Origin of the sequence: Pedobacter sp. GR22-10 (assembly GCF_026239715.1) — a bacterium.
Taxonomy (GTDB): Bacteria; Bacteroidota; Bacteroidia; order Sphingobacteriales; family Sphingobacteriaceae; genus Pedobacter.
In genome coordinates this window covers 1,268,774-1,326,444 of sequence record NZ_JAPIVR010000001.1, presented here as the reverse complement: position 1 = coordinate 1,326,444, position 57,671 = coordinate 1,268,774, and the positions used below count along the sequence as shown (strand labels likewise).

Genomic DNA, 57,671 nt, shown 5'->3' with positions numbered 1-57,671 from the left:
TATGTCAACATCATATAAATTTGAAACGCTTCAGTTGCATGCTGGTCAGGAAGTAGACCCTACAACAGGTTCCAGAGCGGTTCCCATTTATCAGACCACCTCTTATGGATTTAAGAATGCGGAACATGGTGCTAACCTGTTTGCTTTAAAAGAGTTTGGAAACATCTATACCCGGCTGATGAACCCTACAACTGATGTTTTTGAAAAAAGAATCGCCGCTTTGGAAGGTGGTGTAGCCGCACTGGCGGTAGCATCAGGCCAGGCGGCACAATTTATCGCCCTGCATAATATCTTAACGGCCGGAGATCAGATTGTTTCGTCATCACATCTATATGGCGGAACCTACAACCAGTTTAAGGTTGCATTTAAACGTCTGGGCATTCACGTCGATTTTGCAAACCCGGATGTTCCTGAAGAGTTTGAACAAAAAATCACAGAGAAAACCAAAGCCATTTACCTGGAAACCATTGGCAATCCGGCCTTCAGCATCCCTGATTTTGAAAAAATTGCGGCCATTGCCAAAACACATGATATTCCTTTTATTGTAGACAATACTTTTGGTGCAGGTGGATATTTATTTAAACCACTGGAACATGGAGCAAACATTGTAGTAGAATCTGCTACTAAATGGATCGGCGGTCATGGTACCAGCATTGGCGGTGTGATCATTGATGGTGGAAATTACAACTGGGGCAATGGAAAATTTCCGCAGTTTACAGCGCCATCAGAAGGTTACCACGGATTAGTTTTTAACGATGTTTTTGGTATCGGAGGTCCGTTTGGTAACATCCAGTTTATTATTCGCGCCCGGGTAGAAGGCTTAAGGGATCTGGGACCTGCCCTGTCTCCTTTTAATTCTTTCCTCTTATTACAGGGATTAGAAACATTATCACTCCGCGTTCAACGTCATGTAGACAATGCACTTGAGCTGGCTACCTGGTTGGAAAATCATCCTATGGTTAAAGAAGTACATTATCCTGGTTTATCCAGTAGTCCATACCATAACCTGGCCAAGAAATACTTAAGCAACGGCTTTGGTGGCGTTTTATCTTTCGAATTGAACGGAAGCAAGGAAAATGCCTCTCAGCTTATAGATAGTTTGAAACTGGTTTCTCATTTAGCTAATGTAGGTGATGCTAAAACTTTAATTATCCAGCCTTCAGCCACCACACACCAGCAATTAAGTGATGAAGCCCAACTGGCGGCCGGCGTTAAACCAAATGCACTAAGAGTTTCTGTAGGTATAGAGCATATTGATGATATTAAAGCAGATTTTGAACAGGCTTTTGCGGCTATTGGATCAAAAATCAGTCAGGAATCCCTGTAAGCTTAGTACCTAGTCATTTTACAACATTACAATTTTACCATGAGCACTGCATCAACATATCATCATACCAAGCCATTTAAGCTGGAAAACGGGAAAAAAATTCGGAATCTGCAAATCGCCTATCAAACATATGGTAAACTAAATGCCAATAAAGACAATGTGATTTGGGTATGTCACGCGCTGACAGCCAATGCTGATGTATTTGAATGGTGGGAAGGTTTGTTCGGACAAAATGCATTGTTTAACCCAGAAGATCATTATATCGTTTGCGCCAATGTTTTAGGCTCGAATTATGGAACAACCAATCCGTTAAGCATTAATCCGGTAACCGGCCAGCCTTACTATTTATCTTTTCCACCACTTACCATCCGCGATTTTGTTGCCGCACATCAGTTGCTGGCCAGGCATTTAGGCATCGATTCCATTAAATTACTGATTGGTGGTTCATTGGGCGGACAACAGGCTGTGGAATGGGGAATTATCGAACCTTCCAGAATTGAAAATCTGATTTTAGTGGCCACCAACGCGGTACATTCGCCCTGGGGCATTGCCTTTAATGAAAGTCAGCGACTGGCCATTACCACAGACAGGACTTTCTTTGCCAACCAGCCCGATGGCGGCAGTAAAGGTTTAAAAACCGCCAGAAGTATTGCACTCCTGAGTTACAGAACCTACCATGCTTATGGCAGTACACAGGTGGAAAGTGTAAATGATAAAACGGATCATTTCCGGGCCTCCTCCTATCAGAATTATCAGGGTGAGAAGCTGATTAAACGCTTCAATGCTTACAGTTATTATTATTTGACCAAAGCTATGGACAGCCACAATGTAGGGCGCAACAGAAAGAGTATTGCTGAAGCTCTAAAATTAATCAAAGCAAATACCTTAGTTATTGGTATCGAAAATGACTTTCTTTTTCCGGTGTCAGAGCAAAAATACCTGGCAGATCAGATCAATGATGCAACATTCGCGGTGATTCATTCTGAATATGGTCATGATGGTTTTTTAATTGAAACCAATGCCTTAACCAACATCATCGGCAACTTTATCAGAGAAAGCAGGGATAAGAAAATTATTAAGCTACAGCATACGGCCTGATAAAGTAGAGGGTAAAAGATTGAATAAAAGCCAGGCTAAACAAATTAAAAAATATTAATCAGACGCGAAAACACTGAATCATGGAAATAAGGAATCTAATTCTGTGAAAATCTGTGTTTCCGTATCAAATAGAAGTTCACAAAAAAAATAGTAGCGAAAAGCGCTTTGAGCACAAGTCCTGATACTTGATACTCGCTACCTAATACACTATAAAACACCATGAGTAAAAATTTAAAAATCGGTTTATTTGGCTTCGGAGTGGTAGGCCAGGGCTTATTAGATATTATCCAGAGTCAGAACCTTAACCTGGAAATCATAAAAATTGCTATAAAAAATCCAAAGAAAAAACGTACGCTCGATCAACATTTATTTACGACAGACCGCCATGAGATTCTGAATAATTCAGAAATCAATACAGTAGTGGAACTGATTAATGATGCTGATGCCGCTTATGAAATTGTAACCACTGCTTTAAAAAACGGCAAAAATGTTGTCTCTGCCAATAAAAAAATGATTGCCAATCATTTAAAAGAACTGGTTGAATTGCAGCAGAAATATGGTACATCATTACTTTATGAAGGTGCGGTTTGCGGTAGTATTCCAATCATCAGGAATCTGGAAGAATATTATGACAATGAGCTTTTTCATGCCTTAAGTGGCATCTTTAATGGTTCATCCAATTACATCTTATCGAAGATTTTTAATGAAAATCAAAGTTACAATGCAGCCTTAAAAGAAGCGCAAGACCTGGGCTTTGCAGAAACCGATCCGATTTTAGATGTAGGTGGTTACGATCCCAAATATAAACTGGCGATTGCCACAGCCCATGCCTACGGCTTGTTTGTGAATCCGGATGCTATTTTAAATATTGGTATTCAAAACCTCTCTGCTAACGATATCAAATATGCCCGTGAAAAGAATTTCAAAATTAAGCTGGTTCCTACTGCACGGAAAGTAAATACCAAGGATATCGTGACTTACGTATTGCCTAAGCTTGTTGCCAAAGATGATTTCCTGTATAATGTTGAGAATGAATACAATGCCGTAACGGTTCAGGCGGCATTTGCCGACAAACAATTCTTCTTCGGAAAAGGTGCCGGTGGTCATCCTACCGGTGCCGCCGTACTCTCAGATATTGCAGCTTTACGATATGATTATCGTTATGAGTATAAAAAATATCATTCAGAAAATGGTGTTAAACACACTGAAGATATTTTGCTGGAGGTTTATTTGCGTTATGCGGATGAAGACTTAGTGACCTTGCTGGGTTTTGATGAAATTAGCGAACGCTATGCAGCCAGTAACTATAAATATGTGATCGGCACAGTTAAGTTAGAACAGCTGATTAAAAACCGTGATTTACTTTTGGAAAAAGACGTTTTTATTGCCTATACCGGCAGACAGATCTACAAACAGGAGCAGGTTGCGGAAAATGTGTTCGCGGAAGAACTGGCTTCCCTGTAAATTTTAAGGTTAATTTTTTTATTTGTTTTGTTGTTAAGCATTAAGGCTGGAGCGATTCCGGCCTTTTTGTCCATTTAATCGGTTTCCCCCCTTTTTGAATAAGCATATTCTTCTTCATGCTTAACAGCCAGCAAGAGACTAACCCCGCCCGGCCATTTCTGTGAGTTTTTTAGCCAAATCTTTTCCCAGGTAACTGTCGATAATCAAATGAACGATATACAGAATCGGGGTCATTAAAATGGCTACAATAAACTTGTAAGTATAATTTACCAGTCCGATGGCAGCAACCATTTTCCAGCTGTAATGATATTGTGGATTGAGATAAAAAGCAATAAAGATGACCACAAAGCTATCGATGAGCTGGGAAACCAGTGTTGAACCTGTTGCCCGCAACCATAAAGCCTTTTCTCCGGTTACCCTCTTAATACGATGAAAAATTAAAACATCAGCCAGCTGCCCTACAATAAAGGCAATGATAGAGCCTACAATAATCCACATCCCCTGACCGAATATCCCTGCAAAAGCGTTGTTCATATTTAAATCTTCCCCGTTGATGTTTTGGTGAACCCAGAAATCTGCCGCACTTAAATGCATGGAACCCCAAACCATTAAAAAGGCAAATGCAATGAGGATAGAAGTAAGTATGGAAAGAAAGCGAACCTGCTTTACGCCAAAATACTCGTTAATAATATCGGTCATGATAAAAATAATCGGCCAGGTTAACACACCAGCCGACATCACAAAAGACAGGTTTTTAACGCCTAATAAATTGATGTCAAACTTTTTAATCCCTAAAGTTTCCTCTACGCTAAATAATTTCACCCCAATAAACTCTGATAATATCGCATTCGCGACAAAAAAACATCCCAACACGAGAAATAGCCGGCTTTCTTTGGTTTTAAAAGTCATAGTGCATAAATCTAAAAATAATTCAAATCAGAATTACTGTACTTCGTGTTAATTTTTTTAACCATTTATCTTTTTACAATCATTCGACCTCAAAAATAGGTTAAATGCATAAATCTGACAATCTTTGCGCCTCGGAAAAACTATTCATGATTATGGCTCAGCAAAAAAAATCTACCTTATCTTAATTCTGGGTTCCCTGGCAGCGCTTGGCCCTTTTTCTATCGACATGTATTTGCCTGGATTTGTAGATATCGCAAAAGACTTAAAAACAAATGAATCGTCGGTAGCCCTATCATTATCAGCATTTTTTATTGGTATTTCTGCCGGTCAATTACTTTACGGACCACTTCTTGATAAATTTGGAAGGAAGAAACCACTCTATTTCGGTTTAGCACTTTATATCGTTTCTTCATTTTTATGCCTTGCCGTAACTGATGTAAATCAACTTATTGTTTTACGTTTCGTTCAGGCTATTGGCAGTTGCGCCACCGCTGTAGCCTCCATCGCCATGGTCCGCGATTTATTTACCGTTGAAGAAAGCCCGAAAGTTTTTGCTTCTTTAATGCTTGTTATTGCGGTTTCGCCCATGCTGGCCCCTACTGCAGGTGGTTATTTAATTTCCACACTCAGTTGGAAATATGTATTCGTTTTTTTGGGTTTTATGGCGATTCTGATGCTGCTGGCTTCCATATTCAAATTACCGGAAAGCTATAAACCAGATCCGAATTACTCGCTGAAGCCAAAACCGATTTTAAATAGCTTCCTCATGGTACTGAAAGAACCGCAGTTTTCTACTTATGCCTTCATCAGCTCCATAACTTTTTCTGGTTTATTTGCTTACGTATCATCATCACCAACGGTTTTTATGAAAATTTATGAGGTAAGCAAAACAGGCTATGGATGGATCTTTGCCTTGCTTTCAGTAGCCTTTATCGGTTCCAGCCAGTTAAATAGTTTAATTTTAAAATGGTTCAGCAGTAAAAAGATAGTCACCTGGGCATTAATAGCGCAATGTGTATTTAGTTTAATCTTCCTGGTTTTTGCCTTGAATGACTGGTTAAACTTATCTCTGACACTGGGCTTCATCGCTTTGTTCCTTTCCTGCTTAGGTTTCATTAATCCAAATGCAGCAGCGCTGGCACTGGCTCCATTTAGCAAAAATGCGGGTAGTGCTTCGGCCCTGATGGGTGCCTTTCAAATGGGACTTGGTGCTTTGGCATCAGTGGTGGTGAGTTTATTTAGTGAACATTCTGTTGTGCCCATGCCATTGGTCATGACGGTAGCTGCATTCATCGCCATGCTTTGTTTATGGATTGGAAGAAGTTTGATTAAAAGTGAGGTTGACGCGTCAGCAGATGCGGCGGTTATGGCACATTAATCCTGCTAATTCAGGCAGGATCATGCAAAAGAGCAGGCATCAATATCCGCCGACAACACATTGATTTCAAATCATTTAAACAATACCTCCAACGTCTTAAGCTAAAATAGAACTGCTTTTTTAAGCTTTTTTTGCTATTTTCGCTTATCACATGTTAAATATACAATCAAAACTCCCTGGCGTTGGGACAACCATTTTTTCGGTCATGTCGCAGCTTGCGACAGCGCATCAGGCCATCAACTTATCACAAGGTTTTCCTGATTATCCTTGCGATCCAAAACTTGTAGCATTGGTTAACCAGGCCATGAAAGACGGATTTAACCAATATGCACCCATGCCTGGTAATCATTTCCTAAATGAAACCATTGCACAAAAAGTAGAAAGCTTATATCAGGTAAAATATCATCCGGAGACTGAAATAACGGTTACAGCAGGTGGTACTCAGGCTATCTTTACTGCACTGGCGGCCATCATTAATTCGGGAGATGAAGTCATTATCTTCGAACCGGCTTATGATTGCTATGCCCCAACCGTCAGGCTTTTAGGTGGATTAGTTAAGACTTATGAATTGGCTCCTCCGCATTATGGAATCGACTGGGACATGGTTAAAAAACTGTTCACGTCAAGTACACGGATGATCATTTTAAATTCTCCTCAAAACCCCACGGGCAGTATTCTATCTGACGAAGACATGAAATCGCTGATCAAGCTGATCAGTGGAACAGATATCTTAATTCTGAGCGATGAGGTTTACGAACACCTGATTTACGATGAAGAAAAACACAACAGTGTGATGCTTTACCCTGAATTACGGGAAAGAAGCTTTATAGTGGCCTCTTTCGGAAAGCTTTTGCATGCAACCGGATGGAAGCTGGGCTATTGCCTTGCTCCGGCCTTATTGATGAAGGAATTTAGAAAAGTACACCAATTTAATGTTTTCAGCGTTAATAGTGCCATGCAACAAGCCATTGCAAACTATATCCATGAACCTGGCAGCTATACTGAAATCGGCCGTTTTTTTGAAGAAAAGCGTAATTATTTTAGGGGATTATTAGCTGAAAGCCGTTTTGAACTGCTCCCTTGCAAAGGTTCATATTTTCAATGTGTAAGTTATGATCAGATCAGCGATGAAAAGGACACTGATTTTAGCATCAGGCTCATTAAAGAATTTGGTGTGGCCAGTATTCCGGTTTCGGCCTTTTATCAAAAAGCAACTGACCATAAAATTATCCGCTTCTGTTTTGCTAAAGAAAATGAAACCCTTGCTTTAGCGGCAGAAAAATTAATGAATGTTTAACATTTGCAAACCTAACATATGGAAGCACCTATCTACACGCAAATAGAAAACCTGAAAGTAACCATTTTTCAAGCGTACCTTTTTTGGGAAAATATAGAAAAAAACCTGGTTAACCTGGCACTTCGCCTATCTATGGGTGTTCGGGAAAAAACAGACCTGATTATTCTACCAGAAATGTTTAACAGTGGTTTCAGCATGAATGCCGAAACTTTGGCTGAAGAAATGGGTGGTCCGACGATGCAATGGATGCAGAAAACAGCTGCACTATACAATTGCGTGGTTACCGGCAGTTTGATTATCAAAGATAATGGCCGTTATTATAACCGCTTAATCTGGATGAATAGAGATGGCGAACACCAGCATTATGACAAACGCCATTTATTTGGCATGGGTGATGAAGATGAAAATTTCAGTTCCGGTGAAAACAAACTGATTGTCGAGCTGAAGGGCTGGAAAATCAGGCTGGCGGTATGCTATGATTTGCGATTTCCGGTTTGGTTACGCAATGTAAATGAAGAATATGATATCCTGCTTTTAGTAGCCAGCTGGCCCGACCGGCGTTCTGCACACTGGAAAGCACTGATTCCTGCCCGGGCCATCGAAAATCAGAGTTACGTAATTGGCGTAAACCGTGTAGGACATGATGGTAACCAGGTTTATCATGGTGGCCATTCGATGGTCATTGATCCATATGGCAATACTGTTTATTATAAGCCGGAAGATGAAGACATGTATACCGTTACCATCAATTACGAAGAACTGGCCAAAATCAGGCGTCAGTTTCCTTTTTTAAGAGATGCAGATCAATTCACTATCCTATAAAAACAACCTCTAATATAGCATCATGTTTAACCGACGTAAATTTATAAAAGCTTCTGCCCTTTCTGCAGGCTTACTGGCCATCGATAAAACCAGTATGGCCAATGCCATTCCTTCACAACCTGCAAAGGCAAAAAACCTGCCCATTGTGATCTCTACCTGGGATTTTGGTATTGCAGCCAACGCTGATGCCTGGAAAGTATTGTCAAATGGAGGAAGATCTCTGGATGCGGTTGAGCAAGGCGTTTGGGTTCCGGAAGCCGATGAAAAAAACCAAACCGTTGGTTATGGTGGTTTGCCCGACAGGGATGGCAAGGTTACATTGGATGCCTGTATCATGGATGAATTGGGGAACTGTGGTGCTGTGCTGGCTTTAGAGCACATCAAGCATCCTATTTCTGTTGCCCGTAAGGTAATGGAAAAAACGCCGCACGTGATGCTGGCTGGCGATGGTGCCCTGCAGTTTGCACTTGAACAAGGCTTCAAGAAAGAAAACCTGCTCACGCCATCCAGTGAAAAAGCCTGGAAAGAATGGTTAAAAACTGCTAGATATGAGCCGGTAATGAATATTGAGAACAAGTTATATGATAAGGCTGCACCTCAAAAATTACCTGGAAACCAATATAATCACGATACTATTGGTATGCTGGCTATTGATGCAAAAGGAAACATTTCGGGGGCGTGTACCACCAGCGGCATGGCTTATAAACTGCATGGCAGAATTGGGGATAGCCCGATTATCGGTGCAGGTTTATTTGTAGATAATGAGGTAGGTGGAGCAACTTCAACAGGTGTTGGAGAAGAGGTAATCCGGAATGTAGGTTCCTTTTTAGTGGTTGAACTCATGCGTCAGGGTTATACTCCGGAAGCGGCCTGTAAAGAAGCCGTGATGCGCATCATCAAAAAGAAACCCGAAACAGCTAAAAATATTCAGGTAGGTTTCTTAGCGATCAATAAAAAAGGTGAATATGGTGCTTATGCCATTCAGAAAGGATTCAGCTACGCCGTATGTAATACTGAAAAACAAGATTTATTAATCAAGGGCAAAAGTTATTATTAATACCATAAATTATTAAAATACCTATCAGAATGGGGTTCCTATCTAAAATTTTCGGCAAAAAAAATGTGGCAGAACGAAAAGGTGAGCCTGGCATGGTTTATATTCCTGATGCTGATGAAGGCATGAAATGGGCCATTGAAAAAGCGAACCTTACACTTTGGTATTTTGAAGAGAGCCTGAATCAGCCAAAAAGTGATCAATCCGGTTTTTCCATTAAAGTGCAGATTCTGGATGGCGAAATAAGCGAGCATATCTGGCTTACTGATCCCAGTTTCGATGAATCGGGTAATTTGTTTGGCGTGGTAGGTAATGTACCTGTTGATGTGAAAACTGTAAAGGCTGACCAGAAAATAGGCGTTGATCGAAATTATATTTCAGACTGGATGATTATCGAACAGGGCAGGCTGATTGGTGGTTATACCATCCGGGCCATCAGAGATTCTATCCCAGATGTGGATAAAGCACAGTTTGACGAAAGCATTGGTTTGTATATAGATGAAGGTGTTGACCATTTCAGAACTGATTTTAATACCCCGGAAGGCGCTATTCTTTCGCTCGAAAAAGCTTATAACAATCAGAATCTGGATGCCGCACTTGCCTGTAAAGATTTTTACGAAGAAGCTAAAATGATGCTGTCCAAATTATCTATGGAAACTGATGAAGAAATGATTGCCAATACCGCCGAGGTACTGGAGCTTTCGTTCATCAATCATATTCAGGAGCATGGCTTTCCGAATTTCTCAGATTTGCAACATGCATTTCCAATAAGAGACAAAATTGATGATACCCATTATACCATTACAGAGGTTTGCTGGTTTCCGGATGGAGGTGTATCAGTTGAAAAATTAAATACCTATAAATCTGCTTCCGGATGGAAGGTTCTTGGTCCGGTAAATGAAGCATAACCTTAAAAACATGCCTGGTATTTTAGAAGTTTGTGCAAACTCTTATACCTCTGCCCTGGCTGCACAGTTAGGTGGTGCCAAACGGGTAGAGCTTTGCGATAATTTAGCTGAAGGTGGTACTACACCAAGTTATGGACAGATTAAACTGGCAAAACAGCAACTAAATATTGCCATATGGCCAATTATACGTCCGCGGGGTGGTGATTTTCTGTATACCCAAACAGAGTTTAATTTGATGAAGGAGGATATCCTAATCTGTAAATCATTAAACTGTGAGGGGATCGTAATCGGAATACTAAACGCAGATGGCAGTATAGACCTATCCAGGTGCCGGGAATTAATTGAACTGGCCAAGCCGATGCAGGTAGCCTTTCATAGGGCTTTTGATATGTGTAATGATATGGAGAAGGCCCTGGAAGATCTGATTGAAATGGGCATTGTGAGGGTACTATCGTCCGGAGGTGCCGCATCTGCTTTTTCCGGTATGGATCAATTGGCCAGATTGGTTAAACAGGCAAATGGAAGGATTACCATCATGCCTGGTGCGGGTATTCATGCTGCCAATATTCAGGAGCTTTATGCCAGAACAGGTGCTACCGAATTTCATGCTTCAGCCAAAGTATGGGTAAAAAGTAAGATGGCATACCTTAATACAACAGCTAAAATGGGCAGTATTGAAGATGAATATCAATATGAATTAACGGCTGAAGAAAAAGTAAGAGAACTGGTTACACAACTTGAAAATTTAAATCCATAAGTAAATTCAATATAACCAGACTTGGTTTATACCTTTTGGATTAAATCACCGCTTCCGGGAACGTAATGCAAACCGGGAGTCAGGTAGTGAAGTAAAATCACCCTCGAATACCGGTAATTAATCGGTGAACAAAGCAATACCCCAAAAAGGATCAATCCCACGTAATACCACAGGTTTTCATAAATTAGGGGAAGGCCTAATACATAAGACGCTACGCCAATGGTAATAATTTCAGCAACATTCATCGCATAACTCACAAACATCGCTACATAAAAAAAGCCTGGTTCACGTTCAAATTTGAGATTGCAATGCGGGCAATAAATATTGGTTTTCTGTAGTTTGTACGAATAAGCACTGCCTGTGAAGATATCTCCTTTGCGGCAACGTGGACACTTACATTGTCTAAAAGCCTGGAAACTTGTTAAATCAGCCATATTGTATTTATTAATTATACAAATTTAAAGCTAATATCGGCCCCGATTTATGATCTGCATCATATTCCTAAAGCGACCTGATAAAAATGTTACTCTAATCGTATGATCTTACCGCGAGACAATGAAATTAATCCTTTTTTAGATAACAGTTTTACACCTCTGATGACAGTTTCTACCCTTAGTCCGGTCATGTCTGCAAGTTCCTGCCTTGTAACCTTTAGCGGTGCGCCAACAACTACATCAGGTAGCAGGTAATTAATAATAGTCAACAATCGATGCTCTGCTTTTTCATTGGCCAGTTCTTCCAGCATCATCGATTTATAGAATAAACGCCTGCTCAGTGTTTTAATTAGTGACATGCTGAAATCCGGTTCATTTTCAATTAAAGCAAAAAAATCCTGCCTGTTCACCTGGATGATCCGTGAAACCTTATTCACAATTGTAAAAGCCAGGTAAGGCTTGTCAATCAGCAATGCAGGTTCTCCAAAATACTGACCGGCCTTAAATACACCCTGAATAAATTCCTTTCCATCATCGCTGATGGTCACCATCCGCACTTCGCCCGATTGAATGAAATAGACGTAGCGCGGTTGCATGCCGGGTTCATAAATGATGGCATCCTTCTGGAAGGTTTTTGTGGGAAAGCCTTTGTCTGTAAGCCTCTGGATTTCCATCAGATCATTCTTTTAAGATTAACCTAACCAATGGTTTCTTTTAACAGGCCGGTATAAAATTCTTTCAGGGATATACCCATTGCTGCAACCTGCTGCGGAATGAAACTGGTAGCCGTTTGTCCGGGAATGGTATTGATCTCAATAAAATAGAACTTACCGGTTTCATGTTCCAGGAAATAATCTATCCGAACCACTCCCCTGCAATTCAGTTTTTTATATATCGCTTTAATGATGCGGTGAACCCTCGAATATTCCTCTTCATTCATGTTTCCTGGGGTAATTTCTTCAGCAGCACCAGGCGTGTATTTGGCCTCGAAATCAAAAAACTCATTGGCCGGTATCACTTCGGTAGTAGGCAATACGGTTACCTCACCTTTGGCACTGTATACCCCGATTGAAAATTCCCTGCCACTCACAAATTCTTCAATTAATACCTGGGGATCTTCTTTAAAGGCCTTTTCTACCGCATCTTCAAGATCTTCCGTACGTTTTACCTTACTCATCCCAATGCTGCTGCCTCCACTGTTTGGTTTTACAAAGTATGGTAATTTTAAATCCTGCCTGATTTGGCCAAGATCGTAATGACTGCCTTTAAAAATCTGAACAGATTTAGCGGTATACAAATCATCAATATCATGAACAACGGCTTTTGTATATCCTTTGTTCATGGTGATGGCAGACGTTAAAGCATCGCAGGTGGTATAAGGAATATGAAGCATATCAAAATAACCCTGTAATTTTCCATCCTCACCCGGTGAGCCATGAATGGCAATGAAAACACCATCAAATTTAATCTTCCTCCCTTCTATGCTAAGCGAAAAGTCATTCCGGTCAATTTCAATTTTAACAGAATCGGCCGGCTCATAAAACCAGCCATGGTCATTAAGCATTATTTTATAAACATCATATAAATCAGCATCAATATGATGCGAAATAGTGGCTGCACTTTTTACAGAAACAACCCATTCGCCTGTGGTACCGCCTGTTAACAAGGCAATCGTTTTTTTCATGAGGAAATTCTTAAGTATAAATTGAATTTGATTCTAAATATATCCCCAAAAATATAAATATCTTTGTGCAAAGTTTAATAATTGATGAATTGAATCAAGGATTAATGGTGTGATTATTGCTTTCAAAACGCCGGAAAGATTCATTCACTCTTTAATGATTACATTTGATTTTTACGCAAACACCAGAATTTAATATTCATGTCTAAATTTATAGCATATTTAAAAACCAAATCCTTCAGGACTAACATTATAGCTGCACTTTTAACCGTTGTGGGCCTCCTGCTCGTTGCTTTTTTCAGTTTGCGGTACTATACCAAACATGGCCAAGGCTTGAATGTTCCGCTGGTTAAAGGTCTATCTTTTGAACAGGCCGTACGTAAACTGGAAGATGCCGGGTTAAAATATGAGGTCGATTCTGTATTTATTATGGATCAGCCGGCCGGGATTGTGATTGACCAGGATCCTGATCCGAATACTTTTGTAAAAGACAACCGGACCATTTATTTAACCATCAATGCTGGTAAGATTCCAAACACCAAGTTTCCGGATATTGCCTTTAAAACCTTAAGGGAGGCACAAGCCGTTATTGAAAGTTCAAGACTTAAATTAGGTGATACCACCTATAAACCCGATGTGAGCCGGGATGTGGTATTGGAAGCTACTTTTGGCGGACAACCTATACAGCCTGGCGATATTGTTCCTGTTGGCTCCAGAATTAACCTGGTGCTGGGCGACGGTCGTGGTAATGAAGAGGTTGATATTCCACAACTAACAGGTTTAACCGTTGATGAAGCTAAGTTTAGTTTAAAAGGTTCTAACCTAACTTTAGGAAATATTCTTTATGAAGGCGACATTACCGACAGTGCTAACGCGGTTATTATCAAACAAGACCCAATGCCGGTAGACTCTTTAACGAAAGTGGCCATCGGCACAAAAATTAATGTTACGCTATCCAATAAGCAACCATAAACACGCTTTATAAAAAAATGACTGAAATAGAAAAAAAGAAGATGAGTACCGGAAAAAAAATCATACTAGCCGTCGTTGCAGCCATCGTGCTGGTTGCTGCCTATTTTGCACTCAATTTTTACAAGATATACTTCTCTCCCAACATTACTGAGAATCAAAAATATTTATACGTCAAAACCGGAAGCAATTATGATCAGCTGGTCGCTGAAATGCAAAAGAAGAACATCTTAAAGAGCGTCTCTTCTTTTACCGCTGCCGCGGAGAAAATGAACCTGGCTGCCAATTTAAAACCTGGCCGCTATCGCCTTAAAAAAGGCATGACCAACCGGACTTTAGTGAACCTGATTAAAGCGGGCAACCAGGAACCAGTGAAACTGAAGTTTCAGAACATCAGGAAGAAAGAAAATTTTGCCGCTTATCTTGCCAGTAATTTAGAGGCAGATTCACTAAGTTTTATCAATGTTTTGGATTCTACAGATCTGATTACCAAATATGGCTTTAACCAGGACAATATTTATACGATGTTTATTCCGAACACCTATGAAATGTACTGGAATATAGCTCCGGTTGATTTTTTTGAGCGGATGCACAAGGAGTATGAAAAATTCTGGACACCTGAACGCAAGCAAAAGGCAGCAAGCCTGAACCTTACGCCCACTCAGGTTTATATCTTGGCATCTATTGTTGATGCCGAAGCGCTATACGACAAAGAAATGCCAGTCATCGCTGGTCTTTACTTAAACCGGTTGAACAAAGGTATTTTGCTTCAGGCAGACCCAACTGTGATTTTTGCCAATAACGACTTTACCGTAAAAAGGGTAACCGGAAAGCTATTGCAGGTACAATCTTTATATAATACCTATAAGTATGCTGGTTTACCCCCGGGACCGATAATGATGCCCAGTATTAATGCCATTGATGCAGTGTTGAACCGGGAACAGAACAATTACATTTACATGTGTGCAAAAGAAGACTTTTCAGGATACCATAATTTTGCGGAAACAAAGGCACAGCATGAAATCAATGCCAAAAAATACCGTGAGGCATTAAACAAAAAAAATATCTATAGGTAATGTTTGTACATGAAACAAAGGTGAAGGTCCGATATGCAGAGACCGATCAGATGGGTGTGGTTCACCACGGTAATTACGCCCTGTATTATGAAATTGCCCGTACGGAATGTTTCGAGGCTTCGTCAGGCATTACTTATGAGTCTATGGAAGCTGATGGCGTGATGCTTCCTTTACTGGAACTACAATCAAAATTCCTGAAACCTGCATTCTATAATCAGGTTTTAACCGTCAAATGCCTGGTAAAAGAATTGCCAACTGTACGTTTACATGTGGAATATGAAATTTACAATGAAGCTGAACAACTGATCAACATTGGCAAAACGACATTGGTGTTTGTAGATAAAGAAACGAGAAGGCCTTGTCATCCGCCAAAGAATTTTATGGATGGGATTCAACCTCATTTTACAACATAATTAAATGGAATGGTTACACCGGCAGTTATTACATTTAAACATCTACGCGAAGTTTATCGAGTGGACGAAGAACTGTGTTTTGCCTGGTTTCAGTCCCTTACCCTTATATACGGTAGCCACTTTCTTTTTTAAAGAGATAGGTAAAGATACGCTGGTGAATAAATCATCGTCACTTGCCTATAGTTTTATGCTGGCTATTTTCCCAGGTATTATTTTCCTGTTTACACTGATCCCATTTATTCCGATTAAAGGTTTCCAGGATCAGTTATTAAGCCTGATTGAGCTTGTTTTGCCGCATAATGCATATGAAGCCTTTGAATCTACGCTGAATGATATTGTTAAAAACCAGAATACGGGTTTATTGTCCTTTGGTTTTTTATCGGCTATCTTTTTTGCCACGAACGGCGTGAAAAACCTGATGAAGGCTTTTAATAAATCGTCACTGATTATCGAAACCCGGGGCTGGATTAAACAGCGGTTGATTGCGCTGGCACTAACCGTATTTATCTGCCTGTCTATTATCGCCTGTATCACAGCCATGGCTTTAAGTGAAGTACTTTTAAAGTACATTAAAGATGAGCTTCATTTAAAGGCTAGCCTGGCGGTTTATGCCATTCAGTTTACACGCTGGGCTTTACTGGCAGGTTTATATTTTATCACCATTTCGATTTTATACCGTTACGGCCCTTCTCATGCAAAAAAATGGCGATTGTTTAGTGCCGGTTCATGGCTGGCTACTATTTTAGCTTTTATTACCATCTGGGGATTTTCATTTTACATTAATCACTTCGGCTCTTATAACAAGGTTTATGGCTCCATTGGTACTTTAATTGTAGTGATGATCTGGCTATACCTCAATTCTTTTATTCTATTGATCGGGTTTGAGCTGAATGCCAGTGTTGATGTGAGTAAGCGCAGTGTTAAAATTATTCGCCCCACCTTTAATCTCTTTAAAAAAAGTGATCCCATTGATGAAAATTTCCGGAAAAAATAATTTTTTCTTCCTCTGTGTTAAGCAATTATCAATTTAATATAAAAAAAACAACCTCATAGTTTGCAGATTTAGCTGGAGTTCGTACTTTTGCCTCCGGAAAGCTGGCAGAGTGGTCGAATGCGGCAGTCTTGAAAACTGTTGACTGTCATAGGTCCGGGGGTTCGAATCCCTCGCTTTCCGCCGGGAGGGTCTTTTATCGAAGACCCTCTTTTTTTTGTCCTGATTTTCCAAAATCCTCATCCCTCCCACTGGATCTAAAGAATTTCAAAAACGTCTGAACATACTTAAAAAACTAAAATGCAGCATACCTGCTATTTAAAAGCCTTATTAAATTAATCTCGAATCATTACATCAGTATTTACCTTAAAAAAGATATAAATATAATGGTCGCTTGTGAGAGTGGGCTGCACATAAAAAAGCCGTTTCAAAATTAATTTCGAAACGGCTTTACTTTAAAAATTGATGCTATGCATTATTTTTTAACAGCAGCTTTTTTTGCTTTGTGGTGTTTTTTGGCAGATACTTTTTTAACCTGAGTTTTTTCGGTTTTAGCTTTAACAGGTTCTTTGGTTTGCGCATTTACTGCATTAAATGTAAATGTAGCTACCAGGGCGATCATTAAAATTTTAATTGCTTTCATGTTGATTTTTATTTATGGGTTTATAAATCTTGTTGATTGTTTAATAAAGTTCAACATATCAAATGAAGAATTAATGAATATTTATGAAGGGTATTTCTAATTTTTAAAGGCACAAAATAGTTATCAGAGAGATGTTGAGAGCTGAATTATTAAAAACGATGTTATTGGCCATCGGGCAACCTGGTATTGGTAAGTTCTCAATCAGAAACTGGTCAGAAAATCTCAAAATGAAATAAAATATCTGAATCAATCCAAAACTATGAAAGCCTTTGGATGATCAGAATTACAGAAAGAGAAACGCTTCTTTAGCGAAATTTCAAATAGGTTAATGCAACCTTACTTTAACGATTTCTCCATTTTCTTTAACTTCTACAAACTCTTCAATCCTGTCCTGGTGGTCAACTGTATATTTTTTTTGCTGATAATAATTGGTTTGTCCGCCATAACTGTTGTAACCCGAACCTGTATACTCATTGTAATAGCCGTTGGAGGTCCAGTCTAAAAATCCCTGTAAAAAGTATTTACCTGGTTTCATTTCCGGAAAAGTAAATTTACCATCGCTGTTCGTAATGGCTTCCAGCCTGTACATGTAAGCCGCTGTCGAGAGGTAGACATAACGCCTCTTTCTAAAATTCTCTTTGTCTTTCCTCAGTTGGTACCAGGCTTCAAAATAAGGGGTAACCGGTAATAAGACGACCTTAATCTGATTGGCCAGAATTCTTGCACCGGCTCTGAAGCCCATATTGTTTTTTGCCTTTGTAAAAGCCACACCTTTTATGGTAGCAGTTCCTTTAGCCAGCATTTTTTTTGCCTGCAGGGAGTCAAAAACAACTTCAGGGTAGAAGATTTGCTTTTTATCTTTTTCTTCAGGCTCTTTATACTGTGCCAGAGAATGATAGGCAACACCACCAATGATCGCAATGGTTAAAACAAAACTTTTTAAATTCATAGGATTAATATTTATACATTTTGTAATCTTTATTTATAGGTTTTAAAGATGATGAAAACAAGCTTCAGCTTACGATCAAACAGCATCACCCGAGGTCTGATCTGTTAAATTCCGGATAGACAATCATTTTAAATACAATTTAGATGGTACGATGAATTGGAGACAAAGCTAGATGAAGAAATCCCGTAAATAAATACCAGTATTTGTTGTTTTTTTTCTACTTATTTTCTGGTATATAATGATATCAATAAAGCATATCTATGATCACTTATACTCTATTCAAATGTCAATGGGCAATACATGCATTGACAATGTAAGCCTGCCTTATTCCATTAATTTAAAGAACTGTTAAACAATCAGATAACCTGGCATTAGGTTACAGTAAAATTATAGCGGCACATGAAATATAAAATGTAAGCTATCGATGCAGCAAAAAAAACAACTTATTTTTTTATCTTAGTTCTAAGAATATCCATGTATTCTCAGTTATTTAAAAATATTAACGCTTACTCAATTTCTTATTAAAATGACGAATGACACGCTCATCACATTAAATCCATTCAAAAATATAGCCATGGCCTTTTCAGGCGGTGGATTCCGCGCTGCATCTTACGGCCTGGGTACTTTAAGCTACCTGAATCACCTCGAAAGCAATGGAAAATCATTGACAGAAAGAATCAGCTTCATTTCTTCAGCCTCCGGCGGAACAATTGCCTCCATGCTTTATGCTGCGGGTGTACATCAGGATCAGCCATTTATCGATTTTTACAGGAAGCTTTATCATGATCTTAACGGCGAGGCCATAGTGGAACTTGCTTTGACTACCCTGAATGATGATAGCCAATGGCAGGCTGGTGCTGACTTCAAACAGCGAAACCTGATCAATTCTTTTGCAAAGGCCTATGATGAGATCTTTTTCAAACAACAAACCCTATCTGTTTTTTTTGAAAAAAGCTACAGGAAAAAGATGGAAGTTTGCTTCAATAGTACTGAATTTTACCGGGGGCTTAGTTTTCGTTTTCAGACGGATGGAACAGACAATCCACATCAGGTCATTGGGAATAATTACCTCTGGTTTAATCATAAGCAGCTGGAAACCTTTAAAAAGATCAAATTAGGTGACGTGCTGGCCGCTTCTTCCTGTTTTCCAATTGGCTTTGAACCCATTGTTTACCCGTCTGATTTCAGTTATGCTGATTCTCCGGAAAAAACATTAAATACAGCAGCATTAAGATCAGCACTTTATTATGAAAATTATAATGAAAAAAGCTTCCCGCTGTCGTTTGTACCGGAAGGTGGCCTAACTGCTCAAGAGGAAAAGGATAGTCATATCAACACTGTAGCATTGATGGATGGCGGAATCACGGATAACCAGGGACTTTCCAGCCTGATGCTGGCTGATAAAAAAAGACGTAACAGGGTAAAACCTGACCCATTCGACCTGATCATCGTTACCGATGTAGCCAGTTATTTTATGGACAGTTATGAGTCTCCGGTGATCGAACAAAAGCAGGGCTGGAGAGAAAACAGCCTGAATTACTATCTCAACAAATTTAAAAAGACGGCAAAAAACATTAACCGTTATCCCCTGCTGTTTGGCTTTACCTGTATCATTTTGGCCGCAATGGGATGGATTTTCAAACATTCAGAAATAAATTTACTGTTGATCATTTTAGCCAGTGCTACCGCTACTCTCACTGTTCTAAGTAGTATGATGGTATATTCATCAACAGGTAAAAAACTGATCAATAGCCTCATTACTTTTGATTTAAGGGAATTGCTTTACATTAAACTCGGCCTTCAAAAGTTTTTCTCCGCCATTATTACCGATAAACTGGCTGGTTACCTGCAGTTCACCCGATTGAATGTACTTGAGCAAATGATCAAAGCCAGGTTAACTTCCGCAGTGACGATGGTATCAGACGTTAACTTAAAGCAGGTCAGGCGGCTGATTTACCAGATATTTTTCGAAGATTCGAGATGGGATAACAGGCGGGTGCCCAATTTTATTTACGAGTTAAGTACTTATAATATAGCCGCCAGGCACAACCGGTTTAAAAACCAAAAACGTTTAAAATGGCTGCCTACACCGGCTGATAAACAGCTCCTGCTGGAAGGTCTCGAAAAAATTAATCCCATAGCCGAAATCGCCCGTTCAGCTGATACCACCCTCTGGTTTGATGCCATTCAGGTGAAAGGTGACGTGCTTAAAAAAATTGTCAGCACCGGGCAGTTTACCACCTGTGCAAATCTGCTCGAATATGTGATTTCGCTGGAAAGGAAAAATGTTGCCGTAGACCCTGCTCATCAGGCTGAACTTACACATTTAAAAAGCCTGCTGGAACGTGATTTTATTCATTTTAAAGAAAATCCGTATTTTCTCTTTGATCAACTTAAAGATTGAAGCACTTAACGACTTGCAATCAGCTAACTAAATTGTTCAAAAAAAAGAATAGCCATTTGATATTAAAATTTATCTCCCTGATCGGTTTAAGTCAAATCCGGATGCTGTATCGCATTTTCCAGATTTTAGAAAATAAGTAGGTTATAAATTAGATATCGGAGTAATCTGTTGGATAAAGAAAGGTTGTTACATTTTTTGAGACATTGTTCTGATACTGTGGTAATCCGCTGATCTTTTTGTACTCCGGTCCGAATGCAGTCCAGTGATTATCGCGATCAGCCTTGTTATTAAAGGTTGTCATGTACATCAGGTTGGGCATTTTGCTTCCAGAGATGACCTGACCGTAGAATACCGCATTGAAATTAAGTTTATTAAAAATACTGATCTCCAATTCATTGAACATGGCAATTTTATTTAATGAAAGTTTCTCGGTACTGGCTTCATAACTTCTGAGTTCGTACACCCTTTCTGCTTTGGGCGATGTTAATTTCGGTACCGCAGGAGAAGGCATACCTTCAAAAGCTTTTAAAATAATTGATTCTATACGCAAAAAAGGCGCCTGATTGAATGCTGTATTTAAATAGTCATTTCCTGCGCTGAGGTAAGTCTGGTCTTTTTGCAATGCCTGCTCTATTTTCAGGTAATTTTCAATTTTCCTGAACGGGATCAATACGTAAATCAGTAGCTCAGCAGAATCCTTTTGAATGGGTTTGAATACGCCGATACCTGAAATTCCTTGCCGGTGTAATGCAGGCAAATAAGCATTTTCCAGATAATGGTCGACTGTTTTTTCCTGTGCCGCATCTTTGAGATGATAAATCTTAATCTGATAATAATATGCAGGTTTAGCGGCAAAGGACAAATTGTACATAAATACAATAGCGGCACTGAAAATCAGCTTTATAAGTGAAGACTTAAATATTGTCATGATGAGAAATAATTTGAGATTAACGATATGAAGTCAGCAACAGACGATTAATTTTAGATAAAGCTTTGAAAGTGGTAAAGTCGAAATTTAATGTATAATATGGATAAAAAAGCTTATCTAGTTAATTTATATGTAATACCTGTTATCATAATTTTGGTCATTATTTAATGGCAACTGTTTTTCTCAGCTGCCATTAAATCTAAGCCTATAAATTACCTTGTGAATCGTTATGTACTCTTATTGCCTCGCCAATCATCGTAACAAATCGGTCGCCTAACTGATCCATTGTGCGCCAGCGTAAACCCTGCTCACCTGGTTCCGCATATATTAAACCAATCTTCTTTTCCTTATCAAAGATTCGATAGGTGCCATTTTCCTGGGGCTCAATGCCAAAAGTTCCATCTTGAGTATCAATTGAAAACTCCTGAAGTGTAGTAGCTGAATGTATTTCATTGTCCACCTCTGAAATATTTGTCGTTTCAATTGTATCAGTAATTTCAGGAATAGTCTCTGCTTCTGCTGTAGGTTGCGTAAATAGTTCATTCATAGTTGTATTTTCCGTAGCATTAGGCATAGCGGTAACATTGCCTCTATCGAAATGATGATGCCGATAAAACTCAGCATGGACTGTCTCAACTGGTTCTTCTTCCATATCTAATACAGGCGAACCTGCTATTGCTGATCTGATTTGCATTTCGGTATCTCTGGTTACCTCACCGATAATATAACGCGGCATAGCAATAAATTGGCTTTCCACCATTTCCGGTAAAATCACTTCTTTTTTATTATTTGTGAGGTTTGCGTAACCAATGGGAATCAGTATTGCTTTTTCATCATCACCAGAAATTGACTGGTCAAGATCAATGATGATATATCGGATAGCATTTTGCACCGGGTCAAATAACATGTCTCTGACTTTACCAACCTGCCTATCATTTCCATCCTTTACCGACCAACCTGTAATATCCGTTTCACCATCAATCAACTTATAATCGCCCTTAGATAATTCCTCGAGGTTAACATATTCAATAATTCCTGAATTCATAATTTATTTATTTTGCGGGAATTCACTTTCCCTCTTCTCTCAAACAACAGCGTAAGGAAATGGTTTTGTTTGTGAAAGCTGAGGAATTTTGAAAAACGTCTGTTCGCACTAGTTTAATCATCATAAAATTACAGATAGATGAGTGCATTAAGTTTCTTAAGTTCTCTCCTAAGATAAAAAGAGCTACTATATTTTAAATATTTCAAAACCTATTTATCGTTAAGCGTAAAGAAAATAACAGATGATCAACCAACGCGTGTAAACATTGAACCGCCAAAGAATTATTATAGAAAGACTTAGCATACCTTTATAAGGAAACTGGTTTTAGGAATTTCCATTTTTGGCATGTAACATATTTTACCTAATTAGCTGTTTAGTATCAGCCCATATTGTCGATCTTTATCATCACTTAAATGAAATAAATGAACGAACTTGAAAGTTATATCAATCACCATTTCGGCATTAGTGCTGATGAATGCCAAAAAGTGAGCGAATTATTTAAACCGGAAGTAGTGGAAAAGGGAAGCTATTTTTTACAAACCGGGAAGTCCTGCAATAAACTTAGTTTTATAAAAAGCGGCATTTTAAGGGTTTTTGTGAACCTATTAGACAAAGAAGTTACCCAGTGGATAGGTACAGCTGGATATTTTATGACCGATCTCCGGGGTTTCATGTTTCGCGAAACATCCCGCTTTGATATCCAGGCTTTAACAGAAACGCATTTATACACAATTGATTATGAAACATACGTTACTATCGGAAGACTGGTGTCCAAATGGCATGAATTTGAAAAACTGTTCATGGGTAAATGTTTTGTAATGATGGAGAATCGTATTTTAGACCTTATCTCCATGACTGCCGAGAAGCGTTATCAAAAATTCTTTAGTGAAAATCGTGAGCTTTTTAACCAGGTTCCGCTTCAATATCTGGCGTCCATGCTAGGCATGACACCTGAAACCTTTAGCCGTATACGCAGAAAAATGGTTTCTTGATTTTTGTCAAGCGCAGTGCCGAAGTTTCAGTTGTATATTTAAGGGAATCAAAAATCATTGTCATGAATCACGAAAAAACGATGGCTGTCGTTATCAAAATTGAAGAAGCAGCTATAACCGCGGTTGCTATTTATTTCTTAACGAAATATCATCTGGGATTATCTGTTTGGCTCTGGGTATTGCTCTTTTTTGCACCTGACCTTTCAATGCTGGGTTATCTGGTAAATTCCCGCATAGGTGCTTTCACGTACAACTTGTTCCACCACCGTGCTGTAGCAATAGGCTTGCTGGCGGCAGGCTTTATGATGCACATGGATATTCTTATTTCAATAGGCTTACTATTAGCCGCACATTCATCTTTTGACCGCATGTTGGGTTACGGACTAAAGTTTTCAGATAATTTCAAACATACCAGTTCAGGCTGGATAGGAAAAGGGCAATAAAATTTTTCGGTCTAAATCAGCCATTTTTTAAAAGATTAATAGATATAAGTAAACCATTTAATGGATGAAGATGTAATTGTTCCCTAAAATCCGGGTCGTTTTCAATATTGTTATTTCCACCTGTTGAATGTTTACTTATATTTTTTTTAACAAATTTTCATAAAATTTTATAATCCGGATAAATAAACGTTAATTAGACGATTATTTATTGTTATGAGCACAGCAAACTATGTAATTGGGGTTGATTACGGGACGGATTCTGTTCGGTCTGTTTTAGTAGATACCGCTAATGGAAAAGAGATTTCGGCTTCCGTTTTTCTTTACCCACGATGGCAAAAAGGTTTATATTGTAAGCCGTCCATCAATCAATTCAGACAACATCCTTTAGATTATATTGAAGGCTTAACCCACACCATTAAAGATTGTTTGGCAAAAGCAGGAGGAGCTGAAATTGCACATTTAGTGAAAGGAATTTCCATTGATACAACTGGATCTAGCCCGGTTGCTGTTGATGCATCAGGAACTCCCTTAGCCTTAACACCGGGTTTTGAAGAAAATCCAAATGCCATGTTTGTGCTTTGGAAAGATCATACCGCAGTTAAAGAAGCGGCTGAAATTAATGATCACGCTAAAAATTTTCCGGTCAATTATCTAAAATATGTTGGTGGAATTTATTCATCAGAATGGTTTTGGTCTAAGTTACTGCGGATTTTCAGAATAGATGCTGCCGTTAAAAACAGTACCGAATCATGGGTAGAGCATTGTGATTGGATTCCTTTCTTACTAACCGGAGGGAATGACATCGCCACCATGAAACGCAGCCGCTGCGCTGCCGGACATAAAGCTTTATGGGCAGAAGAATTTGATGGTTTACCTCCGGAAAGTTTTTTCAGCAGCCTGGATCCGCTTTTAGCTGACTTTAGAGAAAAACTTTTTGCGGATACTTATACCTCCGATGTTTCTGCAGGAACTTTGAGCCATGAATGGGCAGATAAGCTTGGCTTAAAAACGGATGTGGTCATCGGCGTTGGTGCTTTCGATGCACATATGGGTGCCGTAGGCGGTCAGATTGAACCTTATTACCTGAGTAAAGTGATGGGTACCAGTACCTGTGATATTTTGGTAGCACCTAATCAGGATTTAGATGGTAAATTGATTAGCGGAATCTGCGGACAGGTGAACGGTTCGGTAATTCCGGGTATGGCGGGTTTAGAAGCCGGTCAATCTGCTTTTGGCGATGTTTATGCCTGGTTTAAAAATTTAATCAGCTGGCCTTTAAACCATTTACTTACCGAATCTAATATAATTGATGAAGCTACGGCAATCGCTTTGAAAGATGAACTGGAAAGCAAAATCATTGCTAACCTGAGCAAACAGGCTGATGCGCTGGATGATGATGATTATGCTGAGTTAGCCATCGACTGGTTAAATGGAAGAAGAACACCGGATGCCAATCAGGAGCTTAAAGGTGCCATCACAGGGCTTGGTTTAGGTACCGATGCCCCCCGGTTTTTCCGTGCTTTGGCCGCTGCCACTTGTTTTGGTGCAAAAGCCATTGTAGATCGCTTTAAAGAACAAGGCGTTCCGGTGAAAGGAATTATTGGCATTGGCGGAGTAGCCAAAAAATCATCTTACATTATGCAAATGATGGCTGATGTTTTAGAAATGCCAATCAGAATCCACCGTTTTGAGCACACCTGCGCCTTAGGTGCAGCCATGTTCGCCGCAGTTGCTGCTGGTATCTACCCCAATATCGAAGCCGCAATGGCCGCCATGGGAACAGGATTTGAAAAAGAATATACCCCAGATATTAAAAAGCAGAAATTGTATCGCCAACACTATCAGGCTTACTTAGGCCTGGGTAGATACCTGGAAAAATATAATAAAAAGGATGTTAAACCTTATTTGTCATGAGCAACTATCAGGATATAAAAGAGCAGGCTTATCTGGCTAATATGCAATTGCCAAAATTAGGTCTGGTGTTATTTACTTTTGGAAATGTGAGCGCAGCCGACCGTGCTAAAGGCGTTTTTGCCATTAAACCAAGTGGTGTTCCTTACGAGGATTTGTCACCTGATAAGATGGTGATCGTGGATTTCGATGGGAATACCGTTGAAGGAAATTTACGTCCCTCATCAGATACTAAAACGCATGCTGTTTTATACAAGCATTGGGAAGATATTGGCGGCGTGGTACATACCCACTCGACTTACGGAACTGCCTGGGCACAGGCACAAAGGGCCATTCCGATTTATGGAACCACACACGCTGATCACTTAACTGTTGATATTCCTTGTGCACCGCCGATGGATGATGCCATGATTAAAGGCAATTATGAATACGAAACCGGCTTCCAGATTATGAACCATTTTGAAAGTTTAGGATTAAGTTACCAAGAGGTCGAAATGATCCTGGTAGGCAACCACGCACCATTTACCTGGGGAAAAAATGCAGAGAAAGCTGTTTACAACAGCGCAGTACTGGAGGCCGTGGCACAAATGGCGCTGTTAACACAGCAGATCAATCCACAGGCACCGAAGTTAAAAGATTCATTAATTGAAAAACATTACGAGCGTAAGCACGGTGCGGGCGCTTATTACGGACAGGTTTGAGGGAGTTTCGAGTCTTGAGTCACCTCGTATTCGTTATTCCGGGGAGGCACAACAGCCTGCCCCGACTTCCGGGTAAACAATATTTTGATAAACATTAATTGAATACTTAGTCTGAAGTTTTCAATCGATTAATCATATAACTAACAATAAAACTATTAGCATTTAAATAAAATAAATAATGATTGATTTAAAAAAATTACAAGTTTGGTTTATCACTGGCACACAACATTTGTACGGTGAAGAAACCTTAAAACAAGTAGCTGAGCATGCACAACAGGTAGCCGATTCATTAAACCAAAACGGAAATATCTCGGTTTCGGTAGTGTACAAACCCATTGTGAAAACTACTGAAGAAATTTTCGAAACACTGCAACAAGCCAATATTGATGAGAACTGTATTGGTGTAATGACCTGGATGCACACCTTTTCACCGGCTAAAATGTGGATCAGAGGCTTGAATGTTCTGCAAAAACCCTTGCTTCACTTGCATACCCAATTTAACCGCGATATTCCATGGAATACCATTGATATGGATTTCATGAACCTGAACCAAAGTGCACACGGAGACCGTGAATTTGGCTTCATGGTTTCGCGCATGCGTAAAGACCGTAAGGTAGTGGTAGGTCACTGGCAAGATGAAGAAGTAGCAAAACAAATTGATACCTGGTGCCGTGCTGCTGCCGGATGGAACGATTGGCAAGGTGCAAAGTTTGTTCGCTTTGGTGACAACATGCGTTTTGTAGCTGTAACTGATGGTGATAAAGTGGAGGCCGAAATGAAATTTGGTTTTTCAGTAAACACTTATGGCATAGGCGATTTAGTAGCTGTAATTAATGAAATAGGTGAAGATTCGATTCAGGCTTTGTTGACAGAATATGAAGAAACTTATGACATGGCTGACGACCTGAAGGCTGGTGGTGCCAGACATCAATCGGTTTATGATGCTGCAAAGATTGAGTTAGGTTTAAGAAAGTTCCTGGTAGATGGTGGTTTCAAAGGCTTCTCTGATACTTTCGAAGATTTACATGGTATGATTCAGCTTCCGGGAATTGCCGCTCAGCGTTTAATGGCCGATGGTTATGGATTTGCTGGTGAAGGCGACTGGAAAACAGCAGCTTTGGTACGTGCCTGTAAAGTAATGGGTGCCGGACTAGCTGGTGGTAATGCTTTTATGGAGGATTATACATACCATTTTGACCCGGCTAACTCGATGGTGTTAGGCTCGCACATGCTCGAGGTTGATGCCAGTTTAGCTTCAGGCAAGGCAAGTTTAGAGGTTCATCCCTTAGGTATTGGTGGCAAAGCTGATCCGGCCCGTTTGGTTTTTAATGTTTCAGGTGGCGATGCTTTAAATGCATCTTTAATTGACATGGGCAATCGCTTCCGCTTGTTAGTGAACGAAGTAAAAGCAGTTGAAGCTGAAAATGATTTACCTAATTTGCCGGTAGCTCGTGTACTTTGGAAACCACTTCCTGATATGAAAACAGGTTGTGCTGCCTGGATTTATGCCGGTGGTGCACACCATACGGCTTATAGCCAGAATCTGACTACTGAACATTTATTAGACTTCGCCAGTATTGCAGGTTTAGAATATGTAAATATTGGTGCAGATACTAAAATCAACCAGTTCAGAAATGAATTGCACTGGAACGAGGTATTCTATAAATAGTTCTTTAAACTACTAAATATGAAAGCCGATAATTAAAAATTATCGGCTTTTTTCCATTTGCAAAGTGCAGAAATAAAAGAAATCTACTCGATACTTACCATCGCTTTAATCACCCCGTTTTTCGGATCCAGCCAACTTTTAAACTGCTCCTTAACTTCGATAAAAGTAACCTGGTGGGTAATATAATTGGTCGGGTTTACCAGTCCAGCTTTCATAGATTTAATTACGTGTTCAAAATCTTCGATAGTGGCGTTTCTGCTGCTCATTAGAGTGGATTCGCGTTTGTGAAATTCGGGGTGGTTGAATATGAGATCACCTTTCTGCAAGCCGATTAACACAAATCTTGCACCATGCGCCATGTAATTGATCGCATTGTTAATAGCCTTTTGATTTCCTGTTGCATCGATTACCACTGTAGGCATATCGCCATTGGTAATATTGCTAAGCCGCTGAACCACGTCGGCATCCAGTGCATTAATGACGTGCGCAACCCCTAATTTTTCTTTACAAAAAGCTAACCGGTCTTCATTAATATCCAAAGCGATCACGTTTGCACCGGCAATTCTCGCAAATTCCATTGTACCTAATCCAATGGGTCCGGCCCCTATTACCAATACAAACTCACCTTTTTGAACATCAGCCCGCCTAACGCCATGTGCTCCGATAGCCAAAGGTTCTACTAAGGCCAGCTCATCATAACTCAAACCTTCGCCATGCAAAAGCGTTCGGGATGGTACCTGCAGATACTCTCGCATCCCACCATCTACATGCACACCGCAAACCTGCATTTTTACACAGCAGTTGGGTTTGTTCATCCGGCAGGCAATGCATTCGCCACAATTAAAATAGGGAATAAAAGTAACCTTCTCTCCTATTGTAAATCCTTCAGCACCATCTACTTCTACTAACTCCCCGGATAGTTCGTGACCTAAAACTCTTGGGTAATTGAAGAAGGGTTGAGTACCTTCAAAAGCATGCAAATCAGTTCCACAGACTCCGATTCGTTTGATTTTGATAATGGCATGGTCTTTCTTTAATTCAGGTTTTTCAGTTTCTGAATATTCAAAAGTGCCAGGTGTAGTGCAAGTAAGGGTTTTCATATATTTCAATAATTGAATAAATGAGTGAATTTTGAATGAATGAATTTTGAATGAGAAAATGATTGAATTAGTTAATTTTGAATGCAAGAATAATTGAGTTTTGAATGAAAGAATATGTAAAGCGATTTATAGCCATTCATTCTATTATTCTCTAATTCTATCATTCTCTAATTCTATTATTCTCTAATTATTTTTCTATGCGTTTGCCAAAGCCCTGTCTAAATGTACATAACCACCATCCACATGAATAATCTGTCCGGTGGTGTGACTGGATTTATCCGACATCAAAAACACTGTCATGTTGGCGATCTCTTCAGCCGTTGTCATCCTGTTTTCCAAAGGAATTTTAGAGGTGATCTCATCAAGCTTTGACTGCGCATCTGCCAAGGTCTCGATCCAGGTTTCGTAAGCCGGTGTCCAGCATTCGGCCACTACCACTGCATTAACACGGATTCCGTACTTTAATAGTTCAACCGCCCATTCGCGGGTTAACGCATTTCTGCCACCGTTTGCTGCCGCATAGGCTGAAGTGTTTCCTTGTCCGGTTTCGGCCGTTTTGGATGTTATGTTGACTATCGCACCTTTACTTTTGATCAATTCAGGCAAAGCATGATGTGCCATCAGGTAATAATGAACCAAATTCTTGTGCAATGAAGCCATAAAATCTTCATAATTTCCACTTTCTAAACCAACACCATCGTTAACGCCGGCGTTATTTACCAAACCATCAATTCTTCCGAATTTTTCAACAATTGAGCGAATCACATTTTTGCAGTCTTCCGGTCTGGATAGTTCCGCTACAAACTGCGCGGCCTGACCGCCATTCTGCACAATTGCATCCACTACTTGCTGATTATCCGCTGCTTTTCTGCCAACAATAACCGCAATTGCATTTTCTTTTGCAAAAACCTCTGCAATGCTCCGTCCAATGCCTTTTGCGGCACCAGTAATGATAATGACTTTTTCTTTTAAGTTTAAATTCATATTCTTTAATTAGAAATAATAGCAATGGTGAATGTAAATGCCATTTGCAATTCTTTTATTCAGAAATCCGTTCCAATTGCTTGAAATGTTTTCTTCTAAATTTTAGTAGTGTTTTGTTTTAAATTCCTCATTTTTTATTTTCCATGCCGATGCCGCTTTCGTTTTATATGGCAGTTAAAGTTAAAATACGAGATCATAAAGTTATTTGACCATCTCATTAATATAAAACTGGAACAGGTTAGCGATGCGCAATTTTATGGCCTCTTAATCCGAAAAACAGCACCACAACGAAACAAACCAATGGGATACTATAACCCACCTGAATATGATCTCCATACATATCAATTAATGTTCCCATTCCGAATGGTAAAATTGCACCACCTACAATGGACATAATGAGCCACGAAGAACCTGGTTTAGTATCATCCCCGATTCCTTCAATCCCTAAAGCAAAAATAGTGGGGAACATAATAGACATAAAAAAACCTAGTCCGCCAAGTGCATAAACCACGATTACACCACTTCCTGTAATGGCCAGTAAACACAATAAAACAGAAATAACAGCATAAATCGATAAAAGCTGATGAGAAGCAATAAATTGTAAAAGTGCAGTTCCTGCAAACCTGCCTGCGGTAAAGAGAAAACCGTAAATAGCCAGGTAAGATGCTGCTGTCTTTTCGTCAAAGCCACCACCTTGCTGAGCCATCCTGATAAAAAAACTCGTTACACATACCTGCGCGCCTACATAAAAAAACTGCGCAACCACTGCCCACCTGAGGTGCTGATGTCGCAATGCCCCGAAAAAGCTTCCTTTGGCTTCGCCATCAATACTTTTAGTTTTAATTTCAGGGAGGTGAATAAAATAAAATATCACAGCAATAACCAGTAAAATAATACCCAAAGTGATGTAAGGCATTTTAACAGAAGCAGCTTCTTCCAGAAAATAGTGGTTTCTGCTCCCTTCTGACATTGCTGCGAGTTCTTCTTTCGTGTGCGATTTTCCTGACAGAATAAATAATCCGCCAATCATTGGAGCCACCATTGCGGCCAGGCCATTAAATGATGCAGCCAAATTTAACCTGCTCGTAGCCTTAGCCGGGTCGCCTAAAACTGCTGCATAAGGATTGGCTGATGTTTCAAGCATCGTTAATCCACAGCCAATGATAAAAAGAGCGACCAAAAATGTCACATAAGAAAGGTTATTAGCAGCAGGAACAAATAAAAATGCACCAAATGCAAAAGCAAGTAAGCCTGAAATCATAGTGGCTTTATACCCCCATTTTTTTAAGATCATTCCGGCCGGAATCGCCATTAAAAAATAGGCAAAGAAAACGGATGTGTCTATCAGCGTAGATTGCCTATTATTTAAGTTACATGCCTTTTTTAAATGCGGTATTAATATGGAATCCAGGTTGTGGGCCATTCCCCAAAGGAAAAATAAACTTACTACAAGTATAAATGGTAATACGTATTTCTTACCTGATGAGGGATCTCCTGTTGTTATAATTTCTGGTGCGGTGTTGTGCTTCATTATATTTGGTTTTATTTATTATGGTAATGCTGGCCTGAAAAAAGAACCAAATGGCCTCTTCTATGCTCATTGAAGATAAGCCATTGCGCCCATCAGTTCATCTGTTCTCAAAGCCAATGCAAGCTATAGATCATTATATGTTATCCAGTTGGCTTCAATCAATAGGTTTTAAATTTTGAAATTAGTAAAAAACATTTAGAATATACTATAATCGGCCCGATCCCCTTGAGGTTGCTGATTATGAGACCATAAAGATAAAATGGTTTTAAAGCATATACTGGATTAGCTTCTTTAAGTCATTTGTGGATTATCAATCCGGTATTTTACGACATAAATTACCATTTAGAATGAAGTATCTAAGATAAATGGGTTCATCAAAAATATGGGCATTCATCATACGGTGATCTTTATAATTTATAAGTAATAAGCAATTTTCTCGTTTAAGTTGGCGTTAACAGTAAAATCCGTTGAATGGGAATACACTGGAATATTGGTTAATAAGAATCAAATATGGGGAAACGTAGTCATAAAAACTTGTAAAAATTGGTTCAGAGAAAACTGTTTTTCAACTCATCACTAAGGCCTAAACATCTTGATGGATATTTAGATCAGCAGATAAAATTTTTATCAGCATTATTTATTTTATTTGTATTTCATTCTAATCAAAACAAATGCAGTATCAGATACCATAAAAATCAATGAAATTGAATATCATATTAACATTGGAATTAATTTTAATCCATATATTTCGACTGTCAATTATATATAAATAATAAGGGATGTTTTCATTAACAAATAAAAAAGCAATAGTTACTGGCGGCGGAAGTGGTATCGGGAAAGCTATAGCGATCATTTTAGCACAGCAGGGTGCTGAAGTCCATATTTTAGAATTGGGCATCGGGCAGGCAGAAGCAACATTAGCAGAAATAAGCAATCAGGGCGGTAAAGCTTTTAGTTATGCCTGTGATGTGTCTGACCATCAAAATGTTAAAGTCATTTTTGATCAGATCGGGGAAATCAATATCCTGGTGAACAATGCCGGTATTGCACATATTGGCAAGGCAGATACTACAGAAGAAGCTGATTTTGACCGGGTAATGCGGGTAAATGTAAAGGGTGTTTACAATTGTTTGTATGCAGCAATTCCTCACCTGCGTGCTGCTGGTGGTGGAGTCATTATTAATATGGCCTCTATTGCATCTTTAGTAGGTTTACCTGATCGTTTTGCATACAGCACAGCAAAAGGTGCGGTAAAAGCCATGACGATGAGTGTGGCGAAAGATTATATTGGTGAAAACATCAGGTGTAATTCCATTTCGCCGGCCCGCGTACATACGCCATTCGTTGATGGATTTTTAAAAAACAACTATCCTGATCATATAGCGGAAATGTTTCAGAAATTATCTAAAACACAGCCGATTGGCAGAATGGCCAGACCCGAAGAAGTAGGAGCCCTTGCCCTTTATTTATGCAGTGATGAGGCTTCGTTTATTACAGGCTGCGACTACCCTATTGATGGGGGTTTTACTACTTTGAATAATTAGGCGGAAGCGAAAAGCTTAAAGCAGAAAGCGGAATGCGGAAAGTTTTTGATAATTAATAATCTACATCTTGTATTTGACATTTAATACTAAATAAAACAACATGAAATTAATACGTTTTGGAGCGGCAGGCGCAGAAAAACCAGGAATTATTATAGATAATAAATACTATGATGTTTCTGGTTTGGTACAGGATTACAATGAAGAATTCTTTGGCGGCAATGGCCTGGAAAAATTAAAGCAGGATCTTACATCAGCAAGCTTAACTGAAATAGATAAAGGTGTACGCCTCGGACCAGCTTTAGCACGTCCGTCTAAAATAGTTTGCGTAGGTTTAAATTATAAGGACCATGCAGCCGAAACCAATGCTGCCATTCCGACAGAACCCATTTTATTCTTTAAAGCCACATCAGCAATTGTTGGCCCTAATGATGACCTGATCCTTCCTAAAAACAGCAGGAAAACGGATTGGGAAGTTGAACTGGCAATTGTTATTGGCAAGAAAGCCAGTTATGTTTCAGAAGAGGATGCCTTAAACCATGTAGCGGGTTATGCTTTACACAATGATTACAGCGAACGTGAATTCCAGATTGAGCGCAACGGACAATGGGTAAAAGGTAAAAGTTGTGATACCTTTGCTCCTATCGGTCCCTTTATTGCTACGCCGGATGAAATTGAAGATGTGCACAAGCTTCGCCTGTGGCTAACCGTAAACGGAAAAACATTGCAGGATGGTAATACCGCTAATTTTATATTCAATGTGCCTTTTATCGTTTCATACATCAGCCAGTTTATGACACTTTTGCCTGGTGATGTAATCTCTACAGGTACACCTGCCGGCGTTGGATTAGGACAAAAACCAGAACCCTGGTATTTAAAAGCAGGCGATGTGGTGGAGTTGGGAATTGATGGTTTAGGCAGCAGTAAACAAGAAGTTAAAGCTTACACAGAAAAATAATGCAAAGATATTGCTTCACTCTTGATCTGATTGACAACCCATCTTTGATTGCTGAATATAAAAAATATCATGAAGCAATTTGGCCGGAGATACAGGAAAGCATCACATCGGCCAGCGTGCTTGATATGGAAATTTACTTAAGCGGAAACAGACTGTTTATGATAATGGAAGTGAATGAAGATTTCTCTTTTGAGCAAAAAGCAAAAGCCGACCTTGAGAACCCCAGAGTACAGGAATGGGAAACCCTAATGTGGAAATACCAGCAGGCCCTTCCCGGCGCTCAGCCGGGAGAAAAATGGCGGTTGATGGATAAAATTTTCAAGCTATAACCCATGATAGATACCCACGTACATTTTTGGAACTTCGAACCTGATAGAGACAGCTGGATAACGGAAGACATGCGGGCGATCCGGAATGATTTCGCTCCTGAAAACTTAAGCCGGATATATCAAGATCTTCAGATTACAGGTTGCATAGCCGTTCAGGCCAATCAGTCTGAAGCAGAAAATGAATTTCTGCTGAACCTGGCTGATGATCATGATATGATCAAAGGTATTGTCGGATGGATCGATTTTAAAAATCCAAATTTAGAAAGCAGGCTTGATTATTATAAAAACTTTAAAAAGATTAAGGGCTGGCGACATGTTCTTCAGGCTGAAACAGCCGCATTCATTCTTGATCCTATTTTTATCAATGGGATTAAACAGTTGAAAAAATTTGGTTACACTTATGATTTATTGTGCTACCATAACCAGCTGAAAAGCATTATACAAATGGTTGATCAAATTCCTGATCAACCATTTGTTCTTGACCACTGCGGAAAACCGGATGTTAAAACCCAGGATTTAAAAACCTGGAGCGAAAACATTAAACTGCTGGCTGAAAATCCAAATGTTACCTGTAAAGTATCAGGCCTGTTAGCAGAAGCAGATTGGAAAAACTGGAAAGAAGCAGAACTTTTTAATTGCTTTGATGTGGTATTTGAAAATTTTGGTGTAGAGCGGGTGATGTATGGCAGCGACTGGCCGGTTGTGTTGGTAAGTCGCCCTTATGAGGATTGGTTTAACCTGATTAATAAATACGCTTTAAGGTTTAGCGAAAAAGAAAGGAAATTAATTTTCGGAAATACTGCGAAAGCTTTTTATAAGCTTTAAAGCATAACTATCAGGCCTTTTTAAGGTTTCGAATCAGGTAAATGCTCAAATAAACCAAATATAACAGATAGTGCAGGATGGAGAACTTAATATATAGTATTAGTTTTCAATTTTAAAAGGCATCTGGCAAAAACAATAGCTTAAATAATGAGTAAAAAAATTACCTTTCCTTATAATTCTCAATATCCCTCTGTTGCCGACTTAAGACGCAAAGCGAAAAGCAGAATCCCTAAGTTCGCATTTGATTATTTAGAAGGTGGTTGTAATGAAGGATTGAACTTAGCCCGTAACGAGAACGACTTTGATAATATTTACCTTAAACCAAATTATTTACGAGTTGGTGGAGATATTGATATGTCAATAGAACTCTTCGGGCGTAAGTACAGTGCTCCGTTTGGCATCTCTCCGATAGGATTACAAGGTTTAATGTGGCCAAACGCACCGGAAATTTTAGCTAGGGCCGCTGCCAAACACGATATCCCTTACACTTTAAGTACTGTTTCTACCAGCAGCATCGAGCGCATTGCCGAGGTATCTGAAGGGAAGGCATGGTTTCAGCTTTATCATCCTACAGAGAACAGACTGAGAGATGATATATTAAATCGCTTGAAGGCGGTTGAGTGCCCGGTTTTGGTCGTACTGGTTGATGTTCCGGCATTTGGTTTAAGGTACAAGGAAATCAAAAGCGGACTTTCCATTCCACCTAAAATGTCGATCAATAACATCCTGCAGGCTTTTGCCCGTCCGTTATGGGGTATTAAAACACTTCAGCATGGCATTCCATCTTTTGCTACATTAAAGCCATACATGGAAAAAGTTATGGATATGTCGCAATTAGGACAATTCATGAACAGGACTTTTACCGGCAAAGTTGATATCGAAAAGGTTTCTGCCATCCGCGAAATCTGGAAAGGGCCATTGGTATTGAAGGGTATTACAACCGATGAAGATATGCAGGTTGCTATACAGATTGGGGTAGACGGTGTAATGGTATCAAATCACGGTGGAAGGCAAATTGATGCAGGTGAATCATCCATCAATTCATTAATGAAGTTAGCGGCAAATCCGGCTTATAAATCAAAACTCAAAATCATGATGGATGGTGGTATTCGTTCAGGAGTCGATTTAGCCAGGGCGCATGCCGTTGGATCTGAATTCAATTTTATGGGTCGTCCGTTTATGTATGGCGTTGGTGCCCTGGGTGATGAAGGTGGCGAACACACCATTAACATGTTCAAAACGCACCTCTACCAGATCATGCAGCAATTAACCATTGAGAAGATATCGCAATTCCCTGACAGGCTGCTGAAAGTATAAATGAAGTCCGATGTCAGGAGACCAAATATCCCAAGTGTTGCGAATGATAAAATACATGCTGCTGTTTCCTTTCTTTCCGAGTTTCTGCAGCTAAGCCAAAAAAATTGTAAATCAACGGCAAAAGAAAAAGCGCTCCTGCAGTCGCAGGAGCGCTTTTTATTATTTTGAAAACTTATACGTCGTACTCGTTTTATACGTCTCTCCGGGTTTCAATTCTGTAGAAGCAAAGTTTGGATGATTTGGTGCATCAGGAAAATGCTGTGTTTCCAAACAAATTGCTGAGCGGTGCGGATAAGATTTACCCCCCTTACCATCTTGATCAGCTCCTGTTAAAAAGTTCCCGCTGTAAAACTGTAAGCCAGGCTCAGTGGTATATACTTCCATTTTAATTCCTGTTGAAGTACTTTTCACCGTAGCAACAGGTGTTTTCCCATCATGTTTATTCAGTGCGAAGTTATGGTCGTAGCCTTTTCCAAACTTCAGTTGCTCATTGCTTTCTTCAATAGATTTCCCAATGGTTTTAGCTTTGGTAAAATCAAATGCAGTTCCGGTTACAGCTAATAATTTACCTGTCGGAATTAAAGTAGAATCAACTGGGGTAATCGAATCTGCCGCGATGGTAAGTTCATGATCCAGGATACTTTTATTTCCCTCACCGTTCAGGTTGAAATAAGCATGATTGGTCAGGTTTACCACTGTAGCCTTATCAGTAGTGGCTGTATAATCAATCTGTAAAGCATTATCATCTGTTAAAGTATACAGCACCTTTACATCCAGCTTACCTGGATATCCGGCTTCGCCATCTTTAGCGGTATAGGTTAATTCTAACTTTTGCCCATCTACCTGTTTTGCATCCCATACTTTCGAATAAAAACCATCGGTTCCACCGTGTAAGGTATTTGGCCCGTCGTTCAGCTGTAAAGTATATTGTTCTCCATTTAAGGTAAATTTGCCTTTGCCAATCCGGTTGCCGTATCTGCCGATTAAAGCTCCGAAAAACGGCTCTCCTTTTTTGCGGTAAGCACCAATACTGTCGTAGCCCAACACCACATCTGTTAATTTATCATCCTTATTAGGCACTAAAAGTGAAACAATCCGCCCACCATAATTGGTAATGGTAACGGTGGCACCCTTTGCATTTTTCAAGGTGTAAAGACTTACCTTTTTACCGTCAATGGTGGTATTGTATTTTAAGGAATCTGTTTGCGCAATGGTTTCTGTAGCCTTATCAGCCTTTGGATTACAGGAAGAAAGCGCCACAGCTAAACAAAATGTTGCCAATGGTACCGCGCTAAGCATTATTTTTTTCATAAAGATCTATTTTGGTTAGGGCTAAATTAAGAAAATATATTATCCTTGCCATGACGATTATAATTATAATTGTAAGATTATTGATGTGCCTCTTGATACATCTGCAAAATAAATCATATAATTTAACGGCGATATGCAAGATTTTCATTTTAAGCCCAGCGCTTTTCTTTTCGACTTAAACGGCACTATGATCAATGATATGGAATACCACACCAAGGCCTGGCATGCCGTGATGAATGAAGATCTGGGTGCCAATCTGGATTACGATGTCGTAAAAAAAGAGATGTATGGAAAAAACCATGAGGTTTTAGCGCGTGTTTTCGGTAAAAATAAATTCAGTGATGAGGAGGTGAAAAAACTTTCCTTCGATAAGGAAAAACGATATCAGGAAGGATATCTCCCCCATTTAGCCTTAATTGACGGATTAGCTGATTTTCTGGATAGGGCCAGAGACAAAAATATCAAAATGGCGATTGGTTCTGCAGCCATTCCTTTCAATATCGACTTTGTGGTGGATGGATTGAATATCCGTCATTATCTTTCCGCGATCGTCAGTGCCGATGATGTCGCAGTTAGCAAGCCTGACCCGGAAACTTTTCTGAAAGCTGCTGCAGCACTTCAGATTCAACCTAAAGATTGCCTGGTTTTTGAAGATGCACCGAAAGGTGTAGAATCGGCCCTGCTTGCGGGAATGAAATGCATCGTGTTAACGACTACGCATACTCTAGACGAATTTGAAGATTATTCCAATATCCTTACTTTTATCAGTAATTACAACGACCCTAAATTAAATACGCTTTTTTAAATGGCAAAATATATCAATCAAAAACCTGTATTGGTGGCAGTAGATTGCATCATCTTCGGCTATGATGGTGAACAGCTTAAGCTGCTGGTGATTAAAAGAGCCATCGAACCGGTTAAAGATCAATGGAGCTTAATGGGTGGTTTTATCGGTGAAGCAGAAGATTTAAATGGCGCAGCCAAGCGAATCTTACTGGAATTGACCGGCTTACATGATGTTTACCTGGAACAACTTCATGCCTATGGTCACCCCGACCGTGACCCTATTGAGCGTACCGTTTCAGTGGTTTATTTTGCTTTAATTGACATCAATAAGTACAGTACCCAAATCAACGATCAGTACCATGCAGAATGGTTTAATGTGACAGAAGTACCGCAATTAATCTTCGATCACAACATAATGGTACAGGCGGCTATGGATAAAATCCGTTATCAGGCAGCCCTGCACCCTATCCTTTTTGAACTTTTGCCAAAAAAATTCACCATCCCACAATTGCAGGCTTTGTATGAACAGGTTTATGATGCCCCGATTGACAATCGGAACTTCATCCGGAAAATTACCGCCAGTGGTTTATTGATCAAGCAGACTGAGAAAGATAAATCAAACTCCAGACGCGGCGCATTCTATTTTAAACTGGATAAAAACAAACATAAGGCACAATTTCAGTCTTTTTTAAATTTTATTCCGAAGACTGTGAAATAATTTTTGGGTGTTCTGATTTGCTATAAAATTAGAAATCAACTATTTATAGTTATGATTTTTTATCATAAATGTATGACTAAAAATTAATTTCAAAAAACATTTGCGTGATTAATTATTATCTCTATATTTGCACCTCCTTAAACAAAAGGAAATGATTCCGTAGCTCAGCTGGTAGAGCATTACACTTTTAATGTAGTGGTCCTGGGTTCGAATCCCAGCGGGATCACACCAAAGACTATCAAAATGTATAAAACCCTGCAATCGCGCGATTAGCAGGGTTTTTGCTTTTAGGGAGGTGCCAAAATTCGCATGTTTTCACAAAACTTTGGTGAGTGATTCGGTGAGTAAGGCAAAACGGTTAAAATTGACTCACCGAATTGTACATAATCAATTATTGTACAGGTTGTTACAGACTGAACATCTCGTGTATTTTAAGAAGCAAAGCTATGTTTGTTTAACTAAATCGAGAGATTATGAAGACCAATTTTAGCCTGCTTTTCTATCTGAAAAAGCAAAAGAACTATGTGAATGGAAATGTGCCGATCTACATGAGATTACCGTAGAGGGAAATCGTGCAGAGATTGCCACCAATCGGGATTGCGACCCTAAGCGATGGAATGCTAAGGGCAGCCGAGCCATCGGCTCCAAAGAAGAGATCAAGGTGTTGAACACCCATCTTGACCAGTTGCAGAATGCCATTTATTATGCCCATCAACGTGTTTTCGATATGGGGTTGCCGATTACAGCAGATGCAATTAAATCTAGTTACCTTGGTACGCTCACCAATTCCCATACCCTATTGGAAGCGGTTGCCGACCATAATTTAAAGATGGAACAGCTTGTAGGTAAAGATTATGTACGTGGCACATTGAACCGTTATAAAGTCTTGGAAAGACACCTAAGGTTTTTATCCCCTTGAAATATGGTGTAGCCGATATGGATATTAGAACTATCGACCAGGCATTTCTGAACGGACTTGATCATTATCTAAGGTCTGATAGGAACTGTGCGAATAATTATGTGGTAAAAAACATCAAAAACCTCGGTAAAATTCTTCGCATCTGTATGGAGAATGAATGGATAGACAAATCGCCATTTACAGCCTATAAAGGCAAAACTAAGAACGTCGACCGCTTTTATCTGAACAAAGAGGAGTTGGCTCATATCGCGGGCAAAGAGTTTTTATCGGAGAGATTGAAGCAATATCCTACCTTATGTTGAAGAAAATCCGAAAGTGACCAGTTATACATCATACAAGCATGCGATCCTTTCCCCTTACAGTATTTTTGCTTCCAGCTCTTGACATTTTTGAAATAATCCCCAACTGTTAAAACTGAGCACCTTATATCGATTGGCCTGATCCTCACTTCCCTCTAATCCCAACCATCAGACTATCTTTCTGATCGCCAAAAAATGTGTGGAGACGATTGACAATCTGTAACCCAAAAGCCTTTCTACCCAAAAAGTCCTTTTCTGCAACGGTATATGCACTTATGATTTGATTCATATTTTCTATTGTAATTTTTCCATGATATCCAGACGCTAATTAACCTTTTTTTGATTCCTAAATCCCTATCAGTCCTTAAATATAGCCCAAAAGATATTTTTTAGACTTTTTCAAATCTTCCCCGCTTTGCCCATAACCCATGGGAACCCTTGTCCTGAAATCTCCCTCTAGATTAATCAGGTCGGGAACGCTTTCTTCCTCAATAATACCGATAAAATCTTTAACCTTCTCCCCTATATCCCTTTCAAAATACATGCAATTGGCTATCTCTTCAATATCTTTTACATCGAGCGCATTCCCACTACTATATTGCACCAGATCGACAGAATAGAGTGCATAGATTTCTTTCTTCTCAAAGGCCCGTTTAGTCTGGTTTTTAGACATCCTTATTGGATTATCGGAATCCCACCTCGATTTCACCTCGATATAGTAGACCGGATTCCCGGCAAGGGTAATGATAATATCCTGTCCATTCTGTACATCCTTAGTATCTTCTTTTACCTCATCGGCCAATATCCCTTCAAAACCTTTACGGAGAATAGCTTCTATGTGACGACCAAGCATACATTTATGCTCAAAATTCGCGTTCTCATGTCGTCTGGCCAATACTTCTGCACGTCCAAGTTCAATAATTTGATCGAAATCCGGATCAGTTACCAGCTTGGCTGGAGCACTTATTTTCGTGGGCGCAAGGCTTAAGATCGCAAACGAATCCTCTCCGTTTGCAAGGTTTACAAGTATTGATGAACGCTGACTATAAACCAGGGGATAATGCTTTTAATATTCAGGATTGGTTTTGAAAGTACCTACTATCCCCAGAATCTGAGAACAAAACGGATGATAAAAGAACAACTTCCTGCTGCAGTTTAATCTTCTATTCAGGTCAAGACATGCCACCACATATTCCCATACATTACGGGACACACCCTGGTTCTGAAAAATATGAAAATTATTTCAACTGTGCAATTTAATAATGTATTGATGAACTTTATGTATTATTTTAGTTAAACTAATTTGTGTAAACACCAATATAATTGAAAATACTTGGTTAAGGCAGTTTAATATTTACTTAAACCAAAAAGATACGATCTACGGGTAAATAGATATCCAGGCTTGGTGATATATCAAGTCTGGTCATTATTCAGGACGATGATTTGCTATGTTTTCTGATTACAACAATTAACCTTTTGATCCCATACTTTTTGGGCACTTAGGGTCGCTTCATTGTTTTAAATTTCAGCTGCTTTATCGTTCTGATTTTAAAACTCAACCCCAATATAATTAAGTTTAATGGCCAGGGTTCCAATATTGTTTCTTTAGACCGAATGATGCATTACCAATATCCTTGATATTTGTGCGTATAGATCTGCTGGTTCTATTGGTTTCTGAATATAAGCATTTATGCCAACAGCACGTCCATTCTCTCTGTCTTTCTCTATGATGGATGCGGAGAAAGCGACTATAGGTATAGACCTATTCAATTCAGATAGCTCATTCCTAATCTTTCGTGTCGTTTCGATGCCATTCATGACAGGCATATGGATGTCCATCAGTATGATGTCATATTTCTTGAATGCAACCTTGTTAAAAGCATCTAAGCCGTTTTCAGCCTCGTCCACCTGGATATTCCAATTAGAAAGCAATTGGGAGATCACAAATCGATTGATCTGGTCGTCATCAGCCAGTAATAATGAGACATTTGCAAAGGGTTTCATTATTGTGCTCTCGGTAGCTATTCCATCTATAGTCTCATGTGTGTTGCGGATCTTGTACCAATTGGTGAAGGTAAAGGTCGTGCCGTCACCGACAATACTTTCAACATTTAGCTTTCCACCTTTTAGCTGAATCAGTTTTTTAACTATTGATAAACCTAAACCTGTGGATCCAAAACTATCTTCTGCGGTATTATCCAGTTTCTCATATCGATCGAATATTTGGCCAAGTAATTCATTCGGTATCCCAATCCCAGTATCTGAAACGGAGAAGCTTAATAATACCTGGGAATCCTGAATTTCAGAGATTGCAACTGATAGCTTGACACGGCCACGAGATGTAAATTTTATTGCATTGGTGACCAAATTGATTAAGATCTGATTAAGCCTTAAGGTGTCGGCCATGATCACTTCAGGTATATCACTATCAACAGAACAGGTTAAAATAAGTCCCTTGCTTTCTGCCAATGGTCGAGTCAAATCACCAATATTATTGATCAGTTTTGCTAAGTCGGTTTCTGTCTTGGTAATTTTCACTTTTCCTGCATCAATCTTAGATATATCTAGAATGTCATTGACCAAACCGAGTAACAGCTTTGCAGAATAAGACAGCATACTCAAAATCTTCATTTGTTCATTATCGAGTTTCGAAGTTTCAAAAATGTTGATCAAACCTAAAATGGCGTTTAAGGGAGTTCTTAGCTCGTGGCTCATGTTTGCAAAAAAGTTTTCTTTTGCCAGTTTGCTTTGCTCGGCCATTGACGCAGCTTCTAGTAGCTGTTTATTATATTCCATCAGTTGATGGTTTTTATTGCTTATTTCTCTGTTTTGATAAATCAGTTTTATAATTGAATCAACTTTAGCAATAGTAACATGCATATCGAGTGGTTTAAACAAATAATCCACCGCTCCGAGCGATAAACCCTTTACTATATCTGAAGTACTCATGGAATCGCCGGTGAGTATCACTATGATCCCCCCAGTCGAAGGATTGCATTTGATGGTCTGAAGAAGATCACAACCCGATAGTTCCGGGCTGTCAATATCTATCAATGCAATATCAATGGAGTGATCAATCAACATTTGCAGCGCCTCATTTTGAGAAGATGTTGAATATTTCATGATATCATCTCTTTCAAAAGCAGATTCTAACATTTTAATATGACTAGGGCTATCGTCGACTATGAGAATATTTATCATATTTTATAAGGAATGCTAACAGGAAACTATTGTTTAATTAAATTGTTTAATATGCTTAATGGGTATTTATGTAATTATTTTACTGAATATGATTGATGTAAATCGACTGATTTCCTTATTATAAAATAGCTGTTATCGACTCGTATAAAAAATATTAGCTTAATATGAATAACACTAACGAAATTGCGAAACCATTGGATCTTTCGTTTCTCGAAAAAATGTCAGGTAATAGTCCAAAGTTTATTTTGAACATGATTGATCTCTTCATTTCGCAAATGCCAGTTTTGCTATCTACGGTAGAGGAAGCCATGTCACAGAAAGATTTGGATAAGATTGCATCTACCGTCCACAAAATGAAGACATCTTTTACGTACTTTGGTAGAGCAGATATTACTGAACAGCTTAAAGCTATTGAACAACAGGCGCTTGATCGCATGGATATAAAAACTTTGTCAATGTGTTTGGAAGATCTAAAAGTGCCTATTGGTATCTTGACGGTACAATTGCATGATTACAAATCTAATTTCCAGTTTTGATGGGAATCAAAAAAGTGAACAAACGAACGCATATTGGGGAATTAAATTACACACAGATTGTGTTCATCAATACTATGTTCAAAATGCCTAATATTTGAGCTTTGAATCTGTGGCTATGCCGTAATTCCATTATTGGAAATGCTGACGATAAGCCTATTGCACCACTTAAGTTGTATATATACTTAATCAGTAATTCAAGATTGATCTTCTGGAAATCCGGCTATTGCACATCAAAAAGTGGTCTGTGCTGGCACAATCAGTTACATATTCAATCACAATGATGACTACCAATATTTATAATAATTCAAAATTTAAAAAAACATTTAAATTTTGAATTATCTGCTTTATAGATTTGTGATAACCTCAGCGTATTATTAATTGCTTTGAATGTTTTTAACGAATACATTTTTGATAATCAGTGTTTTTTTTGATTTATAGAAGTCATGTTTCCATAAAGGATAAAGTCGCGTTGGTGGTAACTATAACTGATCTTTATAAGTAAAACATTACCTGACAAGGCTCTTTACTACCATTTTTAATATAAGCATCATTGTTTAACAGCGACATTTAATAAAATTAGCTCAAACGATGTGAAAATATTAAACCGATCTGTACATGAAATTATATTAGAATTATCGCAGATAACCTCATAGTGAGCATTTAAGTGCTGAAAGAATTGTTTTAACAGATTTAATACATCGTGGTCTTTCAAGCAGCAGGAATTATGGTATTTATTGGAGTATTTTATTATTATTGTACTTACAATTTAATAAATTCTGTTGTCCAAACTGGCTCAGTATTATTAATTTAGTTTTAATAAGTTAATGGCTGGCAAAAAAGAATTTTCTGAACAAGAACTGCTTCTCAGGGTTGCCGGGGGAAATCAGGACACATTTAGGATTCTTTATGATCAGTACCAGAAGAGTGTGTACGCCCGCGCACTCTATTTTCTAAAATCAGATCTACTTGCCGAAGACGTTCTTCAGGAAGTGATGCTAACCTTATGGAAAAGTGCAGGGAAGTTAAAGCAAGACACCAATATCGCCGCTTACCTAGCCACTTTGACCAGGAATCGCAGTTTTCAACTTTTACGGCGACAAGTTCTGGAAGCGAAAACAAATTTTGATTTAGGGAAAGATTGGGCAGAAACACACAACCAAACTGAAGAACAAATACTTCTGTCAGATACAAAGGGCGTACTCAAGGCAGGTATTGCCCTTTTACCGCCACAACAAAAACTGGTTTACGAGCTTTGTCACCAACAAGGCCTCAAATATGAAGAAGCTGCCCGCGAGCTCGGTCTCTCAAAAGAAACGGTCAAAAGTTATATGAAACTGGCCCTCAGTTTTCTGCGCCGTTACATTTCTGCACATACTGACGTGGCCGCGATTTTGGTCATCTTAAAACTTTTATAGAAATATTTTTTAATTCGTACCCCCGAAGTTCTTTCTCATGGATTGATATAATAAGGGGGGTATCTTTAGATATAATAATAATGCAACCTGAATTATATGGAAGACTATAGAATCATCTACTTATATCAGCGATTTACCGCTAAACTGGCAACAAGGACCGAAGTGGAAGAGTTAGATGCTTATCTTGAAAATCCAGAATCTCATCAGCATTTGATGAGATTACTTGAAAATGAATTTATGCTGCGCGAAAATCCCTCTAATGAGATAAATCCGGCTAGCAAAGAAAGAATTTTTAATGAGGTTATCGCTCAGCCACAGGAACACAAGATGAAATTATTTAAGCTATGGTCCCGGATTGCCATTGCTGCTTCAGTAACCGTTTTAATTTTTGGAGCAGGCTTGTTTTATTTTGAAAATAATACCAGCACACGTCGGGATGAACCCGCTTATACCAGCGATGTCAAGCCAGGTATACAAGGTGCAACATTAACTTTAGCAAATGGAAAAAAAGTAAAACTGACCAGCGCGGCCAATGGAAAAATAACCGAAGAGTCGGGCGTGCTGATTAGAAAAGATGCCGATGGCCAACTGATTTATGAGGTCAAGGAAACTACAGGTATGGGTATTAGCTTCAATACGCTATCTACCTCAAAGGGACAAACATACCGTGTGCAACTACCTGATGGTTCTATGGTTTGGCTTAATGCGGCTTCCAGCTTAACTTATCCCACCAGCTTTGCATCATTGAAAGAACGGCGGGTAAGTTTATCCGGTGAAGCTTATCTGGAAGTTGCAAAAGATAAATTGCATCCCTTTATTTTGGAAAGCAAGGGGCAGGAGATAAAAGTTTTAGGTACGCATTTCAATGTAAACAGCTATGCAGATGAACCTGCCACAACCACTACACTGCTGGAAGGTTCAGTTCAGTTAAGTTCCGGGCGTAAAACAGTCCTGCTACATCCGGGTGAACAGTCGCTAAACGCAATATCAGGCATCAATGTATCAAAAGCCTCCGATATAGAAAGTGTTACAGATTGGAAGGATGGAGATTTCAATCTTGGTGATGTAGAACTCCGCACCGTTATGCGCAAAATTGCACGATGGTATGATGTAGAGGTGGTTTACAGCCAGGGCGTTTCTAATGATATCCGCTCTGTTGGGATGATTTCCAGAGATAAACAGCTTTCTTCTGTTCTTGGCATTATTGAAGCATCAGGACAAGTTAAGTTCCGGATTGAGGGCAAAAAAGTTTATGTCAGTAAATGAGACCAATAAATAAATCAAAGACAATCAATTAATGTACCCGACATGACAAAGTTACAACGACAGGAAAATTAACCTATAAAAAGCAAACCAGAACTGAAGCAGCTCTGGTCTGTGTTTGAACAATTAAAATATTATCAACTGCTTACCGCAGGATGCCGACATTTTCTCAGGACGCTGGCAAACTGCTTGAACCAAACTAAACGTAAATGTATAAAATTTATACCAACAAACCGGGTATAACGCATTGGTTATACCATAAAATCTGGCTAGTTATGCGATTAACCACCGTCATACTTATTGCTGCTCTAATGCAGGTCAGTGCAGCAACATTTGGCCAGCGGATTACGCTACACCGTGAAAATGTAACGCTGCAAAATGTCTTAAAAGAGATTAGAAAGCAGAGTGGCTACGATTTCTACTATGACAGTAAAACCATTCAGGGTGATGCACAAATCTCCGTTCACGTTAAAAATGCAACCATTAGCGAGGTGATGCAGGCTGCTATAAAAGGCCTTACATTGGATTTCGTTATCAGAGACAAAACGATTATCATTAAAAAAAAGGAAGAAGCCTCTATTATTAAACCCATAATCAGGCAATTGCAAATTGACGTCCACGGGAAGGTGGTGGGGAATGATAACAATCCAATTTCCGGCGTGAATATAAAAGTAAAGGGAAGCGGTAAATCAACTGTAACAGATAATAAAGGAGAATTTTACCTGAGCGGGCTCGACGAAAATTCGATCTTGGTAATTTCTTTCATAGGCTATGCAGTTACAGAGATAAATGCCAAAAATGAATTAGGTATCATTCGGTTACGACAAAGTAGTGCAAAATTAGATGAGGTTCAGGTTATAGGTTATGGAACGACCACCAGCCGGCTTTCAACTGGATCCGTTGCCACTATCAAATCAGAAGAAATCGAAAAACAGCCTGTAAGCAATCCTCTACTCGCTTTGCAAGGCCGGGTGCCGGGCTTAGTCATTTCACAGTCTTCCGGATACGCAGGCAGCGGAGTTAAAGTTAGGATTCAGGGACAAAATAGTATCAGTAATGGAAATGACCCTTTTTATGTTATTGATGGAATACCTTACATTTCCCAAAGCTTACAAACCGATGAATTTCTTGTTGGCGGTTCAGGTGGTGTAAGGGCCACTGATGGTTCCGGTAATCCTTTAAATTTTATCAATCCAAATGACATCGAAAGTATAAGCGTCCTTAAGGATGCGGATGCTACATCAATTTATGGATCCAGAGCTGCTAACGGTGCAATTCTGATTACGACCAAGCGAGGGAAAGCAGGTAAGACGAATATTGATTTTAATCTCCAGAATGGTTTCGGTGAATTATCAAAAAGGCTAGATGTGCTAAATACAGATCAATATTTAAACCTGCGGTCTGAAGCCTTTAAAAACAGTGCAATATCTCCTTCATTGGACAGGGGTGATTATGATGTATTGCTTTGGGACCCTAAACGTTTTACAGATTGGCAAAAGGTGTTGGTTGGAAATACATCAATCTATACTGATTTGCAAGGTTCAGTTTCCGGCGGAAACGATCAAACCCAATTTAGAATTGGAGGCAATTTTCATCGGGAAACCAGTGTTCTGCAAGGTGATTTTGCCGATTTGAAGACTTCCTTTCATACATCGATAAACCACCAGTCTGTAGACAGGCGGTTCAAAATTGCTTTTTCAGGCAGCTACCTTAGCGATAAAAACAAAATGTTTATCGGTAGTAACGACATGATCAAAACCGCCCTCGAACTCCCACCAAATGCTCCCGGTCTCTATGATGTTAATGGTAAATTGAACTGGGAACCTACGGCAAGCGGTGTTTCAACCTGGCAAAACCCTTTGAGTTACCTTTATTCACCTTACACGATTCAAACTGCTAACCTTTTAGCCAATGGTACGGTCTCCTACAGGATTATTGATGATCTGGAATTGAAAAGCAGTTTCGGTTTTAACAAACTGGAATCAAACGAGGTTAGGCTAAGATACCTTGAATCTGAGCGACCAGAAAACCGGACAAACATCATGAGATTTAATAAGTCTTCATCCGGATCCGTTAATTCGTGGATAATAGAGCCTCAGTTAAACTATTCAAAACAAATCAATTCAATAAAAATTAGTGCTTTATTAGGTACTACCTTCAACAAGCAAATCTCTAGCAGGATTACAAACGCTGGTTATGGATTTGCAACCGATCAATTAATGTACAACATATCGGCGGCGCCATATACATATATTGTTAATCCTTATAATGCCGTACAGGCATACAATGCTGTTTTTGGAAGCCTAAATTTTAATTTGAAAGATAGATATATAGTAAATCTTTCGGCAAGAAGAGACGGAAGCTCCCGTTTTGGCCCAGATAACCGGTGGAATAATTTTGCTGCTATAGGCGCTGCATGGATATTTTCAGATTATGAAGTGGTTAAAGAAAATTTACCCTTTTTGAGTTTCGGAAAATTGAGGGGAAGTTTTGGAACAACAGGTAACGACCAAATCGGAGATTACAGGTACATGTCTTTGTACGAGAACCAGACGCCTGAACGGCCTTACCAAAATTCATTGGGTTTACAGGCGAGTAATCTGCCAAACACACTACTTCAGTGGGAAGAAAGCAGGAAGTTTTCGGCAGAGCTAAATTTAGGCTTTTTCAAAGACCGTTTCTTAATGAGTGTAAATTACTACAGAAATCTTTCTTCCAACCAGTTGCTGGATTATCAACTTCCAATTGTAACTGGCTTTGAGAGTGTGTTAAGAAATCTTCCAGCTACTGTTATGAACCGAGGCATTGATTTTTCTATTGATACAAAAAACATTATAAAAGATGGATTAACCTGGTCTACTGGTCTGAATTTTTCAGTGGCAAGAAACAAACTCCTGGCTTATCCAGGTCTGGCAACTTCATCAGATTATAACTTACTGGTTATTGGACAACCCGTTGGTGGTTCTGCTGTATACCGTTACATGGGTATTAATCTACAGACCGGATTATACGAATTTTTGAAGAATAATGGTGAACGAACTTCCTCACCATCCGCCTTTGATTCTCAAAGAATAATAATGAATCCTGCACCAACATTTTATGGGGGCATCAATAATTCGTTTGACTTTAAAAATTTTTCAATTTCGTTTTTTGTGCAATTTACCAAGCAGCGTGGTCCGGAATATCTTGGAACGCTGTCTCCGGGAAGCGGTCCGGTGAATTCCGATATCAACATTCTTAATAGGTGGCGCCAACCAGGTGATGTGGCTTTGAGGCAGAGAGTAGGTGCCGACTTTACAAATGATTTATACCAGGCGAGTGATTCATTTTATTCATCCGATGGCATTTGGCAAGATGCTTCTTTCATCAGGCTTAAAAATGTATCCATCAACTATGTTATTCCAAAAAAAATCATCAATAAACTAAATTCTGCCAGGGTTTATTTGCAAGGTCAAAACTTATTAACGATTACGAAATATCATGGGTTGAACCCAGACCAGCCCTCTGTAGATGCAATTTTGCCGCCTTTAAGGGTAATCACAATGGGCATTCAAATCACGCTTTAAACTTTTCATATGAACACTTCACGAACACTTATATTCTTACTTTGGGCAGTCTTTTCGACATTCAGTTCCTGCAAAAAATTTGTTGAAGTTGCACCCCCTACTACGAATCTCACACAAGGTAATGTGTATACAAATGACCTGACCGCGTCAGCTGCTTTAACCGGTATTTATGTCAGATTGAGCCAGGATAACCTAGCGGTTTTTCAACCAAAATTATCCAATATATCTCTTCATTGTGGTCTCGCGGCAGATGAACTGACTTTATTCGATATGGGAAACACTGATCTGCTTTCCTATTACAGGAATGACCTGACACCTCGTGTTTCTCAGAATAACAATCATTGGTATAACATCTATACACTCATTTATCAGGTTAATTCAGCACTTGAAGGCTTAACCAAATCAACAGCGCTTTCAGCAAAGGTTAAAGATCAACTGATTGGCGAAAGTTACTTTTTGCGGGCTTTCTTCTATTTTTATCTAATAAACCTTTATGGCGACGTTCCCTTGTCACTTCAAACAGACTACCAAACAAACTTATTGTTGGGACGTACTCCAGTCTCAGAAGTGTATAAAGCAATTATTGAAGACCTTAAAAATGCTGAAAAACTGTTGAGCAGTAATTACCTAACCGCTGATGTTTTACGCCCTTATCCAGCTGGATCAGAAGAGAGGGTTAGGCCAAATAAATTTGCCGCTGCTGCACTATTGGCGAGGGCATATTTGTATGCTGGTGATTACACCAATGCGCAAATGGAGTCAAGCAAGGTTATAGAAAATAGCCAATATGAATTGGTTAATCTTAACAATGTGTTTTTAAAGAACAGCCGGGAAACCATTTGGCAACTACAAACGGTTGGTATTGGCGTTAATTCCAATACCGGAGAAGGTCAGATGTATGTCCTACCAGACAGTGGCCCGAGCGTCAATGATCCGTATTACCCGGTTTACTTAAATGAAGCATTGGTTCAGGATTTTGATAACGGTGATCTAAGGAAAACAAATTGGATTGGGAAGGTTGAAGATAATTCATCTGGCAAAGTTTATTATTTTCCTAATAAATACAAGATCGGCCGTACCAATAATGTACCCATTGAATATTTTATGGTGCTTCGTTTAGCAGAGCAATACCTGATCAGGGCAGAAGCAAAAATAATGCAAAATAATTTGTCTGGCGGTATAATGGATTTAAACTTCATCCGTGCCCGGGCAACTGACTCCACTCAACCAATAGATGAGCAGTTACCTCAGCTTTCGTCTTCATTAAGCCAGCCTGAAGCTCTCAATTCGGTTGTGCATGAACGTCGCATTGAGTTGTTCTCAGAATGGGGGCACCGCTGGATGGATCTGAAAAGGATGAAACTTGCCGACCAGGTCATGCCTGAAGCTACTGCTAAAAAAGGAGGTGTTTGGAAGACCACAGGTTCCCTGTTCCCAATACCTGAAAAGGAGATTAACAAAAGCCCGAATTTACCGGGTCACCAGAATCCGGGGTACTAGAGGTTTATATATACTTATTTTATGAAAGCTTATTTATCATTTTTATTGCTATCCATCCTAATTTCGTTTGGCGGATTTGCGCAATCAAATGAAAATATTAAGAAGAACGCTCAAGTTGATTCGGGATTTGCAAGTGATTCTTTATCTGAAAAGCCTTTGCAGTTTAATCGTGTCGCAATGAAGAAGCGTGTTGGATTGTTCACTGTATATACCAATCAAAATAAGACATACTTCGGCATACCCGATAGCATTCTGGGAAGGGATATCCTGGTACATAGCCGCCTGAAAAAGGGTTCTGCCGAGAAAAGACGCGCCCAATCCATACGCGGCTTCGCAGGCGATCAGATTAATGAAACGGTGGTTCGTCTCGAAAAAGGACCAAACCAGCACATATTTATTCGAGAAATGTTCTACAACGAACGTTCAATAAATGAGCAGCAGGACATGTTTGAAAATGTGATGAACTCCAACTTGCCGCCTATAGTCATGTCCTTCCCTATTGCTCAATGTTACAATGATTCAAACCCGGCGGGCAAAAGCTCAATAATAGACATTACCGACGAAATTAATAACGACAATAACCTGTTTTTCTTTGGTAGTACGCAAAGAAAGGATTTTAAGATCGGTACATACCATGCCGAGCGGTCTTATCTTTTAGGCATAGAGACCTTTCCAATGAATACCGTGATTAAGACAGTTAAGACTTACAGTCAACTTGCTGATGCAACAGCTGATGACCAGCCAACTTTAACTTTTGAATTAAATACCTCTTTTTTTCTATTACCTGAGAAACCCATGCCTATGCGTTTCAGTAATGAACGCATAGGTTACTTTAGCCGCTCATTTACAGATTTCGATAGCAATCCTCAAGGAATTAAAGACCGTTCTATAATTTTAAGATGGAGGCTAGAGCCTAAAAAAGAAGACATTGAAGAATTTAGGAAAGGAAAGTTAGTTGAACCGCAAAAGCCAATAATCATTTATATTGACCCGTCAACCCCCTCAAGGTGGGTACCGTATTTTATTCAGGCAATTGATGACTGGCAACCTGCTTTCGAAAAAGCAGGATTTAAAAATGCTATATACGGAAAGAAATCACCATCGAAGGAGGAGGATCCCAACTGGGATATTAATGACGGGCGATATTCAGTTTTACAATACAAACCCTCTTCAGAACGTAACGCCGGCGGTAATGTGATAACAGACCCGAGAAGTGGAGAAATTATCAGTGCGCATATCGATTGGTCTCATAATGTGATGAGTGCGTTACATAACATGTACATGATTCAGACTTCAGCCATAGACCCGCGTGCGAGGAAGATGAATTTCGATGATGATTTAATGGGTAGGTTAGTCAGGTATATGTGCGCACATGAAGTGGGCCATATCCTGGGTTTAACCCACAATTTTTTAGCCAGTACAGCGATTTCTACAGCGCAGTTACGGAATAAAACATGGCTAAACCAAAATAGCCTTTCTACTTCGGTAATGGATTATTCACGTTTCAATTATGTGGCTCAACCAGAGGATAGTGTTAACGTAAGCAGTCTTATTCCCAGGGTATCGGACTATGATATGTGGGCAATCGAGTGGGGTTATAAAATCATTCAAAACCCTAGTTCTCCGGAGCAGCAGGGAGCTATCTTAAATCAATTAATCGATAAGAAGATTGCCGATAAGCGTTTTCTTTATGGAACTGAATCAAATCAGGATGATCCGAGAATGCAAGGCGGGGATATTGGAGACGATGCAATGGCTTCGAGCACCTTTGGAATCGAAAACTTAAAGCGAATACTTCCAAACTTAGTCGGATGGACTAAATCAGAAACGGAAAGTGCCAATGATTTGGAATCCATCTACAAAGAATTAGTGAATCAATTTATTTTATATACCGGCCATGTTTCGAAGAACATTGGGGGCTGTTATGATTTTACCAAAGGGCAAAAAGGACCTGACGCAGTCTATAAGATTGTACCTGCCTCCGTACAGCAGCGCGCAATGAATTTCCTAAATGACCAGGTATTTGCAACACCGGAATGGATTTTAGACAATCGGATATTTAAGCTGACAGGGATTGCGCCAACAACTGTAATCGAAATTATTCAGCGCAGGGCATTGAATGATCTGTTAAACGAATCCAAGCTCAAGAAACTATTGCGATCAGCTTCGGTTGGCGGTGAATCTTTTCAAATCAGTAATATGTTCAGCAAATTACATGAAGGCATATGGAACGAGTTATCTTCAAAAGGAAGTATCTCGGTTTACCGTAGAAATTTGCAGAAAATATATGTGCAGAATATGATTGAAATTTTGCAGCGCAGTTTGGCGTCATCGGAGTCATTTGAACGAATCGAGGACTGGAAAAACTTAGAAGAGGCAATAGACCCTAAAACGACAGATATTTGTTCCGTTGTAAAGGCAGATCTTTTATCCATTTCAAAAGAGATCAGGATTTCCCTGCCGGCAGTAAAAGATAGCATGACGATAATCCACCTAAAGGATGTTCTGTCTAGAATTGAGCGGCAATTAATTGATAAATCCATTAGCGATCATCGGGAATAGTGGTCGAACAGAAAATCTTTCAAAAATCTAGCGATGCGCCATAATAATCGCCCCAATTGTAAATTGTTTTAAAACTTAATAACAGAATTATGAAATCTAATAACTATTTTAAATATGCTTTTTTATTCATTTCACTCTTGTGTTTTGTAGCATATTCTTTTGAACAAAGAAATGTTCGCAATACTGAACTCTACGGAGAAATAACCGGCTTGACTGATAGCGTAATTGTGATTCAATATGATACCAATAAGGGATCCCAAAGTGACTCAATCCTCGTGAATAATGGCAAATTCCATTGGGCGGGAAATATCCCCGAGCCAGAAAGGGTTAGATTCAACTCAGCTTCCTTAAGATTTTTCTTTTTTATTGAAAAAGGAAAAATGATGCTGAAAATGAATGTCAATGATGAAAAGTCTCTCACGATACAGGGATGCAACACTCAAAACGAACTAGAGCTTTTTGAGAAATCGCTTGACCCGTTAAATAAAGAGATTGATGTACTAAACACCGTTTTAGAATCATTACCCGAAGATAGTTCTAACGTGGAGTTAAGTCATAAGATAGATAATTTACTTGCCAAAAAGCAACAATTTAGAGATGAATACATTGCTAAACATCCAAACAGCTTTGTCGGTGCTGACTTTCTGATGCAGAAAGCATTGGATGGAAATGTTGCTGAGGTAAAAAACCTTTTTGTGAAATTATCTCCTGAAATGCGTCAGCGTAATATTGGAAACAAAATTAATGAGCGTATAAAAGAACTGGAAAGAAGTTCAATTGGTAGTGCCGCTATTCAATTCAGTTTAAACAACATTGAAGGAAAACCTGTTTCTTTTAGCCAGTTTAAGGGAAAATATGTTCTAATTAATTTCTGGGCCAGTTGGTGCGCGCCTTGCCGTGGAGAAAACCCCAACGTTCTAAAAGCTTATAATGCCTATAAGAATAAGAATTTTGATATTATAGGCATCTCACTCGATAGTAATAAAGAGAACTGGGAATCTGCGGTAAAAAAAGATGGCCTGCCATGGACTCAACTGTCTGACTTAAAGGGATTCAAAAATGCTGTTTCAAGTTACTATGGAATCAAATATATTCCCAGTAATCTTTTGATCTCCCCATCGGGAATAATTATTGCAAAAAATCTTCGAGATGATTTACTTCAAAAAAAATTAGCTGAAATTTTCCCATAACAATCTTCAGATTTTAGCCCTTTTCAAATATAATAAAATGCCAGACCGTGAAAATTTCAACACGCGTCTTACAATTCAATCAGTAGGATCAATTTGATTCATAACTTCAATAAAAAAAGCGGTAAACCGTCAATCCAACTGTTTACCGCTTACCTAAATTAATGCTCATATTATCCCAGTGGGATTACAGAGACCACCCAACAGGTCAACGTTTTGAAGTAAAAGCCTCTTGAAAAGAGTTTTTTTTTGTTTAAACGAGGTTTTTAGCTTAGAAAACCATTTTTTTTAACACTCCCCCTCTTCTTCTTAAGAATTTTAATGCAAGTTAGTTCAATCTAAATCAAGTAAATTGGTAACCTATTCGTTTTTCAGAAATTAGGTTACCGAATTGACACTGGTGGCTTGTATCAGTTTGATTTCAGTTTAAAAACATGTCGTTTCATTTTTAAACAAAATCTCATGAAAGTAAATTAAGATCTATCAATCCTATTTTTACTGAACCGTCAAAAGGATTCAAAAGATGGATTAGTTCCGATTTGGGTTAGAATTACCGTTAATGGAAAGCGTGATGGCTTTTCAAATCGGAGTTCTAAAGCCTACGAAATTGGATGGGCAAGCATGCCAAGACTCTCCAATATTCAGCTTTTTGCAGTTCGCAATTATTATTGATTATAAGACGTTCAACATAGTGTAATAAAAATGCCCAAGCTCTCACCGCCGGCTTTCGATAAGTCGAAAGCTCACAGTTGATATTAACCAACTAAAGAATCTTAATTTAAACGTCTAAGAGCGCCATCGTTTTTACTTTTTTAATCAGATGTCGAAATTTTTAATTAGCCTAAAAAGTTTAAGTAAAAAGTTGAGGAATTTTCAAGCCCTACAGGTCTAGATCCTTTAGTTTATTTGTTTCTACATCTTTTCCAGACCCGGAAAACTTTGCTCTCATCTGGTTAACTACTTTGCTTTATATTTTCAGCGAGTTTAGCATAAAGCGCTTTAGATTCGCCCAACGTTAAAGAAGAAATCTTCCAGCGCAACAGGTAAACAGAGAGATAGGAATTGGGATGGGTCTTTATGAACTCTATATCAATTTTTTCAACGCAAATGGAGCACGGTATCGTAAAAAAGCTATCAGCATTTTCTCCAGGAACGACAGTAAATATTCAGTTTCATAACGTAAAGATCACAGTATATTATGCCATGTTGTGAAAATGTTTTATCGGTCTTAAATTTCCAGGATCTGATTGGTAGCCCGTTCTAATATTTCAAATGCCGCCTCTGCCATTTTGTTGCCTTTTCTGTCCAGTAACGGATTTACCTCTACAACTTCCAGGCAGATAACCTTATTTGATGCCAGGATCCGATCCATTATCTCAAGAATCTCAGATATATCAAAACCTTTAGGCACGGGTGTACCTGTTCCATCCGATATTCTATCGCTGTCCATACTGTCAACATCAAACGAGATATAGATAATCTTGCAATGGCTCAATCTGTTTAATGCTTCCTGAACACATTGCTCAATGCCAAGATACCTTACCTCTTCAACTGAAAAAT

51 protein-coding genes and 2 tRNA genes (1 of these 53 cut by a window edge) are annotated in these 57,671 nt (G+C 39.1%); 37 read left to right on the top strand and 16 right to left on the bottom strand.

The annotated features are described in order from the left end of the window. Position 1: 1 nt before the first annotated feature. The 3 genes from OQX64_RS05660 to OQX64_RS05650 all read left to right on the top strand — a co-directional run bounded on the left by OQX64_RS05660 (position 2) and on the right by OQX64_RS05650 (position 3,889). On the top strand, positions 2-1,327 hold the full coding sequence (locus OQX64_RS05660) for an O-acetylhomoserine aminocarboxypropyltransferase/cysteine synthase family protein (protein ID WP_265817992.1): 1,326 nt from the start codon (positions 2-4) through the stop codon (positions 1,325-1,327). A 39-nt stretch (positions 1,328-1,366) separates the two neighbouring features. Next, the gene (locus OQX64_RS05655; protein ID WP_265817991.1) at positions 1,367-2,425 is read left to right on the top strand and encodes a homoserine O-acetyltransferase family protein; all 1,059 of its coding nucleotides are present in this window, start codon (positions 1,367-1,369) and stop codon (positions 2,423-2,425) included. Positions 2,426-2,644: 219 nt separating this feature from the next. After that, positions 2,645-3,889: a homoserine dehydrogenase gene (locus OQX64_RS05650; RefSeq protein ID WP_265817990.1), complete on the top strand. Its 1,245-nt coding sequence runs from the start codon at positions 2,645-2,647 to the stop codon at positions 3,887-3,889. Positions 3,890-4,027: 138 nt separating this feature from the next. On the opposite strand, the gene OQX64_RS05645 is transcribed toward OQX64_RS05650, so the two are convergent. Beyond that, entirely contained in the window at positions 4,028-4,798 is a 771-nt protein-coding gene (locus OQX64_RS05645) for a queuosine precursor transporter (RefSeq protein ID WP_265817989.1), read from the bottom strand. Between the two features lie 124 nt (positions 4,799-4,922). On the opposite strand from OQX64_RS05645, the gene OQX64_RS05640 reads away from it, so the two are divergent. From OQX64_RS05640 to OQX64_RS05615, 6 genes are all read left to right on the top strand, one after another. Beyond that, positions 4,923-6,176 (top strand): multidrug effflux MFS transporter, encoded by a 1,254-nt coding sequence (locus OQX64_RS05640; protein WP_265817988.1) that lies wholly within the window; start codon positions 4,923-4,925, stop codon positions 6,174-6,176. Between the two features lie 151 nt (positions 6,177-6,327). Next, complete coding sequence (locus tag OQX64_RS05635) at positions 6,328-7,473, top strand: methionine aminotransferase (protein ID WP_265817987.1); 1,146 nt, start codon at positions 6,328-6,330, stop codon at positions 7,471-7,473. 18 nt (positions 7,474-7,491) lie between these two features. Next, the gene (locus OQX64_RS05630; RefSeq protein WP_265817986.1) at positions 7,492-8,295 is read left to right on the top strand and encodes a nitrilase family protein; all 804 of its coding nucleotides are present in this window, start codon (positions 7,492-7,494) and stop codon (positions 8,293-8,295) included. Between the two features lie 22 nt (positions 8,296-8,317). Beyond that, positions 8,318-9,352: a N(4)-(beta-N-acetylglucosaminyl)-L-asparaginase gene (locus OQX64_RS05625; protein WP_265817985.1), complete on the top strand. Its 1,035-nt coding sequence runs from the start codon at positions 8,318-8,320 to the stop codon at positions 9,350-9,352. Positions 9,353-9,381: 29 nt separating this feature from the next. Continuing rightward, positions 9,382-10,257, top strand: a complete 876-nt coding sequence (locus OQX64_RS05620; RefSeq protein ID WP_265817984.1) for a YegJ family protein — start codon at positions 9,382-9,384, stop codon at positions 10,255-10,257. Positions 10,258-10,267: 10 nt separating this feature from the next. Beyond that, on the top strand, positions 10,268-11,014 hold the full coding sequence (locus tag OQX64_RS05615) for a copper homeostasis protein CutC (protein ID WP_265817983.1): 747 nt from the start codon (positions 10,268-10,270) through the stop codon (positions 11,012-11,014). Positions 11,015-11,040: 26 nt separating this feature from the next. Here the strand turns inward: OQX64_RS05615 and OQX64_RS05610 are convergent, their stop codons facing one another. The 3 genes from OQX64_RS05610 to OQX64_RS05600 all read right to left on the bottom strand — a co-directional run bounded on the left by OQX64_RS05610 (position 11,041) and on the right by OQX64_RS05600 (position 13,132). Beyond that, complete coding sequence (locus OQX64_RS05610) at positions 11,041-11,448, bottom strand: DUF983 domain-containing protein (RefSeq protein WP_265817982.1); 408 nt, start codon at positions 11,446-11,448, stop codon at positions 11,041-11,043. An 89-nt stretch (positions 11,449-11,537) separates the two neighbouring features. Continuing rightward, positions 11,538-12,122 (bottom strand): Crp/Fnr family transcriptional regulator, encoded by a 585-nt coding sequence (locus tag OQX64_RS05605; protein WP_265817981.1) that lies wholly within the window; start codon positions 12,120-12,122, stop codon positions 11,538-11,540. A 23-nt stretch (positions 12,123-12,145) separates the two neighbouring features. Then, positions 12,146-13,132 carry a D-alanine--D-alanine ligase gene (locus tag OQX64_RS05600; protein WP_265817980.1) on the bottom strand — a complete coding sequence of 329 codons (987 nt, stop codon included), beginning with the start codon at positions 13,130-13,132 and terminating at the stop codon, positions 12,146-12,148. A 198-nt stretch (positions 13,133-13,330) separates the two neighbouring features. Between OQX64_RS05600 and OQX64_RS05595 the strand changes: the two genes are divergently transcribed. From OQX64_RS05595 to OQX64_RS05575, 5 genes are all read left to right on the top strand, one after another. Beyond that, the gene (locus tag OQX64_RS05595; RefSeq protein WP_088301589.1) at positions 13,331-14,101 is read left to right on the top strand and encodes a PASTA domain-containing protein; all 771 of its coding nucleotides are present in this window, start codon (positions 13,331-13,333) and stop codon (positions 14,099-14,101) included. Positions 14,102-14,118: 17 nt separating this feature from the next. Then, on the top strand, positions 14,119-15,174 hold the full coding sequence (mltG, locus tag OQX64_RS05590) for an endolytic transglycosylase MltG (protein ID WP_265817979.1): 1,056 nt from the start codon (positions 14,119-14,121) through the stop codon (positions 15,172-15,174). Continuing rightward, entirely contained in the window at positions 15,174-15,587 is a 414-nt protein-coding gene (locus OQX64_RS05585) for an acyl-CoA thioesterase (RefSeq protein ID WP_088301587.1), read from the top strand. The genes mltG and OQX64_RS05585 overlap by 1 nt, the downstream gene beginning before the upstream one ends. A 4-nt stretch (positions 15,588-15,591) precedes the next feature. Then, entirely contained in the window at positions 15,592-16,581 is a 990-nt protein-coding gene (locus OQX64_RS05580) for a YihY/virulence factor BrkB family protein (protein WP_265817978.1), read from the top strand. A gap of 95 nt (positions 16,582-16,676) precedes the next feature. Beyond that, a tRNA-Ser gene (locus tag OQX64_RS05575) sits at positions 16,677-16,761 on the top strand. A gap of 292 nt (positions 16,762-17,053) precedes the next feature. On the opposite strand, the gene OQX64_RS05570 is transcribed toward OQX64_RS05575, so the two are convergent. After that, complete coding sequence (locus tag OQX64_RS05570; protein WP_172406511.1) at positions 17,054-17,221, bottom strand: hypothetical protein; 168 nt, start codon at positions 17,219-17,221, stop codon at positions 17,054-17,056. Between the two features lie 325 nt (positions 17,222-17,546). Beyond that, entirely contained in the window at positions 17,547-18,170 is a 624-nt protein-coding gene (locus OQX64_RS05565) for a hypothetical protein (protein WP_265817977.1), read from the bottom strand. Positions 18,171-18,696: 526 nt separating this feature from the next. On the opposite strand from OQX64_RS05565, the gene OQX64_RS05560 reads away from it, so the two are divergent. Beyond that, the gene (locus tag OQX64_RS05560; protein ID WP_265817976.1) at positions 18,697-20,574 is read left to right on the top strand and encodes a patatin-like phospholipase family protein; all 1,878 of its coding nucleotides are present in this window, start codon (positions 18,697-18,699) and stop codon (positions 20,572-20,574) included. 148 nt (positions 20,575-20,722) lie between these two features. Here OQX64_RS05560 and OQX64_RS05555 read toward each other — a convergent pair whose 3' ends face one another. Together OQX64_RS05555 and OQX64_RS05550 are read right to left on the bottom strand one after the other, a co-directional pair. Further along, positions 20,723-21,502, bottom strand: a complete 780-nt coding sequence (locus OQX64_RS05555; protein ID WP_265817975.1) for an NIPSNAP family protein — start codon at positions 21,500-21,502, stop codon at positions 20,723-20,725. Between the two features lie 205 nt (positions 21,503-21,707). Beyond that, positions 21,708-22,547 (bottom strand): PRC-barrel domain-containing protein, encoded by an 840-nt coding sequence (locus OQX64_RS05550; protein WP_265817974.1) that lies wholly within the window; start codon positions 22,545-22,547, stop codon positions 21,708-21,710. A 422-nt stretch (positions 22,548-22,969) separates the two neighbouring features. Between OQX64_RS05550 and OQX64_RS05545 the strand changes: the two genes are divergently transcribed. The 5 genes from OQX64_RS05545 to araA all read left to right on the top strand — a co-directional run bounded on the left by OQX64_RS05545 (position 22,970) and on the right by araA (position 28,263). After that, on the top strand, positions 22,970-23,539 hold the full coding sequence (locus OQX64_RS05545) for a Crp/Fnr family transcriptional regulator (RefSeq protein WP_088301582.1): 570 nt from the start codon (positions 22,970-22,972) through the stop codon (positions 23,537-23,539). Positions 23,540-23,601: 62 nt separating this feature from the next. After that, on the top strand, positions 23,602-23,982 hold the full coding sequence (locus OQX64_RS05540; RefSeq protein ID WP_265817973.1) for a DUF4260 domain-containing protein: 381 nt from the start codon (positions 23,602-23,604) through the stop codon (positions 23,980-23,982). 213 nt (positions 23,983-24,195) lie between these two features. Beyond that, a complete protein-coding gene (locus tag OQX64_RS05535) occupies positions 24,196-25,896 on the top strand; it encodes a ribulokinase (RefSeq protein WP_088301581.1) in 1,701 nt (566 codons plus the stop codon). Next, a complete protein-coding gene (locus tag OQX64_RS05530; protein ID WP_265817972.1) occupies positions 25,893-26,594 on the top strand; it encodes an L-ribulose-5-phosphate 4-epimerase in 702 nt (233 codons plus the stop codon). Before OQX64_RS05535 ends, OQX64_RS05530 begins: the two co-directional genes overlap by 4 nt. A 178-nt stretch (positions 26,595-26,772) precedes the next feature. After that, positions 26,773-28,263, top strand: a complete 1,491-nt coding sequence (gene araA, locus OQX64_RS05525) for an L-arabinose isomerase (protein ID WP_265817971.1) — start codon at positions 26,773-26,775, stop codon at positions 28,261-28,263. A gap of 83 nt (positions 28,264-28,346) precedes the next feature. On the opposite strand, the gene OQX64_RS05520 is transcribed toward araA, so the two are convergent. The 3 genes from OQX64_RS05520 to fucP form a co-directional block, all read right to left on the bottom strand. Continuing rightward, positions 28,347-29,363: a zinc-binding alcohol dehydrogenase family protein gene (locus OQX64_RS05520; RefSeq protein WP_265817970.1), complete on the bottom strand. Its 1,017-nt coding sequence runs from the start codon at positions 29,361-29,363 to the stop codon at positions 28,347-28,349. Between the two features lie 195 nt (positions 29,364-29,558). Continuing rightward, positions 29,559-30,347 carry an SDR family oxidoreductase gene (locus tag OQX64_RS05515; protein WP_265817969.1) on the bottom strand — a complete coding sequence of 263 codons (789 nt, stop codon included), beginning with the start codon at positions 30,345-30,347 and terminating at the stop codon, positions 29,559-29,561. Between the two features lie 238 nt (positions 30,348-30,585). Then, entirely contained in the window at positions 30,586-31,878 is a 1,293-nt protein-coding gene (fucP, locus tag OQX64_RS05510) for an L-fucose:H+ symporter permease (RefSeq protein WP_265817968.1), read from the bottom strand. 779 nt (positions 31,879-32,657) lie between these two features. On the opposite strand from fucP, the gene OQX64_RS05505 reads away from it, so the two are divergent. The 5 genes from OQX64_RS05505 (at position 32,658) to OQX64_RS05485 (ending at position 36,848) form a co-directional block, all read left to right on the top strand. Beyond that, on the top strand, positions 32,658-33,422 hold the full coding sequence (locus OQX64_RS05505) for an SDR family NAD(P)-dependent oxidoreductase (RefSeq protein WP_265817967.1): 765 nt from the start codon (positions 32,658-32,660) through the stop codon (positions 33,420-33,422). Between the two features lie 100 nt (positions 33,423-33,522). Beyond that, the gene (locus OQX64_RS05500) at positions 33,523-34,377 is read left to right on the top strand and encodes a fumarylacetoacetate hydrolase family protein (RefSeq protein WP_265817966.1); all 855 of its coding nucleotides are present in this window, start codon (positions 33,523-33,525) and stop codon (positions 34,375-34,377) included. Next, positions 34,377-34,706, top strand: coding sequence for an L-rhamnose mutarotase (locus tag OQX64_RS05495; RefSeq protein ID WP_265817965.1), 330 nt, complete (start codon positions 34,377-34,379; stop codon positions 34,704-34,706). The genes OQX64_RS05500 and OQX64_RS05495 overlap by 1 nt, the downstream gene beginning before the upstream one ends. Positions 34,707-34,709: 3 nt before the next feature. Beyond that, positions 34,710-35,531 carry an amidohydrolase family protein gene (locus OQX64_RS05490; RefSeq protein ID WP_265817964.1) on the top strand — a complete coding sequence of 274 codons (822 nt, stop codon included), beginning with the start codon at positions 34,710-34,712 and terminating at the stop codon, positions 35,529-35,531. A 147-nt stretch (positions 35,532-35,678) separates the two neighbouring features. Further along, on the top strand, positions 35,679-36,848 hold the full coding sequence (locus OQX64_RS05485; protein ID WP_265817963.1) for an alpha-hydroxy acid oxidase: 1,170 nt from the start codon (positions 35,679-35,681) through the stop codon (positions 36,846-36,848). A 159-nt stretch (positions 36,849-37,007) separates the two neighbouring features. Here OQX64_RS05485 and OQX64_RS05480 read toward each other — a convergent pair whose 3' ends face one another. Then, positions 37,008-38,159, bottom strand: a complete 1,152-nt coding sequence (locus OQX64_RS05480) for an aldose epimerase family protein (RefSeq protein WP_265817962.1) — start codon at positions 38,157-38,159, stop codon at positions 37,008-37,010. Between the two features lie 133 nt (positions 38,160-38,292). Between OQX64_RS05480 and OQX64_RS05475 the strand changes: the two genes are divergently transcribed. The 5 genes from OQX64_RS05475 (at position 38,293) to OQX64_RS05455 (ending at position 40,884) form a co-directional block, all read left to right on the top strand. Next, complete coding sequence (locus OQX64_RS05475) at positions 38,293-38,964, top strand: HAD family hydrolase (RefSeq protein WP_265817961.1); 672 nt, start codon at positions 38,293-38,295, stop codon at positions 38,962-38,964. Continuing rightward, positions 38,965-39,663, top strand: coding sequence for an NUDIX hydrolase (locus tag OQX64_RS05470; protein WP_265817960.1), 699 nt, complete (start codon positions 38,965-38,967; stop codon positions 39,661-39,663). A 153-nt stretch (positions 39,664-39,816) separates the two neighbouring features. Then, positions 39,817-39,889, top strand: a tRNA-Lys gene (locus OQX64_RS05465). Positions 39,890-40,216: 327 nt separating this feature from the next. Next, positions 40,217-40,582 (top strand): Arm DNA-binding domain-containing protein, encoded by a 366-nt coding sequence (locus OQX64_RS05460; protein ID WP_416240466.1) that lies wholly within the window; start codon positions 40,217-40,219, stop codon positions 40,580-40,582. Between the two features lie 17 nt (positions 40,583-40,599). Further along, entirely contained in the window at positions 40,600-40,884 is a 285-nt protein-coding gene (locus OQX64_RS05455) for a phage integrase SAM-like domain-containing protein (protein ID WP_265817958.1), read from the top strand. 142 nt (positions 40,885-41,026) lie between these two features. Here OQX64_RS05455 and OQX64_RS05450 read toward each other — a convergent pair whose 3' ends face one another. The 3 genes from OQX64_RS05450 to OQX64_RS05440 all read right to left on the bottom strand — a co-directional run bounded on the left by OQX64_RS05450 (position 41,027) and on the right by OQX64_RS05440 (position 44,082). Further along, positions 41,027-41,170: a hypothetical protein gene (locus OQX64_RS05450; RefSeq protein WP_265817957.1), complete on the bottom strand. Its 144-nt coding sequence runs from the start codon at positions 41,168-41,170 to the stop codon at positions 41,027-41,029. 75 nt (positions 41,171-41,245) lie between these two features. Further along, positions 41,246-41,734 carry a protein NO VEIN domain-containing protein gene (locus OQX64_RS05445; protein ID WP_265817956.1) on the bottom strand — a complete coding sequence of 163 codons (489 nt, stop codon included), beginning with the start codon at positions 41,732-41,734 and terminating at the stop codon, positions 41,246-41,248. Between the two features lie 752 nt (positions 41,735-42,486). Further along, on the bottom strand, positions 42,487-44,082 hold the full coding sequence (locus OQX64_RS05440) for a response regulator (protein ID WP_265817955.1): 1,596 nt from the start codon (positions 44,080-44,082) through the stop codon (positions 42,487-42,489). A 164-nt stretch (positions 44,083-44,246) separates the two neighbouring features. On the opposite strand from OQX64_RS05440, the gene OQX64_RS05435 reads away from it, so the two are divergent. The 7 genes from OQX64_RS05435 (at position 44,247) to OQX64_RS05405 (ending at position 56,114) form a co-directional block, all read left to right on the top strand. Then, a complete protein-coding gene (locus OQX64_RS05435) occupies positions 44,247-44,618 on the top strand; it encodes an Hpt domain-containing protein (RefSeq protein ID WP_088302971.1) in 372 nt (123 codons plus the stop codon). A gap of 824 nt (positions 44,619-45,442) precedes the next feature. Beyond that, positions 45,443-46,033 (top strand): RNA polymerase sigma factor, encoded by a 591-nt coding sequence (locus OQX64_RS05430; protein ID WP_265817954.1) that lies wholly within the window; start codon positions 45,443-45,445, stop codon positions 46,031-46,033. 96 nt (positions 46,034-46,129) lie between these two features. Continuing rightward, positions 46,130-47,299: a FecR family protein gene (locus OQX64_RS05425; RefSeq protein ID WP_265817953.1), complete on the top strand. Its 1,170-nt coding sequence runs from the start codon at positions 46,130-46,132 to the stop codon at positions 47,297-47,299. Positions 47,300-47,571: 272 nt separating this feature from the next. Beyond that, on the top strand, positions 47,572-50,862 hold the full coding sequence (locus OQX64_RS05420) for a SusC/RagA family TonB-linked outer membrane protein (RefSeq protein WP_265817952.1): 3,291 nt from the start codon (positions 47,572-47,574) through the stop codon (positions 50,860-50,862). Positions 50,863-50,871: 9 nt separating this feature from the next. Then, complete coding sequence (locus OQX64_RS05415; protein ID WP_265817951.1) at positions 50,872-52,362, top strand: RagB/SusD family nutrient uptake outer membrane protein; 1,491 nt, start codon at positions 50,872-50,874, stop codon at positions 52,360-52,362. Positions 52,363-52,539: 177 nt separating this feature from the next. Beyond that, a complete protein-coding gene (locus OQX64_RS05410; RefSeq protein ID WP_265817950.1) occupies positions 52,540-54,924 on the top strand; it encodes a zinc-dependent metalloprotease in 2,385 nt (794 codons plus the stop codon). Between the two features lie 89 nt (positions 54,925-55,013). Beyond that, positions 55,014-56,114 carry a redoxin domain-containing protein gene (locus tag OQX64_RS05405; protein ID WP_265817949.1) on the top strand — a complete coding sequence of 367 codons (1,101 nt, stop codon included), beginning with the start codon at positions 55,014-55,016 and terminating at the stop codon, positions 56,112-56,114. A gap of 1,225 nt (positions 56,115-57,339) precedes the next feature. Here OQX64_RS05405 and rocF read toward each other — a convergent pair. Beyond that, a protein-coding gene (gene rocF, locus OQX64_RS05400; protein ID WP_265817948.1) for an arginase crosses the window boundary here: on the bottom strand, positions 57,340-57,671 show its 3' end. The gene runs 625 nt beyond the window's last position; 332 of the gene's 957 nt are visible here — the last part of the coding sequence; its start codon lies off the right edge, out of view; its stop codon occupies positions 57,340-57,342.

Excerpts from the sequence above, each read along its gene's own strand:
- OQX64_RS05660 (WP_265817992.1), top strand. The coding sequence starts at position 2 with ATGTCAACATCATATAAATTTGAAACGCTTCAGTTGCATGCTGGTCAG.
- OQX64_RS05655 (WP_265817991.1), top strand. The coding sequence starts at position 1,367 with ATGAGCACTGCATCAACATATCATCATACCAAGCCATTTAAGCTGGAA.
- OQX64_RS05650 (WP_265817990.1), top strand. The coding sequence starts at position 2,645 with ATGAGTAAAAATTTAAAAATCGGTTTATTTGGCTTCGGAGTGGTAGGC.
- OQX64_RS05645 (WP_265817989.1), bottom strand. The coding sequence starts at position 4,798 with ATGACTTTTAAAACCAAAGAAAGCCGGCTATTTCTCGTGTTGGGATGT.
- OQX64_RS05635 (WP_265817987.1), top strand. The coding sequence starts at position 6,328 with ATGTTAAATATACAATCAAAACTCCCTGGCGTTGGGACAACCATTTTT.
- OQX64_RS05630 (WP_265817986.1), top strand. The coding sequence starts at position 7,492 with ATGGAAGCACCTATCTACACGCAAATAGAAAACCTGAAAGTAACCATT.
- OQX64_RS05625 (WP_265817985.1), top strand. The coding sequence starts at position 8,318 with ATGTTTAACCGACGTAAATTTATAAAAGCTTCTGCCCTTTCTGCAGGC.
- OQX64_RS05620 (WP_265817984.1), top strand. The coding sequence starts at position 9,382 with ATGGGGTTCCTATCTAAAATTTTCGGCAAAAAAAATGTGGCAGAACGA.
- OQX64_RS05615 (WP_265817983.1), top strand. The coding sequence starts at position 10,268 with ATGCCTGGTATTTTAGAAGTTTGTGCAAACTCTTATACCTCTGCCCTG.
- OQX64_RS05610 (WP_265817982.1), bottom strand. The coding sequence starts at position 11,448 with ATGGCTGATTTAACAAGTTTCCAGGCTTTTAGACAATGTAAGTGTCCA.
- OQX64_RS05605 (WP_265817981.1), bottom strand. The coding sequence starts at position 12,122 with ATGGAAATCCAGAGGCTTACAGACAAAGGCTTTCCCACAAAAACCTTC.
- OQX64_RS05600 (WP_265817980.1), bottom strand. The coding sequence starts at position 13,132 with ATGAAAAAAACGATTGCCTTGTTAACAGGCGGTACCACAGGCGAATGG.
- OQX64_RS05595 (WP_088301589.1), top strand. The coding sequence starts at position 13,331 with ATGTCTAAATTTATAGCATATTTAAAAACCAAATCCTTCAGGACTAAC.
- mltG (WP_265817979.1), top strand. The coding sequence starts at position 14,119 with ATGACTGAAATAGAAAAAAAGAAGATGAGTACCGGAAAAAAAATCATA.
- OQX64_RS05585 (WP_088301587.1), top strand. The coding sequence starts at position 15,174 with ATGTTTGTACATGAAACAAAGGTGAAGGTCCGATATGCAGAGACCGAT.
- OQX64_RS05580 (WP_265817978.1), top strand. The coding sequence starts at position 15,592 with ATGGAATGGTTACACCGGCAGTTATTACATTTAAACATCTACGCGAAG.
- OQX64_RS05570 (WP_172406511.1), bottom strand. The coding sequence starts at position 17,221 with ATGAAAGCAATTAAAATTTTAATGATCGCCCTGGTAGCTACATTTACA.
- OQX64_RS05565 (WP_265817977.1), bottom strand. The coding sequence starts at position 18,170 with ATGAATTTAAAAAGTTTTGTTTTAACCATTGCGATCATTGGTGGTGTT.
- OQX64_RS05560 (WP_265817976.1), top strand. The coding sequence starts at position 18,697 with ATGACGAATGACACGCTCATCACATTAAATCCATTCAAAAATATAGCC.
- OQX64_RS05555 (WP_265817975.1), bottom strand. The coding sequence starts at position 21,502 with ATGACAATATTTAAGTCTTCACTTATAAAGCTGATTTTCAGTGCCGCT.
- OQX64_RS05550 (WP_265817974.1), bottom strand. The coding sequence starts at position 22,547 with ATGAATTCAGGAATTATTGAATATGTTAACCTCGAGGAATTATCTAAG.
- OQX64_RS05545 (WP_088301582.1), top strand. The coding sequence starts at position 22,970 with ATGAACGAACTTGAAAGTTATATCAATCACCATTTCGGCATTAGTGCT.
- OQX64_RS05540 (WP_265817973.1), top strand. The coding sequence starts at position 23,602 with ATGAATCACGAAAAAACGATGGCTGTCGTTATCAAAATTGAAGAAGCA.
- OQX64_RS05535 (WP_088301581.1), top strand. The coding sequence starts at position 24,196 with ATGAGCACAGCAAACTATGTAATTGGGGTTGATTACGGGACGGATTCT.
- OQX64_RS05530 (WP_265817972.1), top strand. The coding sequence starts at position 25,893 with ATGAGCAACTATCAGGATATAAAAGAGCAGGCTTATCTGGCTAATATG.
- araA (WP_265817971.1), top strand. The coding sequence starts at position 26,773 with ATGATTGATTTAAAAAAATTACAAGTTTGGTTTATCACTGGCACACAA.
- OQX64_RS05520 (WP_265817970.1), bottom strand. The coding sequence starts at position 29,363 with ATGAAAACCCTTACTTGCACTACACCTGGCACTTTTGAATATTCAGAA.
- OQX64_RS05515 (WP_265817969.1), bottom strand. The coding sequence starts at position 30,347 with ATGAATTTAAACTTAAAAGAAAAAGTCATTATCATTACTGGTGCCGCA.
- fucP (WP_265817968.1), bottom strand. The coding sequence starts at position 31,878 with ATGAAGCACAACACCGCACCAGAAATTATAACAACAGGAGATCCCTCA.
- OQX64_RS05505 (WP_265817967.1), top strand. The coding sequence starts at position 32,658 with ATGTTTTCATTAACAAATAAAAAAGCAATAGTTACTGGCGGCGGAAGT.
- OQX64_RS05500 (WP_265817966.1), top strand. The coding sequence starts at position 33,523 with ATGAAATTAATACGTTTTGGAGCGGCAGGCGCAGAAAAACCAGGAATT.
- OQX64_RS05495 (WP_265817965.1), top strand. The coding sequence starts at position 34,377 with ATGCAAAGATATTGCTTCACTCTTGATCTGATTGACAACCCATCTTTG.
- OQX64_RS05490 (WP_265817964.1), top strand. The coding sequence starts at position 34,710 with ATGATAGATACCCACGTACATTTTTGGAACTTCGAACCTGATAGAGAC.
- OQX64_RS05485 (WP_265817963.1), top strand. The coding sequence starts at position 35,679 with ATGAGTAAAAAAATTACCTTTCCTTATAATTCTCAATATCCCTCTGTT.
- OQX64_RS05480 (WP_265817962.1), bottom strand. The coding sequence starts at position 38,159 with ATGAAAAAAATAATGCTTAGCGCGGTACCATTGGCAACATTTTGTTTA.
- OQX64_RS05475 (WP_265817961.1), top strand. The coding sequence starts at position 38,293 with ATGCAAGATTTTCATTTTAAGCCCAGCGCTTTTCTTTTCGACTTAAAC.
- OQX64_RS05470 (WP_265817960.1), top strand. The coding sequence starts at position 38,965 with ATGGCAAAATATATCAATCAAAAACCTGTATTGGTGGCAGTAGATTGC.
- OQX64_RS05455 (WP_265817958.1), top strand. The coding sequence starts at position 40,600 with ATGGATATTAGAACTATCGACCAGGCATTTCTGAACGGACTTGATCAT.
- OQX64_RS05450 (WP_265817957.1), bottom strand. The coding sequence starts at position 41,170 with ATGAATCAAATCATAAGTGCATATACCGTTGCAGAAAAGGACTTTTTG.
- OQX64_RS05445 (WP_265817956.1), bottom strand. The coding sequence starts at position 41,734 with ATGCTTGGTCGTCACATAGAAGCTATTCTCCGTAAAGGTTTTGAAGGG.
- OQX64_RS05440 (WP_265817955.1), bottom strand. The coding sequence starts at position 44,082 with ATGATAAATATTCTCATAGTCGACGATAGCCCTAGTCATATTAAAATG.
- OQX64_RS05435 (WP_088302971.1), top strand. The coding sequence starts at position 44,247 with ATGAATAACACTAACGAAATTGCGAAACCATTGGATCTTTCGTTTCTC.
- OQX64_RS05430 (WP_265817954.1), top strand. The coding sequence starts at position 45,443 with ATGGCTGGCAAAAAAGAATTTTCTGAACAAGAACTGCTTCTCAGGGTT.
- OQX64_RS05425 (WP_265817953.1), top strand. The coding sequence starts at position 46,130 with ATGGAAGACTATAGAATCATCTACTTATATCAGCGATTTACCGCTAAA.
- OQX64_RS05420 (WP_265817952.1), top strand. The coding sequence starts at position 47,572 with ATGCGATTAACCACCGTCATACTTATTGCTGCTCTAATGCAGGTCAGT.
- OQX64_RS05415 (WP_265817951.1), top strand. The coding sequence starts at position 50,872 with ATGAACACTTCACGAACACTTATATTCTTACTTTGGGCAGTCTTTTCG.
- OQX64_RS05410 (WP_265817950.1), top strand. The coding sequence starts at position 52,540 with ATGAAGAAGCGTGTTGGATTGTTCACTGTATATACCAATCAAAATAAG.
- OQX64_RS05405 (WP_265817949.1), top strand. The coding sequence starts at position 55,014 with ATGAAATCTAATAACTATTTTAAATATGCTTTTTTATTCATTTCACTC.